58 protein-coding genes (1 of these 58 cut by a window edge) are annotated in these 54751 nt (G+C 72.5%); 34 read left to right on the top strand and 24 right to left on the bottom strand.

The annotated features are described in order from the left end of the window. On the top strand, nucleotides 1–1131 hold the 3' portion of the coding sequence (locus tag H7A69_RS10080) for an MFS transporter (RefSeq protein ID WP_182046899.1). Its footprint begins 129 nt before the window's first position; only the last 1131 of its 1260 coding nucleotides appear in the window; its start codon lies off the left edge, out of view; its stop codon occupies nucleotides 1129–1131. Between the two features lie 14 nt (nucleotides 1132–1145). On the opposite strand, the gene mnhG is transcribed toward H7A69_RS10080, so the two are convergent. The 7 genes from mnhG to H7A69_RS10045 all read right to left on the bottom strand — a co-directional run bounded on the left by mnhG (nucleotide 1146) and on the right by H7A69_RS10045 (nucleotide 8303). Then, nucleotides 1146–1502 carry a monovalent cation/H(+) antiporter subunit G gene (gene mnhG, locus H7A69_RS10075; protein WP_083263777.1) on the bottom strand — a complete coding sequence of 119 codons (357 nt, stop codon included), beginning with the start codon at nucleotides 1500–1502 and terminating at the stop codon, nucleotides 1146–1148. Continuing rightward, on the bottom strand, nucleotides 1499–1840 hold the full coding sequence (locus tag H7A69_RS10070; RefSeq protein WP_182046898.1) for a sodium:proton antiporter: 342 nt from the start codon (nucleotides 1838–1840) through the stop codon (nucleotides 1499–1501). The genes mnhG and H7A69_RS10070 overlap by 4 nt, the downstream gene beginning before the upstream one ends. Further along, nucleotides 1837–2418 carry a Na+/H+ antiporter subunit E gene (locus tag H7A69_RS10065; RefSeq protein ID WP_182046897.1) on the bottom strand — a complete coding sequence of 194 codons (582 nt, stop codon included), beginning with the start codon at nucleotides 2416–2418 and terminating at the stop codon, nucleotides 1837–1839. Before H7A69_RS10065 ends, H7A69_RS10070 begins: the two co-directional genes overlap by 4 nt. Continuing rightward, nucleotides 2415–4103, bottom strand: a complete 1689-nt coding sequence (locus tag H7A69_RS10060; protein ID WP_182046896.1) for a Na+/H+ antiporter subunit D — start codon at nucleotides 4101–4103, stop codon at nucleotides 2415–2417. Before H7A69_RS10060 ends, H7A69_RS10065 begins: the two co-directional genes overlap by 4 nt. Then, nucleotides 4100–4522 (bottom strand): Na(+)/H(+) antiporter subunit C, encoded by a 423-nt coding sequence (locus tag H7A69_RS10055; RefSeq protein ID WP_182046895.1) that lies wholly within the window; start codon nucleotides 4520–4522, stop codon nucleotides 4100–4102. The genes H7A69_RS10060 and H7A69_RS10055 overlap by 4 nt, the downstream gene beginning before the upstream one ends. Next, entirely contained in the window at nucleotides 4519–7446 is a 2928-nt protein-coding gene (locus H7A69_RS10050) for a Na+/H+ antiporter subunit A (protein ID WP_182046894.1), read from the bottom strand. The genes H7A69_RS10055 and H7A69_RS10050 overlap by 4 nt, the downstream gene beginning before the upstream one ends. Before the next feature lie 101 nt (nucleotides 7447–7547). After that, nucleotides 7548–8303, bottom strand: coding sequence for an SDR family NAD(P)-dependent oxidoreductase (locus H7A69_RS10045; protein WP_182046893.1), 756 nt, complete (start codon nucleotides 8301–8303; stop codon nucleotides 7548–7550). Between the two features lie 95 nt (nucleotides 8304–8398). On the opposite strand from H7A69_RS10045, the gene H7A69_RS10040 reads away from it, so the two are divergent. From H7A69_RS10040 to H7A69_RS17630, 6 genes are all read left to right on the top strand, one after another. After that, on the top strand, nucleotides 8399–9118 hold the full coding sequence (locus H7A69_RS10040) for an SDR family oxidoreductase (protein WP_182046892.1): 720 nt from the start codon (nucleotides 8399–8401) through the stop codon (nucleotides 9116–9118). Further along, on the top strand, nucleotides 9115–9801 hold the full coding sequence (locus H7A69_RS10035) for a FadR/GntR family transcriptional regulator (RefSeq protein ID WP_182046891.1): 687 nt from the start codon (nucleotides 9115–9117) through the stop codon (nucleotides 9799–9801). The genes H7A69_RS10040 and H7A69_RS10035 overlap by 4 nt, the downstream gene beginning before the upstream one ends. Nucleotides 9802–9842: 41 nt before the next feature. Next, nucleotides 9843–10463, top strand: coding sequence for a DedA family protein (locus H7A69_RS10030; protein ID WP_182046890.1), 621 nt, complete (start codon nucleotides 9843–9845; stop codon nucleotides 10461–10463). A gap of 33 nt (nucleotides 10464–10496) precedes the next feature. Continuing rightward, nucleotides 10497–11363 carry an SMP-30/gluconolactonase/LRE family protein gene (locus H7A69_RS10025; RefSeq protein ID WP_182046915.1) on the top strand — a complete coding sequence of 289 codons (867 nt, stop codon included), beginning with the start codon at nucleotides 10497–10499 and terminating at the stop codon, nucleotides 11361–11363. A 7-nt stretch (nucleotides 11364–11370) separates the two neighbouring features. Beyond that, nucleotides 11371–12522, top strand: coding sequence for a 23S rRNA (uracil(747)-C(5))-methyltransferase RlmC (rlmC, locus tag H7A69_RS10020; protein WP_182046889.1), 1152 nt, complete (start codon nucleotides 11371–11373; stop codon nucleotides 12520–12522). Between the two features lie 362 nt (nucleotides 12523–12884). Next, nucleotides 12885–13583: a transglycosylase family protein gene (locus H7A69_RS17630; RefSeq protein ID WP_182046888.1), complete on the top strand. Its 699-nt coding sequence runs from the start codon at nucleotides 12885–12887 to the stop codon at nucleotides 13581–13583. A gap of 75 nt (nucleotides 13584–13658) precedes the next feature. Here the strand turns inward: H7A69_RS17630 and H7A69_RS10010 are convergent, their stop codons facing one another. Next, nucleotides 13659–14696: an LCP family protein gene (locus H7A69_RS10010; protein ID WP_182046887.1), complete on the bottom strand. Its 1038-nt coding sequence runs from the start codon at nucleotides 14694–14696 to the stop codon at nucleotides 13659–13661. Between the two features lie 63 nt (nucleotides 14697–14759). Next, the gene (locus H7A69_RS10005; RefSeq protein ID WP_182046886.1) at nucleotides 14760–15164 is read right to left on the bottom strand and encodes a MarR family winged helix-turn-helix transcriptional regulator; all 405 of its coding nucleotides are present in this window, start codon (nucleotides 15162–15164) and stop codon (nucleotides 14760–14762) included. A gap of 72 nt (nucleotides 15165–15236) precedes the next feature. On the opposite strand from H7A69_RS10005, the gene H7A69_RS10000 reads away from it, so the two are divergent. From H7A69_RS10000 to H7A69_RS09985, 4 genes are all read left to right on the top strand, one after another. After that, nucleotides 15237–17363, top strand: a complete 2127-nt coding sequence (locus H7A69_RS10000) for an MMPL family transporter (RefSeq protein WP_182046885.1) — start codon at nucleotides 15237–15239, stop codon at nucleotides 17361–17363. A gap of 12 nt (nucleotides 17364–17375) precedes the next feature. Then, nucleotides 17376–18032, top strand: coding sequence for a GntR family transcriptional regulator (locus H7A69_RS09995; protein WP_182046884.1), 657 nt, complete (start codon nucleotides 17376–17378; stop codon nucleotides 18030–18032). 73 nt (nucleotides 18033–18105) lie between these two features. Beyond that, complete coding sequence (locus H7A69_RS09990) at nucleotides 18106–19617, top strand: LCP family protein (protein ID WP_182046883.1); 1512 nt, start codon at nucleotides 18106–18108, stop codon at nucleotides 19615–19617. Between the two features lie 26 nt (nucleotides 19618–19643). Next, nucleotides 19644–20426 carry an endonuclease/exonuclease/phosphatase family protein gene (locus tag H7A69_RS09985; protein WP_182046882.1) on the top strand — a complete coding sequence of 261 codons (783 nt, stop codon included), beginning with the start codon at nucleotides 19644–19646 and terminating at the stop codon, nucleotides 20424–20426. Nucleotides 20427–20435: 9 nt separating this feature from the next. Here the strand turns inward: H7A69_RS09985 and H7A69_RS09980 are convergent, their stop codons facing one another. After that, a complete protein-coding gene (locus H7A69_RS09980) occupies nucleotides 20436–21230 on the bottom strand; it encodes a hypothetical protein (protein WP_182046881.1) in 795 nt (264 codons plus the stop codon). Between the two features lie 158 nt (nucleotides 21231–21388). Here H7A69_RS09980 and H7A69_RS09975 point away from each other — a divergent pair, with 158 nt between their 5' ends. Next, nucleotides 21389–22315, top strand: a complete 927-nt coding sequence (locus tag H7A69_RS09975) for an SDR family oxidoreductase (RefSeq protein ID WP_411469362.1) — start codon at nucleotides 21389–21391, stop codon at nucleotides 22313–22315. A gap of 80 nt (nucleotides 22316–22395) precedes the next feature. Here the strand turns inward: H7A69_RS09975 and H7A69_RS09970 are convergent, their stop codons facing one another. Next, entirely contained in the window at nucleotides 22396–22713 is a 318-nt protein-coding gene (locus tag H7A69_RS09970; RefSeq protein WP_069711893.1) for a hypothetical protein, read from the bottom strand. 152 nt (nucleotides 22714–22865) lie between these two features. Here H7A69_RS09970 and H7A69_RS09965 point away from each other — a divergent pair, with 152 nt between their 5' ends. Further along, on the top strand, nucleotides 22866–23543 hold the full coding sequence (locus H7A69_RS09965) for a TetR/AcrR family transcriptional regulator (RefSeq protein WP_069711894.1): 678 nt from the start codon (nucleotides 22866–22868) through the stop codon (nucleotides 23541–23543). Between the two features lie 76 nt (nucleotides 23544–23619). Beyond that, nucleotides 23620–23814, top strand: coding sequence for a DUF2795 domain-containing protein (locus H7A69_RS09960; protein WP_069711895.1), 195 nt, complete (start codon nucleotides 23620–23622; stop codon nucleotides 23812–23814). A gap of 123 nt (nucleotides 23815–23937) precedes the next feature. Here the strand turns inward: H7A69_RS09960 and H7A69_RS09955 are convergent, their stop codons facing one another. From H7A69_RS09955 to H7A69_RS09945, 3 genes are all read right to left on the bottom strand, one after another. Beyond that, a complete protein-coding gene (locus H7A69_RS09955; RefSeq protein ID WP_182046880.1) occupies nucleotides 23938–25446 on the bottom strand; it encodes a threonine/serine exporter ThrE family protein in 1509 nt (502 codons plus the stop codon). Nucleotides 25447–25519: 73 nt separating this feature from the next. Continuing rightward, nucleotides 25520–25771, bottom strand: coding sequence for a hypothetical protein (locus H7A69_RS09950; protein ID WP_182046879.1), 252 nt, complete (start codon nucleotides 25769–25771; stop codon nucleotides 25520–25522). Between the two features lie 78 nt (nucleotides 25772–25849). After that, on the bottom strand, nucleotides 25850–26293 hold the full coding sequence (locus H7A69_RS09945; RefSeq protein ID WP_069711898.1) for an OsmC family protein: 444 nt from the start codon (nucleotides 26291–26293) through the stop codon (nucleotides 25850–25852). A gap of 122 nt (nucleotides 26294–26415) precedes the next feature. On the opposite strand from H7A69_RS09945, the gene H7A69_RS09940 reads away from it, so the two are divergent. Continuing rightward, nucleotides 26416–27030, top strand: coding sequence for a DUF805 domain-containing protein (locus H7A69_RS09940; RefSeq protein ID WP_182046878.1), 615 nt, complete (start codon nucleotides 26416–26418; stop codon nucleotides 27028–27030). Between the two features lie 40 nt (nucleotides 27031–27070). Next, the gene (locus H7A69_RS09935) at nucleotides 27071–28114 is read left to right on the top strand and encodes an NAD(P)-dependent alcohol dehydrogenase (protein ID WP_182046877.1); all 1044 of its coding nucleotides are present in this window, start codon (nucleotides 27071–27073) and stop codon (nucleotides 28112–28114) included. Nucleotides 28115–28224: 110 nt separating this feature from the next. Here the strand turns inward: H7A69_RS09935 and H7A69_RS09930 are convergent, their stop codons facing one another. The 6 genes from H7A69_RS09930 to H7A69_RS09905 are packed head-to-tail and all read right to left on the bottom strand — an operon-like array spanning nucleotide 28225 to nucleotide 36002. Beyond that, nucleotides 28225–28926 (bottom strand): GntR family transcriptional regulator, encoded by a 702-nt coding sequence (locus H7A69_RS09930; RefSeq protein WP_259346172.1) that lies wholly within the window; start codon nucleotides 28924–28926, stop codon nucleotides 28225–28227. A 13-nt stretch (nucleotides 28927–28939) separates the two neighbouring features. Next, nucleotides 28940–30604, bottom strand: a complete 1665-nt coding sequence (locus H7A69_RS09925; RefSeq protein ID WP_182046876.1) for an ABC transporter ATP-binding protein — start codon at nucleotides 30602–30604, stop codon at nucleotides 28940–28942. Next, nucleotides 30588–32486, bottom strand: a complete 1899-nt coding sequence (locus H7A69_RS09920; RefSeq protein ID WP_259346171.1) for a gamma-glutamyltransferase family protein — start codon at nucleotides 32484–32486, stop codon at nucleotides 30588–30590. The genes H7A69_RS09925 and H7A69_RS09920 overlap by 17 nt, the downstream gene beginning before the upstream one ends. A gap of 38 nt (nucleotides 32487–32524) precedes the next feature. After that, nucleotides 32525–33397 (bottom strand): ABC transporter permease, encoded by an 873-nt coding sequence (locus tag H7A69_RS09915; RefSeq protein ID WP_069711902.1) that lies wholly within the window; start codon nucleotides 33395–33397, stop codon nucleotides 32525–32527. Further along, entirely contained in the window at nucleotides 33394–34347 is a 954-nt protein-coding gene (locus tag H7A69_RS09910) for an ABC transporter permease (RefSeq protein WP_182046875.1), read from the bottom strand. The genes H7A69_RS09915 and H7A69_RS09910 overlap by 4 nt, the downstream gene beginning before the upstream one ends. Further along, nucleotides 34344–36002 carry an ABC transporter substrate-binding protein gene (locus H7A69_RS09905; RefSeq protein ID WP_182046874.1) on the bottom strand — a complete coding sequence of 553 codons (1659 nt, stop codon included), beginning with the start codon at nucleotides 36000–36002 and terminating at the stop codon, nucleotides 34344–34346. The genes H7A69_RS09910 and H7A69_RS09905 overlap by 4 nt, the downstream gene beginning before the upstream one ends. A gap of 313 nt (nucleotides 36003–36315) precedes the next feature. Here H7A69_RS09905 and H7A69_RS09900 point away from each other — a divergent pair, with 313 nt between their 5' ends. Beyond that, nucleotides 36316–37473 (top strand): peptidoglycan DD-metalloendopeptidase family protein, encoded by a 1158-nt coding sequence (locus tag H7A69_RS09900; RefSeq protein ID WP_182046873.1) that lies wholly within the window; start codon nucleotides 36316–36318, stop codon nucleotides 37471–37473. A gap of 32 nt (nucleotides 37474–37505) precedes the next feature. Beyond that, nucleotides 37506–38129 carry a DNA alkylation repair protein gene (locus tag H7A69_RS09895; RefSeq protein ID WP_182046872.1) on the top strand — a complete coding sequence of 208 codons (624 nt, stop codon included), beginning with the start codon at nucleotides 37506–37508 and terminating at the stop codon, nucleotides 38127–38129. A 133-nt stretch (nucleotides 38130–38262) separates the two neighbouring features. Here H7A69_RS09895 and H7A69_RS09890 read toward each other — a convergent pair whose 3' ends face one another. Further along, entirely contained in the window at nucleotides 38263–39105 is an 843-nt protein-coding gene (locus H7A69_RS09890) for a polysaccharide deacetylase family protein (RefSeq protein WP_182046871.1), read from the bottom strand. A gap of 222 nt (nucleotides 39106–39327) precedes the next feature. Between H7A69_RS09890 and H7A69_RS09885 the strand changes: the two genes are divergently transcribed. The 5 genes from H7A69_RS09885 to H7A69_RS09865 all read left to right on the top strand — a co-directional run bounded on the left by H7A69_RS09885 (nucleotide 39328) and on the right by H7A69_RS09865 (nucleotide 43280). After that, a complete protein-coding gene (locus tag H7A69_RS09885; RefSeq protein WP_069711910.1) occupies nucleotides 39328–40518 on the top strand; it encodes a zinc-dependent alcohol dehydrogenase in 1191 nt (396 codons plus the stop codon). Between the two features lie 28 nt (nucleotides 40519–40546). Then, nucleotides 40547–41605: an NAD-dependent epimerase/dehydratase family protein gene (locus tag H7A69_RS09880; RefSeq protein ID WP_182046870.1), complete on the top strand. Its 1059-nt coding sequence runs from the start codon at nucleotides 40547–40549 to the stop codon at nucleotides 41603–41605. A 222-nt stretch (nucleotides 41606–41827) separates the two neighbouring features. Next, the gene (locus H7A69_RS09875) at nucleotides 41828–42172 is read left to right on the top strand and encodes an SHOCT domain-containing protein (protein WP_182046869.1); all 345 of its coding nucleotides are present in this window, start codon (nucleotides 41828–41830) and stop codon (nucleotides 42170–42172) included. Nucleotides 42173–42181: 9 nt separating this feature from the next. Beyond that, nucleotides 42182–42598: a DUF6314 family protein gene (locus H7A69_RS09870; RefSeq protein ID WP_182046868.1), complete on the top strand. Its 417-nt coding sequence runs from the start codon at nucleotides 42182–42184 to the stop codon at nucleotides 42596–42598. Nucleotides 42599–42602: 4 nt separating this feature from the next. After that, a complete protein-coding gene (locus H7A69_RS09865; protein WP_182046867.1) occupies nucleotides 42603–43280 on the top strand; it encodes a pentapeptide repeat-containing protein in 678 nt (225 codons plus the stop codon). Here the strand turns inward: H7A69_RS09865 and H7A69_RS09860 are convergent. Beyond that, nucleotides 43265–44263, bottom strand: coding sequence for an NAD(P)/FAD-dependent oxidoreductase (locus H7A69_RS09860; RefSeq protein WP_182046866.1), 999 nt, complete (start codon nucleotides 44261–44263; stop codon nucleotides 43265–43267). The two genes, H7A69_RS09865 and H7A69_RS09860, sit on opposite strands and share 16 nt — an antisense overlap. Before the next feature lie 66 nt (nucleotides 44264–44329). Here H7A69_RS09860 and H7A69_RS09855 point away from each other — a divergent pair, with 66 nt between their 5' ends. Beyond that, nucleotides 44330–44953, top strand: coding sequence for a helix-turn-helix domain-containing protein (locus H7A69_RS09855; protein WP_182046865.1), 624 nt, complete (start codon nucleotides 44330–44332; stop codon nucleotides 44951–44953). Between the two features lie 3 nt (nucleotides 44954–44956). Here H7A69_RS09855 and H7A69_RS09850 read toward each other — a convergent pair whose 3' ends face one another. Continuing rightward, nucleotides 44957–45499, bottom strand: a complete 543-nt coding sequence (locus H7A69_RS09850; RefSeq protein WP_182046864.1) for a hypothetical protein — start codon at nucleotides 45497–45499, stop codon at nucleotides 44957–44959. A gap of 420 nt (nucleotides 45500–45919) precedes the next feature. Here H7A69_RS09850 and H7A69_RS09845 point away from each other — a divergent pair, with 420 nt between their 5' ends. Further along, nucleotides 45920–46876 carry a hypothetical protein gene (locus H7A69_RS09845; protein WP_182046863.1) on the top strand — a complete coding sequence of 319 codons (957 nt, stop codon included), beginning with the start codon at nucleotides 45920–45922 and terminating at the stop codon, nucleotides 46874–46876. A 153-nt stretch (nucleotides 46877–47029) separates the two neighbouring features. On the opposite strand, the gene H7A69_RS09840 is transcribed toward H7A69_RS09845, so the two are convergent. Continuing rightward, nucleotides 47030–47779 carry a glycosyltransferase family 2 protein gene (locus tag H7A69_RS09840; protein WP_182046862.1) on the bottom strand — a complete coding sequence of 250 codons (750 nt, stop codon included), beginning with the start codon at nucleotides 47777–47779 and terminating at the stop codon, nucleotides 47030–47032. 156 nt (nucleotides 47780–47935) lie between these two features. Here H7A69_RS09840 and H7A69_RS09835 point away from each other — a divergent pair, with 156 nt between their 5' ends. From H7A69_RS09835 to H7A69_RS09795, 9 genes are all read left to right on the top strand, one after another. Beyond that, nucleotides 47936–48841 (top strand): CsbD family protein, encoded by a 906-nt coding sequence (locus tag H7A69_RS09835; RefSeq protein WP_182046861.1) that lies wholly within the window; start codon nucleotides 47936–47938, stop codon nucleotides 48839–48841. Beyond that, on the top strand, nucleotides 48838–49281 hold the full coding sequence (locus H7A69_RS09830) for a phage holin family protein (protein ID WP_182046860.1): 444 nt from the start codon (nucleotides 48838–48840) through the stop codon (nucleotides 49279–49281). The genes H7A69_RS09835 and H7A69_RS09830 overlap by 4 nt, the downstream gene beginning before the upstream one ends. Then, complete coding sequence (locus tag H7A69_RS09825) at nucleotides 49278–49850, top strand: DUF3618 domain-containing protein (protein WP_182046859.1); 573 nt, start codon at nucleotides 49278–49280, stop codon at nucleotides 49848–49850. The genes H7A69_RS09830 and H7A69_RS09825 overlap by 4 nt, the downstream gene beginning before the upstream one ends. 83 nt (nucleotides 49851–49933) lie before the next feature. Beyond that, nucleotides 49934–50359 (top strand): MarR family winged helix-turn-helix transcriptional regulator, encoded by a 426-nt coding sequence (locus tag H7A69_RS09820; protein WP_182046858.1) that lies wholly within the window; start codon nucleotides 49934–49936, stop codon nucleotides 50357–50359. A gap of 41 nt (nucleotides 50360–50400) precedes the next feature. Further along, complete coding sequence (locus tag H7A69_RS09815) at nucleotides 50401–51042, top strand: MBL fold metallo-hydrolase (protein ID WP_182046857.1); 642 nt, start codon at nucleotides 50401–50403, stop codon at nucleotides 51040–51042. A gap of 48 nt (nucleotides 51043–51090) precedes the next feature. After that, nucleotides 51091–51771 (top strand): HAD family hydrolase, encoded by a 681-nt coding sequence (locus H7A69_RS09810; RefSeq protein WP_182046856.1) that lies wholly within the window; start codon nucleotides 51091–51093, stop codon nucleotides 51769–51771. A 60-nt stretch (nucleotides 51772–51831) separates the two neighbouring features. Further along, nucleotides 51832–52314, top strand: a complete 483-nt coding sequence (locus tag H7A69_RS09805) for a GNAT family N-acetyltransferase (RefSeq protein ID WP_259346170.1) — start codon at nucleotides 51832–51834, stop codon at nucleotides 52312–52314. Between the two features lie 47 nt (nucleotides 52315–52361). Further along, nucleotides 52362–52985, top strand: a complete 624-nt coding sequence (locus H7A69_RS09800; protein WP_220456222.1) for a TetR/AcrR family transcriptional regulator — start codon at nucleotides 52362–52364, stop codon at nucleotides 52983–52985. Then, nucleotides 52982–54682 carry an MDR family MFS transporter gene (locus H7A69_RS09795; RefSeq protein ID WP_182046855.1) on the top strand — a complete coding sequence of 567 codons (1701 nt, stop codon included), beginning with the start codon at nucleotides 52982–52984 and terminating at the stop codon, nucleotides 54680–54682. The genes H7A69_RS09800 and H7A69_RS09795 overlap by 4 nt, the downstream gene beginning before the upstream one ends. Nucleotides 54683–54751 lie beyond the last annotated feature (69 nt).

Here is a 54751-nt window from a genome sequence, read left to right as displayed (position 1 = left end):
TCCCGTGACTCCGTCGCGCTGGGCGGCATCAACTCCGCGTCCGTCGGCATCGGCTCGGCGGTCTTCGGCCCGCTCGTCGGCGCCGCCGCCGACCGCTTCGGCCAGCGGGCCGTGCTCGTGCCCGTCGGACTCGCGAACGCCGTCCTCCTCGGCGTCCTGCCCCTCGTCGTCGCGGGGACCGCGCCCGACCTCGCGGTCCTCGCGATGTCGTTCTGCATCGGCGCGACCGCCCCGCAGGTCGCCCCGATGTCCCGGACGCGACTCGTCGCGCTCATCCGACGCCACACCTCGCCCGCCCGTCGCGACAGGGTCTTCAGCGTCACGATGGCCTACGAGTCCGCCGCCGACGAGACCGTGTTCATCATCGGCCCGTTCCTGGTCGGCCTGCTCGCGAGTGCGATCGCGCCGTGGGTGGCCGTCGCGGGGGCCGCCGCGCTGACGCTCGTGTTCGTCACCGCCTTCGCGCTGCACCCCACCGGCAGGCTCGTCGTCGGTGGGCCGGCGCAGGAGACCCGGGCGCCCGCCCGGCAGCTCCTCCGCCCCCGGTTGCTCGTCGTGGTCGTCGGCATCCTCGGCGTCGGTCTGTTCTTCGGCTCGACGCTGACCTCGCTGACCGCCTTCGTGGAAGGTCACGGCGAGGCGTCCCAGGCGGGCCTGCTCTACGGCGTCATGGGCATCGGCTCCGCGGCGCTCGCGCTCGGCTCGGCGGCCTTCCCGCGGTCCTTCGGGGTCACGTGGCGCTGGCTCGTGTTCGGCCTCGTGCTGCTCGGCGGGGCGATCGCGTTCAGCCGTGCCGACTCGATCGGGTCCGTCGTGCTCGTCCTCGGGATCCTGGGGATCGGCATCGGCCCGACGCTCGTCGCGCAGTACAGCCTCGGGTCGGACCGCTCCCCGGTCGGCCGCTCGGCGACGACGATGACGATCCTCGGTTCGGCGGTCATCGTCGGGCAGTCGGTCGCGTCCGCGGTCGTCGGCGAGGTCGCCGAGCGGGCGGGGACGGGCGCCGCGATGCTCTTCCCGGCGTTCGCGGCGGGGCTGGTGGTGCTCGCCGCCGTGGCCGACCTGCTGCTCGCGCGGCGGGACACCCGCTCGCCGGCGCCCGAGCCGTCCGAGGCCGCCGCGGCGGGCTGAGTCGGACCTCGGGGTCAGTCCTCGGTGTCGTCCACGAGCAGGTCCTCGTGCCGGTAGTCGTTCGACCGCAGACCGGCGCGCGCGATCATGTGCGTCGACACCGGCACCAGGAACAGCTGGAACACGAGGACCGGCACGACGACCCAGAACGCCGTCCACGTCCACACCGCGACGACGACCGCCGCGAGGGCGAGCGCCAACCCCAGGACCTGCGGCTTCGCCATCGCGTGCAGGCGCACGAGCGGGTCGGGGAACCGCACGATGCCGATCGCCGCGGCCAGCGAGAGCGCGGAGGCGACCAGCAGCAGCGCGAGGGCGATCCAGGCGCGGACACCGGCCCCGTCGACGAAGGACTCCAGGATCGCGATCACTTCGACTCCTCCTCCACGGCGTGCTCCGGCGTGGTCGCGTCGGTGCCCTCGTCGGACGGGTCCGAGGACGGCGTCACGATCCGGGCGACGGCGATCGTGGCGAACACGCTCGTCGCCGCGATCACCACGAGCACGGGGACGGCGGTCAGGTCCTGCCGGACGACCATCGCCGCGGCGATCACCACGAGCGCGGTGGTCAGCACGATGTCCGAGCCGATCATGCGGTCGAGGATGGTCGGACCGCGGACGATCCGGCCGACGGCCAGGGCGAGGGTCGCCCCGAGCAGGGCGAGCACGAGCAGGACGCCGATGCCCATGACGACCACGGCGGCGCTCACCGGGTCACCGCCGGCAGCGGCTCGGCGAGTTCGGACACGTCCTGCTTCGACCCGATGGCGCGGATGACGAGCTCCTCGATGCGGTGGGCCTCGTGCGCGGCGGCCTCGACCTGCTCGGTGTGCTCGGTGTCGAGCACGTGCAGCAGCAGGCGACGGCGCGGCAGGTCGACGTCGGCGACGAACGACCCGGGCACGAGGGAGATCGCCAGGGTGGCGAGCGTGAAGGTCATCTCGGACGTGGTGTGCATCTGCACGAGCACGATCGAGCTGCGGCGGACACCGCGCGGACGCACGGCGACCCAGGCGACCCGGAAGGACGCCACGACGACGAGCCCCGCCCAGACCACGAGGAACCAGAGCAGCCGCGGCACCGACAGGCGCTTCGAGAGCGGGACCGGCGGGAGCGGCAGCAGCTGGGTCACGAGGAGTGCGACCACGACGCCGCACAGCAGCGTCAGCACGGTCCACGAACCCCAGAGCAGCGCCCACAGCACGGTCAGCCCGGCGACGAGCGGGACGTCGTAGCGCCACGCGAGCGCGATGCGGCGGGCGTTCGACGTGCGGCGGAGGTCGCTCATCGTGTACCTCCCAGGACGGCCTGCACGTAGCGGTCGGGTGACTCCAGCGACTCGGCGGCGCGGGTCGCGTACCCGTAGAGCGGTCCGGCGACGACGGTCAGGGCGACCGAACCGAGGACCGCCACCGTCGTGACCGCCACCAGCATGCGCGGCAGCGGCGCGTGCGCCGACGGCTCGACCGCGGCGGTCTGCCCGGTGGCCGGACTGGAGGCGCTGCTCGCGTGGGGTGCGTCGGTGACGGTGGTCGAGCCCCCCGGGTGGTACGCCTCGCCGGTCTCCTCGGACACGGTGAGGGGCGCCGGTTCCGGCGACCGCAGGTGCGCGTGCGGTTCCGCCGTGCTGGCGTGCGGTGCCGCCGCCTCGGCGGCCGGCTTCGGCCGCCAGAAGGCGGCGTCCCAGACGCGCATCAGCGCGTACAGGGTGAGGAGGCTCGTCACGACCCCGGCGCCGATCGTCACCCATGCCATGGGGGAGCCGTCCTCGGCTGCGGCCCGGAAGAGGCCGAGCTTGCCGATGAAGCCGGAGAACGGCGGGATGCCTCCGAGGTTGAACGCCGGCACGAGGTACAGCGCCGCGAGGAGTGGCGCGGCCTTGAGCAGGCCACCGAGCGACCGCGTCGAGGTGGTGCCGCCGATGCGCTCCATGACGCCGGACACCAGGAACAGCGTGGTCTGCACGACGATGTGGTGCACGGTGTAGAACACCGCTGCGGCGGTCCCCACGACCGAGCCGAGGCCGATGCCCATCACCATGAAGCCGATGTGGCTGATGAGGGTGAAGGACAGCAGTCGCTTGACGTCGGTCTGCGAGACGGCGCCGAGCACGCCGACGACCATCGTCAGGACCGCGACGACGAGCAGGACGTCGTTGAGCTGCGGCCCCGGGAAGATGATGGTCTCGAGCCGGATGATCGCGTAGATGCCGACCTTCGTCAGCAGGCCCGCGAACACCGCCGTGACCGGTGCCGGTGCGGTCGGGTACGAGTCCGGCAGCCAGAACGCCAGGGGGAACACGGCGGCCTTGATGCCGAAGCCGATGAGCAGCATCGTGTGGAGCAGGAGCTGCACGTGCTCCGGCAGACCGGCGACCCGCTCGGAGATCTGCGCGATGTTCACGGTTCCGGTCGCGCCGTAGACCAGGCCGATGGCGGCCAGGAAGATCGCCGACGCGATGAGGCTGGTGACGATGTACGTCGTGCCGGCCCGGACGCGCTGCTCGCTGCCGCCGAGGGTGATGAGCACGTAGCTCGCCACGAGCAGCATCTCGAACGCGACGTAGAGGTTGAAGAGGTCGCCGGCCATGAAGGCGTCGAGCACGCCGGCGGCGAGCACGAGGTACGTCGGGTAGAAGATCGTGACCGGGGCGTCCTCGTCGTCGGGCGCGAGGTCCTGGCCGATGGAGAACAGCAGGACGAGCAGGAGCACGCTCGCGCTGACGGTGAGGAGCAGGGCGCTCAGCCGGTCGACCACGAGCGAGATGCCGTACGGGGCCTGCCAACCGCCGACCTGCACGACGATCGTGCCGTGCTGGTCGACGAGCACCATGAGCGTCGCCGCGACGGCCACCGCGACGGCGAGGACCGCGACGGTGATCGCGCGCTGGAGCTTGCGATGGCGCAGGAGGCCGAGGGCGACGGCGGCCCCGAGCAGCGGGACCAGGACGAGGAGCGGGACGAGCCAGGTCATCGTGCGGCCTCCTCGCGCTGTGCGGCCTCGGGGTCGGTGTCGATCTCGGGGTCCTCGTCGGCCGGGTCGTCGCGGTCGCGGCCGATCGCGGCGTCCGCCTCGTCGACCTCGACCTCGTCGGCGCGGGAGAGCTTCCACGACCGATGGATGAGCGCGAGCAGGAAGGCGCTGACGGCGAAGGTGATGACGATGGCGGTCAGGGCGAACGCCTGCGGCAGCGGGTCGGTGATCCCCTCGGCGGACTTGCCGACCGGGGGCTTGCCGGCGGCGCCGGTCATGATGAGCAGGAGCAGGTTGAGCGCGTTGCCGAGCAGCAGGAAGCCGAGCAGCATGCGGGTCAGGGACCGTTCGAGCAGCAGGTACACCCCGCACGAGAACAGCACCGCCATCGCGATGACGAGGACCAGCGTGATGGTCATGTGGCACTCCCTTCCGGGGTGGTGGCTGCGACGTTGTCGGCGGGGTCGCCCTCGGTGGTGTCCGCGACCGGGGCACGCGAGTCCTCGAGGCGCTGCCGGTCGACCTCGGCGCCCAGGCTCCGGAGCACGTCGAGCACGAGCCCGACGACGACCAGGTACACCCCGATGTCGAAGAAGGTGGCGGTGACGAACTCGACGTGGCCGAGGACGGGGACGGTCGCCTCGAAGAACTCGGAGTAGAGCGCCTCCTTGCCGAAGAACAGCGGCACGATGGCGGTGGTCGCGGCGACCGCGACGCCGAGCCCGAGCAGGCGACCGGCGCGCACCGGGGCAGCGGCACCGAGCTCGGCGGGGCCGCCGGCCAGGTAGCGGGCGGCGAGGGCGATGCCGGCGACCAGTCCGCCGGCGAACCCGCCGCCGGCCGCGTTGTGCCCGGCGAACAGCAGGTAGAGCGAGAGCACCACGAGGCCGTGGAACAGCAGCCGCACGACGACGTCGAGCAGTGCGGAGCGCCCGGTCGGGATCGCGGCGCTCGTCGGCAGCCATGCGCGGGGCTCGCCGTCGGGGCGGTGCTTGTCCTCGGCCACGCTGGCGGGCATGTCCCGCAGGCGGGGGAGCGTGTCCTCGCGCGAGTCGAGGAAGATCAGGCTCGCGACACCGGTGGCCGCGGCGACGACGACCGTCAGCTCGCCGAGGGTGTCCCAGCCGCGCAGGTCGACGAGCGCGACGTTCACGACGTTCAGACCGTGGCCGAACGAACTCGTCAGCGCGGGCAGGTCCGGCCAGATCGGTGCGGCGTTCCGTGCGGAGGCGGCGACGATCACGACGATCGCCAGGGTCACGCCGGCCAGCGCGGCGAACAGCGCACGCGCGATCCGGAAGCGCGAGGGGTTCGCCGTCGCGATCCGCGGGGGGAGCCGCCGGAGCACGAGCACGAAGGCGATGAGCGTGACGGTCTCGACGACGAGCTGCGTGAGCGCGAGGTCGACCGCGCCGTGCAGGACGAACAGCACGGACATGCCGTAGCCGGTCACCCCGACGAGGACGGCGGCGGCGAACCGGGTCTTGGCGGTGAGCACCGCGATCGCGGCGACCGCCATGACGACCACGACCGGTACCTGGCCCCACGAGTCGGCGAACCGGACGTGGAACTCCCACGGCCCGCCGAGCACGAGGTTGGCGAGGGCCCCGGCGACGAACACCGAGAGGATCACGGTCAGGTAGTAGGGGAGCGATCCGCGCTGCACGCCCGCGGTCAGGCCGGTGGCGACGCGGTCGAGCCCGCGCATGATCGCGCGGTAGGTGCCGGAGGCGCTCGGCGAGCCGGCGAGGCGGTGCTGCAGGGCCTCGACGGGGCGCCGGAGCAGGAACAGGGCGACGCCGCCGACGAGTGTGATCGCGGACAGGCCGAGCGCCGGCTCGAGGCCGTGCCAGAGCGCGAGGTGCGGGACCTCGCCCTCGGGGAGCGCCGCCGCGGTGGCCGCGGGCTCGATGCCGTGCGCGACGACCGGGGTGAGGAGTCCGAGTGCGAGGCCCGTGACCGCGAGGACCGACGGCACGACGCCGAGACCGTGCAGCCCGTGCGGCGCGGTCTCCTGCACGCCGGGCTTCCGGGCGAAGGCGCCCCAGAGGAAGCGGAGTGAGTACGCGACGGTGAGGAGCGAGCCGAGCGTGACGCCGACGAGCGCGACGCATGCCCACCCGGCCTGCGGTCCGTGCAGCTCCTCGACGAAGCCGGTCAGCACGGCCTCCTTCGCGACGAACCCGATGGTCGGCGGGATCCCCGCCATCGAGGCCAGCGCGAGGACGGCCACCACCACGAGCCACGGCATCCGACGTCCGAGACCGCTCAGCCTGCCGAGGTCACGGGTGCCGGTGACGTGGTCGATCGATCCCACGACCAGGAAGAGCGTCGACTTGAACGTGGCGTGTGCGACGAGCAGCGCCACGCCGCCCAGCGCCACGGCGGGGGCGCCCCAGCCGGCGGCGAGCACGAGGAAGCCGAGCTGCGCGACGGTGCCGTAGGCGAGCAGGAGCTTGAGGTCGGTCTGCCGGAGCGCGCGGTACCCGCCGACGAGCATGCCGGCCACCCCGAGCACCGTGACCGTCTCGCGCCAGCCGGTCATCAGCGCGAACGCGGGGGCGAGGCGCGCGACGAGGTAGATGCCGGCCTTCACCATCGCGGCGGCGTGCAGGTACGCGCTGACCGGGGTCGGTGCCGCCATGGCGGCCGGGAGCCAGAAGTGGAAGGGGACGATCGCCGACTTCGTCAGGGCGCCGAGCAGCACGAGCACGACGGACACCGGCACGAGCGGACCCGGACGGTCGACCAGCTCCGGAGCCTGCGCGATGATGCCGGACAGGCTCGTGGTGCCCGCGGTGACCGAGAGCGCGACGAGGCCCGCGAGCATCGCCAGACCGCCGGCGGTGGTGACGACGAGCGCCTGCATCGCGGCCGCCCGACTGGCCCGCTTCGCGGCGTCGTGGCCGATGAGCAGGTACGAGAAGACCGTCGTGGCCTCCCACAGCACGAAGAGCACGATGACGTCGTCGGCGACCACCAGCCCGTACATCGACCCGGCGAAGGCGGTGAGGACGCCGGCGAACCGGCCGAGTCCCGGCTCGTCGCGGCCGAAGTACGACGCGCAGTAGACGAGCACGAGGGCACCGACGACCGAGACCACGAGGGCGAGGACCCACGACAGGGCGTCCATCCGCAGCGACAGCGCGAGGTCGAGCTGCGGGATCCACTGCCATTGGCTCGTCACCCCGCCGTGCAGGGCCCGGTCCGTCTGGGCGATCGTCAGCACCGCGGCGGCGGCGGGAGCGAGCGCGGCCACGTAGAACACGCGGCGGCCGATCAGGGGGGTCAGGGCGGGGACGATCAGGGCGACGATCGCGAACGCGATGAGGACGGAGACCATCGGGCACCTCCTCGGGGTCGGGCAGCAGTCCGGCTCACTGGGTCCTCACAGCTTACGGAACGCCGGATGGCAACTTCCTGAACGGCCGGACAGTCCCGAGGTCAGCGCCCGTACGCCCGCGCCGGGATCTGCGTCGCCAGCTTCCCGCCCGACACGTCGACGAGCGTGCCGGTGATGTAGCCCGCGGCGTCGCTCGCCAGGAACACGAGCAGGTCGGCGACGTCGTCCGGGGTCTCCCACCGGCGCAGCGACAGCGTGTCGAGCAGTCGGTCCTGCTCGGCGGTCGGCATCTCGGCGAAGCCGTTCATCGTCGTCGGGACCATCCCGGGGGCGTAGGCGTTGACGGTGATGCCCCACGGGCCGAGCTCGGACGCGAGCACGCGCGTGAACGCCACGACCGCCGACTTCGACGCCGCGTACGCCGCACTGCCGACGCTCGGCACGATCGCCGCGAAGGACGCCGCGTTGACGATGCGTCCGCGCCCCGCCGCCTGCATCACGGGCGCCACCGCCTGGCTGACGAGGAACGTGCCGCCCAGGTTGACGTCCATGCACCGGCGCCAGGCGTCCCAGTCCAGCTCCGCGACGGTCCCGGTGACGTTGATGCCGGCGTTGTTGACGAGTACGTCGATCGTGCCGTGCCGGGCGACGACCTCGTCGATCGCGGCGCTGACCGACGCCGGGTCGGCCACGTTGCACACCACCTCGTCGACGCCGGGGGATGCCGCATCGTCGAAGGCGAGGTCGAGGGCGACCACGCGGCAGCCCTCGGCGACGAAGCGTGCGGCGAGGGTCCGGCCGATGCCGCGGGCGGCTCCGGTCACGACGACCACGCGGTCGGTCAGGTCGAGGTGCATCGTCGCTCCCGTTCACCGGGCCGGTTCGTCGGTCCCGTTCTCCGGAGGCCGGGTGCCGTGGGCGCCCGTGCCTCGAATGGTCATACTATTCGAGCATGACGGCGAAGGTGCTCTGGACCACGGGTGGCGGCAGCGGGATGGGTGCGGCCAGCGCGCTCGCCGCGGCCCGGGACGGCTGGACGGTCGTGCTCAGCGGCCGTCGCCCCGACCGGCTCGAGCAGGTCGCCGACGCCGTGCGTGCCGCCGGCGGGAACGCGGCGGTGCTGCCGCTCGACGTCACCGACGCCGACGCCGTGGTGGCCGCCCGGGACCGGGTGCTCGAACACCACGGGCGGATCGACGGCCTCGTGCTGGCCGCGGGCCTGAACACCCCGGCCCGGCGGTGGGCCGACCAGTCGCTCGCCGACGTCCGCGCGGTCCTCGACACGAACACCACCGCGGTCGTGACCGTCGTCGACGCCGCGCTGCCCGCGCTCCGGGCGTCCGGCGGTGTCGTCGTCGTGGTGTCCTCCTACGCCGGGTGGTCCTTCCAGCCGGGCGCCGGTGTGGCGTACTCGGCGAGCAAGACCGCGCTCGGGTCGATCGTCCGGACGCTCAACCAGCAGGAGGCCGAGCACGGCGTCCGTGCGACGCACCTCTGCCCGGGCGACGTGGCGACCGACTTCCTCGACCAGCGCCCCGAGGTCCCCGACGCAGCGGCGCGGCAGCGCATGCTCCAACCGGAGGACGTCGGCCGGACCGTCGCGTTCGTGCTGGGGTCGCCGGCGCACGTGCGGATCGACGAACTCGTGCTCTCACCCGTCTCGCAGCGGTGACGAGCACCTACGACCGGGTCCTCGACGCGATCGGCACGGCGGTCGTCTCCGGGGAGTTCGCCCGCGGGAGCCGACGCAGCACGGACGAGCTGGTCGCCTGGACCGGTGCGAGCCGCAGCATCGTCCGCGAGGCCGTCCGGGTCCTGGTCTCCCTCGGGCTGCTGCACGCCGGTCGTCGGGTCGGCATCACCGTCCTCGGTGCCGTGGAGTGGGACGTCCTCGACCCGCGGGTGGTGCGGTGGCGGCTGCAGGGCCCGGACCGCGAGCGGGCATCGGCCGAGCTGCGCGAGCTCCGCGCCGCCGTGGAACCGCTCGCGGCCGCCGCGGCGGCCCGACGCGCGTCGCTCGACGAGTGCGCGGCCGGACGGGAGGCGCTGCTCGCCACCGCGGACGAGCTCGCCGCCGCCGCGACCCAGGACCGCCGCCTCGACTTCACGAGCGCGGACGTCCGGTTCCACACCCGCGTGCTCGACCTGTCCGGCAACGTCCTCTACCGCCGGCTCCACCGGGTCGTCGGCGAGGCCCTCCGGGAGCGCGGGAGCATCCGCCCTGACCGCCACGACGTCGGGCTCCACCTCGCGCTCGCGCGCGCGGTCGCCGCGGGGGACGCGGACGGCGCAAACGACACGATGCGCGAGATCGTGCACCGGACGGAGCACGGACCCCGCACCGACCTGGGATGATGGGTGCCGGCGTGCCTCCCCGCGCCCGTGGAGGTGGACCGGTGGACGCAGCGCAGGACGTGGTGGTCCAGCTCGTCGGCACCCCCTGGGCGTTCCTCGCCGTCGGCCTCGTGCTCGCCGTCGGCAGTGTCGCGGTGTTCCTGCCGAGCCAGGCGATGGTCGTCGCGATCGGCACCCTGCTCGTCGGGGGCGACGGTGGTCTGTTGCCCGTGCTGTTCCTCGTCGTCGCCGCGACGGTCGGCATGGTGCTCGGCGACCTCGTGCTCTGGCGCCTGGCCCGTTCGGTCGACCTCGGCTCCCGGTCCTGGTTCACGCGACCGAAGATCCGGAAGGCCCGCGAGGCCATCGACGGTCGCTACCGCAAGGCTCCCGGCCGGATCGCGGTCCTCGGCCGCTTCATCCCGATGGGCCGACTGACGACGAACCTCGTCGGTGCCGACAGCGGCCTCGATCTCCGCCGGTTCCTGCTGAGCTGCGCGCTCGCCGACGTCGTCTGGGCCGCGTACTGCGTCGGGATCGCCGCCGCCACCGGGCACTGGAGCCGCGAGCAGCCGTTCCTCGTCACGACGCTCGCGGTCGTGGCGTCGATCCTGCTCGGTCTCGCGATCTCGGCGATCGAGAAGGCCGTGCACCGACGCAGCGAGGCCGCTGCCGCAGCCTGACCCCGCTCGCCGTTCGAAGGAGAACCCGTGCAGCTGACCGACCTCGTCCCCGACCCGGGCGCCCTCGACCGGATCGCGACCGGCAGCACGTGGGCCGAGGGGCCGTGCTGGATCCCGTCCTCGAGCACGCTCCGGTGGTCGGACATCCCGGGTGACCGCATCCTCCAGTGGCACCAGGACACCGGCAAGACCTCGACGTACGCCGCCGGGGTCGAGTTCACGAACGGCCGCACCCGCGACCGCGACGGGTCGGTCGTGCAGTGCTCGCACGGACGCCGACGGGTCGAGCGCGACCGCGACGGGGTCGTCACGCCGATCGTCGACGGGTGGGGCGGTGGCCGGCTGAACTCCCCGAACGACGTCGTCGTCGCGGGGGACGGCGGCATCTGGTTCACCGATCCCGCCTACGGCATCACGCAGCCGCGCGAGGGCCACCCCGGCGAGCGGGAGTACGGCGACCACTGGGTGTTCCGGTGCGGTCCCGACGGCGAGGACCTCCGCCCGGTCGTCCTCGACGTCGACGAGCCGAACGGGCTGGCGTTCTCGCCGGACGAGCGCGTGCTCTACGTCGCGAGCTCGTCGTCCGACGAGCCGGTCGTCCGGGCGTACGACGTCGACGGCGCCCGGGTGAAGAACGGCCGGGTCGTCGTCCGGCTCGGTGCGGGCGAGGGCGTGCCGGACGGCATCCGCGTGGACGAGCACGGCAACGTCTGGTCCTCCACACACCGCGGTGTCTCGGTCTTCACCCCGGACGGCACCCGCATCGGCGACGTCCCCGTGCCCGAGGTGGTCGCCAACCTCTGCTTCGGCGGCGACGACGGCACGACCCTGTTCGTCACGGCGACGACGTCGGTGTACCGCATCGCGACGACGACCCGGGACGCCGCTGCCGTATCCTGACCCGGCCATGCAGTGCGACTACTTCGACCGCGGGGTGTGCCGGTCCTGCACCCTGATGGGCCAGCCCTACGCCGACCAGGTGCTCGACAAGGAGATCCGCACGCGCGAACTCCTGCGCGACGCGGTCGAGGCGTCCGGGGGGCCGGGGGCCGTCGAGTGGCTCCCGGCGATCACCAGCCCCGAATCCGGCTACCGGAACAAGGCGAAGATGGTCGTCGGTGGGACCGTGCAGCGGCCGACGGTGGGCATCCTCGACCACCGGCAGCGCGGGGTGGACCTGCGGCACTGCGGGATCTGCACGCCGGGCATCCGGCGCGCGCTGCCGATCCTGGCGGACTTCGTCGCCGACGCCGGGCTCATCCCCTACGACGTGGCCGCCCGCCGTGGCGAGCTGAAGTTCGTGCTCGTGACGGAGTCGCCCGACGGTGACCTGATGGTGCGCTTCGTGCTGCGCTCGGAGGGCCAGCTGCCCCGGCTCCGTGAGCACCTCGGTGCCCTGCGGCGGATGCTGCCGGAGGCCGTCGTGGTGACCGCGAACCTGCTGCCCGAGCACAAGGCCGTCACCGAGGGGGACCGCGAGGTTGTGCTCACGGAGCAGGAGACGCTGCCGATGCGCTTCGACGCGGTCACCATGCACCTGCGCCCGCAGAGCTTCTTCCAGACGAACACGGCCGTGGCCGCCCAGCTCTACGACCAGGCGTCCGCGTGGATCGACGAGGTCGCGCCCGCGTCGATGTGGGACCTGTACTGCGGCGTCGGCGGGTTCGCCCTGCACGCCGCTCGACCCGACCGCGCGGTCACGGGCATCGAGACGAGTCGTGAGGCGATCCGGTCCGCGAAGCAGTCGGCGCGTGAGGCCGGCCTGACCGACGTCCGCTTCGCCGCCGACGACGCCACCGAGCACGCGCTCCGTGCACGCCCCGACGCCGTGCCGGGACTCGTCGTGGTGAACCCGCCGCGACGGGGCATCGGCGAGACGCTCGCGGGCTGGCTGGAGGACTCCTCGGTCGAGCACGTCGTCTACTCGAGCTGCAACCCGGTGACGCTCGCGAAGGACCTCGCCCGCATGCCCTCGCTGCGCCTGCGGCGCGCGCGCGTGCTCGACATGTTCCCGCAGACCGGCCACCTGGAAGCCGTGACGCTGCTGTCCAGGGCGTGAACAGGCGGCGACCAGGAGGCGGACGGGAGGCTCCCGGCCAGGCCGCCACGGGCCTCCCGTCCGCCGCATTGCCAGGGAACTGCCAAGGTCGCGTACCCGGGTACGTCCCGATCGCCGCAGCCGTACCGATGCGGACGTACAGGAACACCGTCGGGGTACATAGCATCTACCGGTAGAACCCATTGTCTCGGTTTGATAACAGTGACGAATTTCCTATGGTTGCCGACCAGACGCCGCCGGCACCAGTCCACTGCCCCCGGAGGCGCACCCCACAACTCGACCGCGATCGGTCGGGACGGGCAGTGGCGACCGAGACCGCTCCGGCGGTCCGTCGGTCAGTGGTCCCGGTGGAGCGATCAACCATGAAGAAGCTTTCCCGTACCCGCACCATCGTCGGTGGCCTGGCCTTCGCCGGCATCGCCGCGACCGGTGTCGGCCTCGCGGCAGCGCCCGCGAACGCAGCGTCCGGCTCGACCTGGGACGCCCTCGCGCAGTGCGAGTCCGGCGGCAACTGGGCCATCAACACCGGCAACGGCTACTACGGCGGCCTGCAGTTCAACCTCGGCACCTGGCAGGCCAACGGCGGCGCGGGCAACCCCGCCTCGGCGAGCCGCACGACCCAGATCGCCGTGGCCGAGCGCGTCCTCGCGTCCCAGGGTTGGGGCGCATGGCCCGCCTGCTCCGCGAAGCTCGGCCTGAGCGGTACCGCCGGAGCCGCCCCGCAGGCTGCTGCGCCGCAGCAGGCCGCACCCCAGCAGGCCGCGCCGCAGCAGCAGGCCGCCCCGCAGCAGGCCGCTCCCCAGCGTCAGGCCGCGCCGCAGCAGCAGGCCGCCCCGAAGGCGACCACCCCGGCCGCGCCCGCGGTCTCCGCGCCGAGCAAGCCGGCCGCCGTGCCGACCAGCGGCAAGACCTACACGATCAAGTCGGGCGACACGCTCGACAAGATCGCGACGCAGCTGGGCATCGACGGTGGCTACATGAAGCTGTGGGCCGCGAACACGTCGACCGTGGACGACGCGAACCTGATCTACGCCGGCCAGGAGCTCCAGCTCCCGGCCTGATCGACCTCCCGATCCAGCACGAGGCCCCGTGGCACGACGCCACGGGGTCTCGTGCGTCGTGGCGCCGCTCGCGCGTCATCGCCCGTGCGAATCGACCCACCGCTGGAGGTCGTCGGACCGCAGGGACTGCGAGAGTGCACGACGCTCGAGTTCGTTGAGCCGGACGAAGGACTGTCCGTCCGGTGACGTCCCGCTCCCGTCGATCGGCATCGTGACCGTGACGAGGTCGTCCGCGTCGAGGTGCCGGAGCGACCACCCGACGCGCGCGATCGTCGGGACGTCGAGGCCCGGGTCGACCGCGAGGTGTTCGCTCGTCGCGGTCACGAGGTCCCCGATCCGTCCGGGATCCGTCAGGGTGCCCCGGGACAGCGCCTGCTGGAACACCCCCCGCAGGAACGCCTGCTGGTTGCGCACACGCGCCTGGTCGCCGTCGGAGAAGGCGTACCGTTCGCGCACGAAGGCCAGCGCCTGCTGGCCGTCGAGGTGGTTCGGTCCCTGCGTGAAGTGGTGACCCCGCGCCGTGAAGTCGGTGGAGGACTGCACCGTGACGCCGCCGAGGGCGTCCGTCATGCTGGCGAACCCGGCGAAGTCGATCTCGGCGACGTGGTCGATCCGCACGTCGAGCAGCTGCTCGACGGTCTGCACGGTCAGGGGGATGCCGCCCCAGGAGTACGCCGCGTTGATCTTCGCGGTGCCGTGCCCCGGGATCTCCACCCACGAGTCGCGCATGATCGACACGAGGTAGACGTGGCGACGGTCCGCGGGGACGTGCGCGAGCATCAGGGTGTCCGACCGTCCGCCGGCCGTGTGGTCGCCGTCCGGGTCGAGGGCGGCCCGCGAGTCCGACCCGATGAGCAGGATGTCCTCGGCGCTCCCGGTGGGCGACGGACGCGCCCCGGTGGGGAACGGTTCGGTCAGGACCTCGGTGTGCTCGTCGAAGCTCCGGGCGAGACCGCCCACGAAGGTCGCCGCCACGACCGCGACGACCGTGGCGATGCCGAGGAGCGACCCGACCGTGGCGATCAGTGCGACGAGGACCGGACGCCGTCGCCGCTGCCGTCGCACGGGCGCGGCTGTTGCGGCCGCTGCTCGGTCGGCGCGACGTTCGGGCATGCGTGACTCCTGCCGGTCGGGTCGGCCCTGCGCCGACCCGAGCAGCCTACTACATGCAGTATTTCAGACGCTACTGTTGTGCAGGAGGGCGGTGAGCCGCTTCCGCAGACCCTCGTCCTCGGGCAGGACCTCGCGCTCGATGTGCTGCGCGGTCTCCCATGCGCGCCGGCCGTCCGCGGTGACCGAGACCACCCGCCGACGACGGTCCTCCGGGTGTGCGGTGCGGGCCACGAGGCCGTCGCGTTCGGCCCGTTCGAGCGTCCGTGACATCGTCTGGGGCTGCACGCGCGCGGTCCGGGCGATGGTGTCGGCACCGGTCGGCCCGGTGCGCAGCAGGATGTCGATGGCGACGAGCGCCGCGTGGGACAGCCCGACCGCGCGGAGGCGCTCGTCCCACTCGCGCTCGACGGCGCGGGCGGCGGCCGAGAGCAGGCGTCCGAGGGGCCACTGCGCGGCGGGATCGTGCATGTTGGGATCCTACGACCGGGGCCGCGGACGCGAGATGGTCAGCATGCTGACGATCCATGTACGCTCACCCACGTGAAGCGCTCCCTCCGCATCGTCCTGCCGGCCCTCGTCATCCTCGTGTGGCTCGTCGTCGCCGGTGTCGGCGGCCCCGTGTTCGGCAAGATCGGCGAGGTGGCGACCAACGACCAGACCTCGTTCCTGCCGGCCTCGGCGGACGCGACGACCGTGCAGGAGCGCGCGGCCGACTTCCGGCAGCCGGCGGGCGCCCCGGCGATCGTCGTGCTCGAGCGCGACGGCGGCCTGACCCGCGACGACCTGGCGGACGCCCGGCAGCTCGCGGCCGTGCTCGCCGACCGGGACGACGTGCAGGGCGTCAGTCCGGTCATCCCGAGCGAGGACGGCGAGGCCGCCGAGATCGTGGCCACCCTCACCGAGGCCACCGACCCCGGCGACGCCGTCGCAGCGATCCGGGCCGATGTGGACGCGGCGCTCCCGACCGGGGTGGCCGGGTACGTCACCGGCCCGGCGGGTTTCACGGCCGACCTCACGGCGGCGTTCGCGGGGATCGACGGGCTGCTCCTCGGCGTCGCGCTCGCCGCGGTGTTCGTCATCCTCGTGGTCGTCTACCGGTCGCCCCTGCTGCCGTTCCTCGTGCTCGGGACGGCCACGTTCGCGCTGTGCGCCTCGATCCTCGTCGTGTACGCGCTGGCGGAGGCGGGCGTCGTCACCGTGAACGGCCAGGTGCAGGGCATCCTGTCGATCCTCGTGATCGGTGCCGCGACCGACTACGCACTCCTCTACACCGCGCGGTTCCGCGAGGCCCTGCGGGACCACCGCACGGGCTGGGGTGCGACCCGGGCGGCGCTCCGCGGGTCCGTCGAACCGATCCTCGCCTCGGGCGGCACCGTCATCGTCGGCGTCCTGTGCCTGCTCTTCTCGGACCTGAACTCGAACAAGGCGCTCGGTCCGGTGGCTGCGATCGGCATCGCGTTCAGCCTCCTCGCGTCCCTGACCCTGCTCCCCGCGCTCCTGATGGCCTTCGGGCGTGCCGCGTTCTGGCCGCGGCGCCCGGCGAACGGCAGCGCGCACCCGGTGCTGACCGGGGCCGACGCCCGCGGCGTGTGGGCCCGCGTCGGGCGTCTGGTCGCCCGTCGCGCCCGGACGGTGTGGATCGTCTGCACGGTGGCGCTGCTCGCGATGGGTGCCGGACTCGTCGGACTCCGCGCGGACGGGGTGCCGCAGAGCGACCTCGTCATCGGGGCGTCCCAGGCGCGCGACGGGCAGGACGTGCTCGCCGACCACTTCCCGGGCGGCTCGGGCAGCCCGGCGCAGGTCATCGGCCCGGAGCGCGACCTCGACCGGCTCGTCGCGGCGGTCCGTGGGGTCGACGGCGTGGACGACGTGGTCGCGGCGGCGGCGGACAGCCCGTCCGGCACGACGGCGGTCGGCGACACGGCCGGAGCCGCGAGCGGCCCCACCGCCCGACCGACCGTGTCCGACGGGGACGTCCTGCTCGAGGCGACGCTGCGCGCACCGGCGGACTCGTCGGCAGCCGAGCAGACCGTCCGCGACCTCCGTACGGCTGTGGAGCGGGTGTCGCCGGACGCGCTCGTCGGTGGTGTCACCGCGACGGCGCTCGACACCGACGACACCGGGATCCGCGACCGCACGGTGATCATCCCGATCGTGCTCCTGGTGATCCTCGGCATCCTGATGCTCCTGCTGCGGAGCGTCGTGGCGCCGCTCGTGCTCATCGGCAGCGTGGTGGTGTCCTTCGCGGCCGCCCTCGGGGTCGGCGCGCTCGTGTTCGACCACGTGCTGCACCTGCCGGGAGCGGACCCGTCGGTCCCGCTGTTCTCGTTCGTGTTCCTCGTCGCGCTCGGGGTGGACTACAACATCTTCCTCATGACCCGGGTGCGCGAGGAGAGCCTGCGCCACGGGCCGCGCGAGGGCGTGCTGCGCGGGCTCGGGGCGACCGGCGGCGTCATCACCTCCGCCGGGGTCGTCCTGGCGGCGACCTTCGCGGCGCTCGGGGTGATCCCGATCCTGTTCCTCGTGCAGATCGCGTTCGTCGTCGCGTTCGGTGTGCTGCTCGACACCGTCGTGGTGCGGTCGCTGCTCGTCCCGGCGGTGGTGCACGACCTCGGCCGACGCGCGTGGTGGCCCTCGCGCCTCTCGCGGACCGGCCGTCACATGTGACACGCTGGTGCCATGCCAGTCCCCTCGACGCAGCCGGCCGCCGAGCGAAAGCTCCTCCGTGACACCGTGCAGGACAAGATCCGTGCGGCGATCATGGACGGCACGCTCGAACCGGGCGAACGTCTGAACGACGACGACCTGATCGCGTGGCTCGGGGTGTCCCGGACCCCGATCCGCGAGGCCCTGGCGGAGCTGGCGCGCGCCGGGCTCATCGAGATGGCACCGAACCGCTACACCCGCGTCGCTGCGCCGACGAAGGACGAACTCCTCGACGCCTACCGCACGCTGGGCGTCATCTACGGCGGTGTCGTGCGGCTCGCGGTGCCCCGGTTCACGGCCGCGCAGCGGAAGAAGATCGTCGCGGTGCTCGACGACGTCGCCGCGCGGGTGGACGGCGAGCACATGGACGACGTGGCCCGCGAGGGGTCCGACATCTACGCCATGTGGGTCGAGGCGTGCGGCAACGCCTCGCTCGCGCAGCTGTGCCGGGGGACCACCGACGGCCTGGCGTTCAAGCTGCGCGTGCCCGAACTGACCGAGCTCGTGCCTGCCGACGTGGTCCGTCCCGAGATCGACAAGCTCCGCGCGGCCGTGCTCGCGCAGGACCCGATCGCGGCCGAGCTGGCGATGGAGGCCATCCACCTCCTGCCCACGCGCAGCGCGGACTGACCGCGCTCAGGGTCCGCGCACGACCCTCAGCGGATTCCCTGTCCGTTCCACGCTGTGCGGTTATGGTTTCCGGGTGAGCATCGAACCCGAGCAGACGACGCGCCGTGCACGCCGCGGCCACGTGCCGCCGCGCCACGGGCGCCAGAAGCGCGGGGGCGGGATCGTCCTCCCCGCGATCGCCGGCGTGCTGACGATGGGCCTGGTCCTGATGGGTGGCTACGCCGCGGCGGCCTTCACGAGCCTGAACAACGGCGTCACGAAGATCGACGCGATCGCTCCGCGGTCGCAGGGCGACCACGACGTGGACGGCACGGCGCAGAACATCCTGCTCGTCGGTGACGACCACCGGCCGGACAACGCGACGCCCGAGCAGATGGCGGAGCTGAGCACGACCAGCGACGGCGGTGCGACCAACACCGACACGATGATCGTCCTGCACATCAACGCCGACGGCACGCAGGCGACGATGATCTCCTTCCCGCGCGACTCGTACGTCGACATCCCCGGCGTCGGCAAGGGCAAGCTCAACAGCGCCTTCTACTACGGCACCCTCAACGGCGGTGGCGACACCGGCGGCGCGAAGCTGCTCATCCAGACGATCCAGGACCTCAGCGGCCTGTCGATCGACCACTACGTGCGGGTGTCCCTGCTCGGCTTCTACCAGGTGGTCAAGGAGCTCGGGCCGGTCGAGGTGTGCCTGAACGAGGCGGTGAACGACCCGTACTCCGGGGTCGACCTGCCCGCCGGTACCTCGCAGCTCGACGCCAAGCAGGCGCTCTCGTTCGTCCGCCAGCGGCACGGCCTGCCGAACGGCGACCTCGACCGCAACGTCCGCCAGCAGTACTTCCTGTCGCAGGAGGCCCGCAAGGTGCTCTCGGCGGGCACCCTCCTCAACCCGATCAAGATGAACGCGATCCTCAGCGCGGTCGGCGGGTCGATCCAGACCGACACCGACCTGGTGTCCCTGGCGACGCAGATGCGCGACCTGCGTCCGGGCAACATCCAGTCGGCGACGATCCCCACCCTCGGGACGCCGACCATCACCGTGAACGGCTCCGCGCTGTCCATCGTCCAGGTCGACACGGTCGGCATCCCCGCGTTCGTGCAGGGCCTGGTCGGTGAGCCCGAGGAGTACACGAAGGCCACCGCCGCCGCGCCGGCGTCCACGACCGTGACGGTGCTGAACGGCAGCGGGGTCGAGGGTGCCGCGGCCACCGCGAGCGCGAACCTGACCGCGCGGGGCTTCCAGGCCGGTGCCCCCGGCTCCTCGGAGACGACGAAGACCACCCAGGTGCAGTACCCGGCGGGGCAGGAGGCACAGGCCAAGGCCGTCGCCGCCGTCGTGCCCGGTGCGGTCGCGGTCCGGTCGACGACGGTCACCGGCGTGACCCTGGTGCTCGGGTCGGACGGGAAGACCGTGAGCGCTCCGGCCCCCGCCGGCGGTGCCTCGTCGGCACCGGCGGACGGCGGGACGCAGGACGCGGCACCCGCGACACCGAAGGACGACGGGTCGAAGTCGTCCGAGCCGAAGCCGAGCTCGACCGACGTGAAGACGTACGGCAAGGAAGGCGTCTGCATCAACTGACGGGGCTCGACGGGTAGGTTCGACCGGTGAGCCACGTCGCGCGTCCGATCACCCTGATGACCTACAACGTGAAGAACCCGGATCCCCGCCACGACTGGCCCGCACGGCTGCCGCTGGTCCTGGACATCATCCGGCGACACGACCCGGACGTGCTGTGCGTCCAGGAGGCGTTCGACCACCAGATGGACGCGCTACGCGCCGGGCTGCCGGACCACGGCGACGTCGGCCAGGGGCGCGAGGGCGGCACCGCCGGCGAGCACGCGGCCGTCTTCTTCCGCCGCGACCGCCTGCGCCCCGTCGACACGGGCACGTTCTGGCTGTCGGACACCCCGGACGAGCCGGTGTCGAACACCTGGGGCAGCCTGTACCCCCGCGTCGCGAACCACGCGCACTTCGTCGACGTCGACGGCGGGGCCTTCACGCTCCTGACGTCGCACTTCGACCACGAGGAGAACGACCACGGCGACGAGGTGCGTCGACGCAGCGCGGCCCTGGTCGTCGAGCGGCTGCGGTCGGTCGAGGGTCCGGTGGTGTTCGCGGGCGACTGCAACGAGCCGGCTGGACAGGGGCCGGCGTGGCAGGTCTTCGCCGACGCCGGGTACGAGGACGCCTGGGCCGTCGCGGGCGATCCCGACGACCGCACCGCGTCCTTCAACGGCTGGCAGGCGCCGGTCGACTCCGGGGAGCGCATCGACTGGGTGCTGACCCGCGGTGGTGTCGAGGTGGAACGGGTCGTGATCGACCACGACGGTCCGGAGACCTGGGCTGCGAGCGACCACTTCCCCGTGGTCGCAACCCTGCGCGTCTGAGGACGAGCGTCAGCAGGAGCGACGGGCGTGCACGGGCATCGGAGCGCCGATGACCGTGACCTCGGTGTCGTCCGTCAGCGCGGACACGCCGTTCGAGCCCTGCTCGTCGTCGCCGTCGCCGTGGCGCTCGTCGGCGTGGGTGTCGGCGTCGGCGTCGTGCTCGGACCGGGGCCCGTCGTCGTCCGACGCCTCCCACCCGGGCTCGAGCAGCAGCTGCCACGCGCGCGCGTCGCCGGAGCCGTAGGACTCCTTGTCGGCGGCCGGGGCGTCGTGCAGCTCGTCCGCGACGTCGTCGCCCACCTGCACGCCGCCGGGCCCGGTGAGCTCGACGCGGCTCCCGATGCGGGTGCGCACCGAGGACTTCAGCACGCGGATCTCGACGGCGTTGCCCACCGCGGCCGGGGTCCGCAGCGCGGCGACGCGGATCGCGCCGCCCCACGTCGAGGTGGTGCCGGCAGGGAAGCACGCGCCCCCGTCTCCGGCGGCGGTCTGCGTGCGGGACGGTGTGCCGAGCAGGCGGCCGAGCAGGTCCACCGTCGACCGCGAGTCGCGCATGGAGACGTCGGCGACGGTGTCGTCACCGTCGCGGAAGACGAGGGACTCCGCGTCGAGCTCGATCGAGTCGACCCGTCGGAGTTCGCGGTTGGTGACCTGCACGGCGGGTCGAGACGACACGAGGTCGCTGCGGTCCTCGGCCGCGGACGCCGGCGACGCGGCGACGATCCCGCTCGCGTCCGCACCCACGGTGCCGACGACGGCGGCGAGCACGGCGGTGCCGATCGCGAGCGCAGGACGGAGGTTCACCACTCGACCGTACGACCTCCCGACTGCTCGGACGACAGGTGTTACCGAATCGCAGCCCGGTCGTCACGTGTTCGTGACCTCGGGGACACGTCACGTCGGCACCGCGGGGGACACCCGGCTGGACGGCGGGAACGAACGGGGTGCGTACCGTCCAGGCCATGACGGAGCAGCAGAACGACCAGGGCGGCATCGACCAGTACACGATGCAGGACCCCACGAAGATGTACGCCGACAAGAAGCCCGACGAGCAGTACCTGCCGGGTGCCGGCACCGACGAGGAGATGGCGGAGAACGTCCCCGCGGACCACGGTGAGGACACCTACCGCGGCTCGGGTCGCCTGACCGGCCGCAAGGCACTCGTCACCGGTGGCGACTCCGGCATCGGTGCCGCCGTGGCGATCGCCTACGCCCGCGAGGGTGCCGACGTCGCGATCGTCTACCTCCCCGAGGAGCAGGAGGACGCCGACCGCATCGTCGGGCTCATCGAGGCCGCCGGTCGCACGGCCGTCGCGATCCCGGGTGACATCAAGGACCTCGCGTTCTGCGAGCAGGCCGTCCAGCAGGCCGTCGACGGCTTGGGCGGCCTCGACATCCTCGTCAACAACGCCGGCAAGCAGCAGAACGTCGACGACATCACGAAGATCTCCGACGAGGAGTTCGACGAGACCTTCAAGACGAACGCGTACGCCACGTTCCGCATCACGAAGGCCGCGGTCCCGCACCTGCAGCCCGGCTCGACGATCATCAACACGACGTCCATCCAGGCCTACGCGCCGTCCCCGCACCTCGTGCACTACGCCGCCACCAAGGCGACCGTGAACAACATGGCGAAGGGCCTCGCCGCGCAGCTCGCGCCGAAGGGCATCCGCGTCAACGCCGTCGCGCCGGGGCCAATCTGGACCCCGCTGCAGCCGGCCGGTGGCCAGCCGCCGGAGGCGCTGCCGTCCGCGGGCGAGGAGACCTACCTCGGCCGCTGGGGCCAGCCCGCCGAGCTCGCGCCGGCGTTCGTGTTCCTGGCGAGCGGCGAGTCGTCCTACGTGGTCGGCGAGACGCTCCATGTCGACGGCGGCATGCCGACCCCGTGAGCCGGGTCGCCTGACGCGCGCACGCCGCAGATGGACGGGAGGCACGGTGCCAGCTGGCACCGTGCCTCCCGTCCGTCTTCTCAGCAGGCGACGGACCGCGCCATCCGCTCCAGCAGTTCGCGCGCGGACATCGCCGCGGTGAGCTCGACCTCGACCGGGTTGATGCCGACCGCGCGCTCGAAGGCCCGCCGCCGGGCCTGGTCGGCGACGGGGACCTCCGGGCGCTGCGGCAACCCGGCGATCGCCCGAGCCGCGGCGTCGAAGGCGCCCTCGGGCGCGCCGAGTTGCTGCCACATCGTCCGGACGTCGTGCGCGACCTGTTCGTCGTCGCCGCCGAACTCGTAGCCCGCCGACGCCATGGTGGCGAGTCCCTGTGCGATGGGGTCCTCCGGGTGCATCCCGGCATGGTCGCACGGAACCCCGACGAGGTGCTGCGGGGACGGTCGTTGTCCCCCGACATGCTGACACCCGGACCGGGGCTGCTGTGTCCCCCGTGTCTGCGGTTTGATGGGTGAGCGGACAGGACGTCCGCAGCACGACGGAGGGCACGATGCTCGAACACACCAGTGCGGACACGCAGGCGGCAGCCGCCGCGGCCGCCACCCTGCACCTGCGGATCACGATCGTCGGGGCGACCGTCGACCTGCTGCGTGACGTGCCCTTCCACGAGGCGCACGCCGGCATGGTCGCCGACCGGATGGACATCACCGTCGACGAGCTGCACCAGCACTTCCCGTCGTGGGACGGTCTCGTGCTCGCGGCCCTCGACCGGTGGAACGGCAACCGGATGGACGAGGTCACCCGCGAGGTCGGCGGCGGCCCCACGGTCGACCTGCTCCGGGCGATCGTGGCCTCGAACGCCGAGGACCCGGCGCTCATGCGGCTCCTCGTCGCCCTGCTGTCCGTCGCCGGGAACCCCGCGCACCCGATGGCCACGTACCTGCGCTCGCGCTACCAGCTCTTCACGTCGCAGATCCGTCGCGGCCTCGAGCACGACATCGCCGTCGGTCGGGCGCCCCACACGATGGACCCGCGCCGCGGTGCCGAGCAGCTCATCGCGCTCTACGAGGGGCTGCAGCTGCAGGCCATGCTCCGCTCGGACCTCGACCTCGTGCCCGCCTTCGACCGTGCGGTGGCGCGGCTCGAGCGCGGGTGGATGGAGCGGTACGAACCGCAGGCCGCAGCCCGCTTCTCGCGGTGGAGCGACGGCGGCAGCTGGGAGATCTGAGCCGGGGGACGCACTCGCCCGGCCGGTGCGCAGGACCTCCGGCGTACTGCTGGACGCTCCGAGCGAAGGAGCCGACATGGCAGCACCGAACCCGATCCAGGTCCAGAAGTACCTCAGCGGCATCGACTACCCCGCGTCGAAGGACGACATCGTCGCGACCGCCGAGAAGGAGAGCGCACCGGACGACGTCCTCGAGGCCCTCAAGGGCATCCCGGACGGCGACTACGACGCGCCGACCGCGGTGACGAAGGCCGTCTCCGACGCGAACTGATCCGCGGAGCCCCGCGTCCTGTGGGGCCCGAGCGGTCCGAGACTCGGGCTGAGCGACGTTCCTCGTGCCGATCCGGCCGAGGGCGGTCGCCCAGCCCGAGTCTCGTGTCCGGTCCTTCGGCCGCTAGCGCGGGCGGTGTCCGCGCGGGACGGTGCCGTTGCCCGGGTCGTAGCCGGTCCCGCGCAGCACCGGGATCGCGGTCGTGTCGTTGTGGACCGAGTGCACCGTGACCCGCCGTGCCCGCCGCAGTGCCCGTCGGGCCCCCGGGGTCGCGACGAGGCCGCCGAGCACGAGCCCCGCGCCGATCCCCAGGGCGACGGACACGGCCGCCACGAAGTCGAGCGCGGCACCGGACGAGCCGGACATGAAGTTGAGCAGGGCGTTCGACACGGCGACACCGGGCAGCAGGGCACCGCAGAACGCCGGCACCGCGATCGCCGCCACCGCCGTCCGCATCCGCGCCGCCGCGATGGTGGACAGGACGCCGAGCAGCACCGACGCCACGAAGGTCGCCCCGAGGAGCGGCATGCCGAGGTGCCGGAGCTCCCACAGGAACGCACCCGCCGCGACCGAGAAGACCACCGCCACGGGGATGACCCGCGCGCTCGCCTGCTGCACGAAGCAGTTCGCCGCCGCGGACACGACGGTCAGCGACAGCGACGCCCAGAGCGGCAGCGGGCGCAGGACGATCCCGGTCGGGTCGACCTCGATGCTGAGCCAGTGCAGCACCGCGATGCCGGCCGGGACACCGACCACGATCGCGGCGATCACGAGCACGATGTAGAACGCCCGGGCCACCGCCATCGACCGGAACCCGGAGATCGCGTCCTGGGCCCAGGTGACGAGGGACACGTGCGGCAGGAGCAGGACGACCAGGGCCGCCACCATGGTCGCCGCACCGGTCGCCGTGAGCACGTCGCCCCAGATGGCCAGCGTGCCGAGTGCCGAGGCGACCGCCGCCTGGGCGCCGGAGACGAAGAACTGCGGGAAGCCCCGCCCGGTCAGCCAGCGGCCCGACACGATGATGCCGAGCATGAGCACGAACGCGCCGACACCCGCGCGCCAGCCGCCGCCGGCCTGCATCGCGATCGAGGTGCCGAGCACGGACAGCCCGACGTCGGCGAGCCACGTCGGCCACCGTGGCGGCATCCGGAGCACCGCGACCAGGGCGCTCACCGCGCTGGTCATGTCCCGGACGCCGTGCACGAGGTCGTCCACGATCTGGTTCGCCCGTGCCAGGCGGTCGAGGTCGGAGCCGTCGGACTGCACCGTACGGACCTTCACCAGCGGCGGGTGGTCGGACGGGGCGTACTGGATCGTCACCGAGCTGCCCGAGAAGTCGAGGTCGAGCGGGGCGAGGTTCCACTTCGTCGACACGGCGACGACGGCGGTCTCGACGCTGCGGGTGTCCGCGCCCGAGGCCAGCATCACCTCGGCCAGGTCGAGGCAGAAGTCGACGATCTGCACGGGCGAGTACTGCTCGCGCGACCGGGTGTCGGGGGTCACGTCCTCGTAGATCGTGCCGCGGAGCCGCGCTCGGGCGTCGCGGATGTCGTGCTGCGCGAGGTTGCGGACGCCTGGCCGCGGGGGGCGTCCGGGCCGTGGGACACCCGGGAGGAACTGCTCGGCCATCCGTCCATGGTGCCAGCCGCTCGGCCGTGAGCCCGGACGTCGGCTGGACGCGTCCGGTGGTCGTCCCGAGCGGTCAGCGGCGGCGGACGCTGAGCCGGCCGCCGGCGAACGCGGCGACCACGGCGCCGACCAGCACGAGGACCGGGCCGACGACGAGCTGCCACGGACGCGTGCCCGGGACGAAGGCGTCGTGGGACAGTGGTGCGTAGGCGAACCAGCCGAACGAGGGCGCCGGGGCGGTCACGACGAGCAGGACGCCGACGACGGCCACGAGGACCCCCGTCCACAGGACGACGTGGGTCGGTGTGCGGAAGGGGCGGCGCATGTGCCCACGGTACCGACGGACGGACGGGAGGCGCGGTGCCAGCCGGCACCGCGCCTCCCGTCCGTCTGCTGGTGACGACTACTGCTCGAAGGTCGCCTTGAGCTCGATGTCGACGCCGGTCAGGGCCTTCGAGACCGGGCAGGTGGCCTTGGCCTCGTCGGCGGCCTTGAGGAAGGCGGCCTCGTCGATGCCGGAGACCTCGCCGTTGACGGTGAGGGTGATGCCGGTCAGCTTGAAGCCGCCGTTGTCCTTGTCCGGGCCGAGCGAGACGTCGGCCTTGACATCGAGGGCCTCGACGGTGCCGCCGGCCTCGCCGAGGATCGCGGAGAACTGCATCGCGTAGCAGGCCGAGTGGGCTGCGGCGATGAGCTCCTCGGGGCTGGTGGCGCCGCCGGCCTCGTCGGCCGCGCGCTTCGGGAAGGAGACGTCGTAGGTGCCGACCTTGGAGCTGGACAGTTCGACCTGGCCGGAACCGTCGTTGAGGCCGCCGTTCCAGGCGGTGCGTGCGGTGCGCGTGGGCATGGCCGCTCCTTTCGTGTGGGGGTCCGGCCCGCTGCGGGCCGACGTGTCGTAGTCAATCGGAGAACGCTCGTTCTCGCAACCGGCTCACGGGGAAGACGCAGGTCTGCCCTACGATCGGGCACGTGGGGGACAGGGGCGAGGTGCTCGACCAGGGGCCGGTCGACGTCGGGGCGCGCCCGGTCGTCGCGTGGCTGCGGTTCTGGACGCAGGGGTGGCGCTTCCACGGGCGGGCGAGCCGTTCCGAGTACTGGTGGGTCCTGCTCCTCGAGGCCCCCGTGGCGCTCGGCGTCGGGTGGCTCCTGCAGCGCGCCGGTCTCGCGTCGCACTGGACGCTCTCGGCCGACCCGTTCGGGATCGTCCCGGCGCCGCAGGTGACGTTCCGGCTGGTGTCCTCGGAGCACTCGTGGTGGGGGATCGGAGCGGGCCGCGACGTCCGTCCGTCCGGGTGGGACCTCGCCGTGCTGGCCGGGCTCGCGCTGACGTTCGTCCCGCGGTGGTCCCTGCTCGTCCGGCGACTGCACGACCGCGACCACAGCGGGGCGTGGATCCTGCTCATGGTGTGCCTCGGGCCGTTCGGCGCGCTCGTGCTCGCCGTGATGGTGCTGCGATCGTCGCGGCCGAACGGGGCGCGGTTCGACCGGGGGTTGTTCGCGGGGCGGAGGGATGCTCCCTGGTCGTCGACAGCGGTGTCCGCGCCTGCGCCGGAGCCTCCATCCGAGCGACACGTGTCGTCCTGAGCGACGGGCGTAGTCTGGATCACGTCGAAGGAGGACACCCATGCACGCCGTCGTGTTCGAGCAGTACCAGACGTTCCCCGTCCTGACCGAGGTCGAGAAGCCCGTCCCGGGCCCGGGGGAGGTGCTCCTCAGGGTCGCCGGCGCAGGAGCCTGCCACTCCGACGTCGCCGTCTACCGCGAGTTCCGGGAGGGGCAGCCGGGCGCGCAGGTCCCCGGGTTCGTGCTCGGCCACGAGAACTCCGGCTGGGTCGAGGCCGTCGGTGACGGCGTCTCCGGGTTCACCGAGGGCGACGCGTACCTCGTGTACGGGCCGGTCGGCTGTGGGCACTGCTCGTACTGCTCGAAGGGGCAGGACACCTACTGCGAGAACGCCGCGACGAACCCGTACGCGGCCATCGGCCTCGGGCGTGACGGGGGCATGGCGGAGTACGTCACGGTCCCGGCGCGCAACCTCGTGCCGCTCGGCGACGCCGACCCGATCGCCGCGGCTCCGCTCAGCGACGCGGCCCTGACGCCGTACCACGCGATCAAGGCCGCGCTGCCGAACCTGGCCGGCGGCGGACGACACGTGCTCGTCGTGGGTCTCGGCGGTCTCGGACAGATCGCGGTGCAGATCCTGACGGCGCTCACCGGCGCCACGGTCATCGCGATCGACACCAAGCAGGACGCCATGGAGCGGGCGGCTGCCCGTGGCGCGGTCACCGTGCCCGCGGGGCCCGACCAGGCCGCTGCGATCCGCGAGCTCACCGGCGGGAAGGGCGTCGACGCGGCGTTCGACTTCGTGGGCGCGACGCCGACGATCGCGACGGCGAAGGCCTCGATGGCGATCGGCGGTCGGCTCACGGTCGTCGGGATCGCCGGTGGGACCGTCGAGTGGAACTTCTTCTCGACGCCGTACGAGTCGACGATCACGAACACCTACTGGGGCACGATCGAGGACCTGCACGAGGTCGTCGCGATGTACCGGGCGGGGCAGATCGAGCCCGACGTCGAGCGGTTCGCACTGCGCGACGCGCTCGAGGCGTACCGGAAGCTCGAGGCCGGCGAGCTGTCCGGTCGCGCGGTGGTCGTCCCGACGCTGTAGCGGCGGGCGCGGCGCGGCCCGGCCCGAGGCTCGGCTGGGCGGACACTTTCGCGGCCACCGGGCCACGAAAGTGTCCGCGGGCGCGAGCCTCGGCCGCGCGGGCCGGCGCGTCAGACCGCGGGGCCGGCCTCGCGCAGGGCGTCGGCCTGCTCGGGGGAGGAGCGGGCCGCGTAGCCGATGCGGCTCTCGCGCACGTGCCACGCCATGCGCTCAGCGGCCCCGTCCACGTCGCCCGCGTCGATCGCGGCGAGGATGCGCCGGTGGTCGGGCCAGAGCCGCTTGCCGCGCGAGAAGGTGTCGAGCGCGTAGAGCCACTCGATCTTCCGCGACAGCTGCCGGAGCAGGGTCGCGAGCGTGGCGCTGCCGGACAGCTCGGCGACGAGCAGGTGGAAGCGCTCGTTCAGGTCGACGAGCTGGTCGAGGTCCTCGCGCTCGACGGCGGCGTCGCCCGCGTCGAGGACGGCGCCGAGCTCCCGGCGGACCCGCCACCAGTCCTCGGGCGGGGTCGCCTGGTCGAACAGGGTGCGGGCGCGGGTGGCGGCACGGCGGGCCGTCGCGGTCTCGAGCGACTCGCGCACCGCGAACAGGTCGTCGGCCTCGTCGAACGGGATGTCGGCGATCCGGGAGCCGACGTTCGGACGGGACACGACGAAGCCCTCGCCCTCGAGCCCGCGCAGCGCCTCGCGCACCGGGACCCGCGAGACGCCGTAGCGGTCGGCGAGGAACGCCTCGGTCACCCGGGTCCCCGGCTGGAGCACGCCGGCGACGATGTCGAGGCGGATGGCGTCGATGACACTCGTCCCGTTCAGCACGCTGCCGATCGTCTCACGCGGCCGCCTCGGCGAGACGCTTCCCGGGGATGGCGTCGAGCAGGTCCTTCGTGTACTGCTCCTGCGGGTCGTCGAACACCGCCGCGACACTGCCTCGTTCGACCACCTCGCCGCGACGCATCACGACGACGTCGTCCGCGATCCGGCGGACCACCCCGAGGTCGTGCGTGATGAACAGGTAGCTCAGGCCGAGCCGGTCCTGCAGGTCGTCGAGCAGCGTCAGGATCTGCTCCTGCACCAGGACGTCGAGCGCCGAGACCGCCTCGTCGAGGATGATGAGCTCCGGCTCGAGCGCCAGCGCCCGGGCGATCGCCACGCGCTGCCGCTGCCCGCCGGACAGCTCGTTCGGGCGGAGCTGCGCCACGGACCGGGGCAGCGCGACCTGGTCGAGCAGCGTCGCCACCCGCTCGGTGCGCGAGGCCCGGTCGCCGATCCCGAACACCCGGAGCGGCTCGTCGATGATCCGCTCGATCGTCGAGGTCGGGTCGAGCGAGCCGTAGGGGTCCTGGAACACGGGCTGCACCCGCCGTCGGACGTCCCGCCGCTCCCGTCCCCGTGCGCTGCCGATCGACAGCCCGTCGACGAGGGCACTGCCCGAGGTGGGCGTCTCGAGCCCGAGCACGACGCGGGCGACGGTCGTCTTGCCGGAACCGGACTCGCCGACGACGGCGGTCGTCGTGCCGCGGCGGACCGTGAAGGACACCCCGTCCGCGGCGCGGAGCGTGCCGGCACCGCGGCCGCGGAGCCGGTACTCCTTCACCAGGTCGGTCACGACGAGGATCGGCTCGCCGGCCGCGACCGGCTCTGGTGCGACCCCGGACAGCGCGGGCGCCGCCGCGATGAGCCGCTTCGTGTACTCGTGCTGCGGGTCGCGGAGGATCGCCTCGGGCGCACCCTGCTCGACGATCTCGCCGTCGAGCATCACGACGACGCGGTCGGTCCGGTCCGCGGCGACGCCGAGGTCGTGCGTCACGAACAGCAGCGTCGTGCCGTGCTGGTCCACCAGGGTCTGCAGGTGGTCGAGGATCTGCCGCTGCACCGTCACGTCGAGCGCGCTCGTGGGCTCGTCGGCGATGAGCAGCTCCGGCTGCCGGGCGAGGGCCACCGCGATGAGGATGCGCTGCCGCATGCCGCCGGAGAACTCGTGCGGGTACTGGTCGGCCCGTCGCCCTGCTTCGGGGATGCCGGCCTCCGTCATCAGGGCGATCACCCGTTCGCGGAGCGCCGCGCGTCCGCGCAGCCCGCCGGCCCGCAGGGCGTCCGCGATCTGTGCACCCACCCGCATCGAGGGGTTGAGGTTCGTCGACGGGTCCTGCGGCACCAGTCCGATCCGTCCGCCCCGGACGCGGCGCATGAGCGGTTCGTCGGCGTGGGCGATGTCGTCGTCGCCGAGCCGGATGTCCCCGCCGGTGATGTGGCCGGCACCGGGCAGGAGCCGCAGCAGCGCGGCGATGAGCGTCGACTTGCCGGAGCCCGACTGCCCGACGATCGCGACGCGCTCGCCGCGGCGGACGTCGAGGTCGATGCCGTGCAGCACCTCGCGGTCGCCGAACGCGACCCGCAGGTCGCGCACGGACAGCAGGTGGTCGGCTCCGGTGTCGGACGGGAGGCGCGGCTCGGCCCCGGTGGTGGTGGTCACGTTCTCAGCGTCCTGCGGCATAGCCCTGTGCTCCTCGCGGGTTGGCGGCGGCGCCCAGGACGCCGGTGTCGGGGTCGCGCGTCACGCACGACAGGCGGCCGAGCGACCAGTCGCCGGCGCGGGTGACGACGTGGCCGAGCTCCTCGAGCCCGGTGATGACGTCGTCGCCCAGTCGGTCCTCGACGACGAGGCCGCCGGGGGTCCAGGTGCGGGGCCAGAACGACCCCGGGAACGACGTCGTGTGCAGAGCGGGGGCGTCGATCGCCTGCTGCGGGGACCACCCGCCGACGATCGTGCGCAGCAGGTAGAGCAGCTGCCACTGGTCCTGCTGGTCGCCGCCAGGTGACCCCATCGCCACGACCGGTTCGCCGTCCCGCAGGACGAGCGTCGGGGTGAGCGTCGTGCGGGGGCGGGCGCCGGGGGTGAGGGTCGTCGCCGTGCCCTCCTCGAGCCAGGTCATCTGCAGGCGGGTGCCGAGGCAGAACCCGAGCTCGGGGATCGTCGGGGACGACTGCAGCCACCCGCCGGACGGCGTGGCGCTGACGATGTTGCCCCAGCGGTCGACGACGTCGATGTGGCACGTGTCGCCCCGGGTCTCGCCGGTCTCCATCACGATCGGCTCGCCGCGGTCCTCGTGGTCGGGTGCGTCCTCGGCGGGTGCGGCCACGGCCTGACCGCGTGCTCCCGGGACCGTGGGCTCCCCGACGCCGGCGACCGGTCCGCCGCGGGGCGTGTACGACTCGCGGAGCGGCGGCAGCGCCCCGCCGGGCACCGAGACCGTCCCCGGGCGGAGCTCGTGCGAGGCGCGGTCGCCGATGAGCGCCCGCCGCTCGGCGGAGTAGGCGTCGGACAGCAGCTCGTCCATCGGGACGTCGCCGTCGCCGTAGTACGCCTCGCGGTCGGCGAGCGCGAGCTTCTGCGCCTCGGCGATCGTGTGCGCGCCGAGGACCGTCGAGGGGTCGAGCCGCTCGTCGTCGAGCGGTTCGAGCAGCCGGAGGGTCTGCAGGAGCGCCGGGCCCTGACCCCACGGTCCGGTCTTGGCGATGGTGTGCCCGCGGAACTCCGCGGTCGTCGCGGGTTCGGTCGTCGCCCGGAACGCCGCCATGTCCGACGCCCGGATCACGCCCGCGTGGTCGGTGCCCGACGCGTGCCGGTGCGGGTCGCGCACGAAGCGGTCGACGGCCTCGGCGACGGAGCCCTCGGCCCACTCGGTGCGGGCGGCCTCGATGCGCGCGACGCGCGCATCGCCGTCGTCCCCGTCGACACCGGACCCGGCCTGCACGAGCCGCTCCAGCACGGCGGCCCACGCCTCGTTGCGCACCATGGTCCCGGGGACCGGCACCGAGCCTCCCGGCAGCCACCGCTCGGCGGAGGACGGCCAGTGCTCCCGGAACAGGTCCTGGACCGTCGCGATCGTGGCGACCACCCGGGGTGCGACGGGGTGGCCGTCACGGGCGTAGCCGACGGCGGGGGCGAGCACGTCGGCGAGCTCCCAGGTGCCGCGCTCCGCGAGGAGCAGGAACCAGGCGTCGACGGCGCCCGGGACGGCGGCCGCGAGGGCACCCGATCCGGGCACCAGGTCGAGCCCCTCGGCACGGTAGTGCTCCGGCGTCGCTCCCGCGGGGGCGGGGCCCTGACCGACCAGGACGGTCGGGGTCTTCCCCTCGGCGGTCGCGTACACGGCGGTCATGTCGCCGCCCGGACCGTTGAGGTGCGGTTCGACGACGTGCAGGACGAAGGCACCGGCGACGGCGGCGTCGAAGGCGTTGCCGCCGCGCTCGAGGACCGACTGCGCCGTCGCGGTGGCGATCCAGTGCGTCGACGCGGCCATGCCGAAGGTGCCCTGCAGGTCCGGCCGGGTGGTCTCGGTCGGCGGTGCGGTGAAGGCGGGGTTGGTGCTCATGGTGCTGGTGCTCCTCAGCGGTGTTCTCGGCGGTGTTCTCAGCGGTCCGATGCGGTGGGGTCGAGGGCGTCGCGCAGGGCGTCGCCGAACAGGTTGAAGCCGAGGCAGATGACCGCGATCGCGACGCCCGGCACGACGGCGGCCCACGGGGCCTGGCCCAGGTACTGCTGCGCGTCCGAGAGCATGATGCCGAGGCTCGCCGTCGGCGGCTGGATGCCGAGGCCGAGGAAGGAGAGCAGGGCCTCGCCGATGACCGCGACCGGCATGATCACGGTCGCCTGCACGATGATCGCGGAGACGCAGTTCGGCAGCACGTGCTGCAGGATGATCCGCGCGCCGCCGGCGTCGAGGGTCTTCGCGCTCGTCACGAAGTCGGCGCTGGTGATCCGGAGCGTCTCGCCGCGGACGATGCGGATCATCGCCGGGACGTGCGAGATGCCGATCGCGATGACGGCGTTCGTCAGGCTCGGACCGCTGATCGCCGCCAGGCCCACCGCGAGGATGAGGAACGGGAACGCGAGCGCGACGTCGGTCAGGCGGCTGATGATCGCGTCGAGCCAGCGCCAGTACCCGGCGAGCAGGCCGAGCGGGGTGCCGACCACGACCGCGAGGAGCACCGACAGCACGCCCACGACGAGCGAGACCTGGATGCCGTAGAGCGTCCGGGAGAGGATGTCGCGACCGAGGTCGTCGGTGCCGAACCCGAAGCCGACGGTGAAGGGCACCTGGAACGGCAGGTCGAAGTGGGTCGCCGTCGGGTCGTGCGGGGCGACCAGCGGCGCCGTGATCCCGGCGAGCACGACGACCGCGAGCATGATGCCGCCGGTCATGCCGAGCCGGTTCGTCCGGACCTGCTTCCAGATCCGGCCGCGACTCGAGCCGAGGTCGAAGGGGGCGGTGATGGTGGTCATGCGGTTCCTCCGACGCGGATCTTCGGGTTGATGACGGAGTACAGGACGTCGACGGCGAAGTTGATGAGGACGTAGCCGAGGGTGATGACGAGCACGACGGCCTGGATGACCGGGTAGTCACGGGTGAAGACGGCGTCGAGCGTGAGCTTGCCGAAGCCCGGCAGCGCGAAGATGCGCTCCGTGACGACGGCGCCGGAGATCAGGCCACCGAGCTGCAGGCCGACGATCGTCACGACGACGATCATCGAGTTCCGCAACCCGTACCGGAACAGCACCCGCGGACGGCTCAGGCCCTTCGCGCGGGCCGTCCGGACGAAGTCGGTCTTCATCGTCTCGATCATCGACGCCCGGGTCTGCCGCATGATCACGGCGGCGAGCGAGGTGCCGAGGATGAGGGCCGGGAGCGTCAGGTGGTGCAGGGCGCCGACCGGGTCGCTCGTCACCGGCACGTAGCCGGACGCCGGGAACCAGCCGAGGCCGGCGGCGAGCCACACGATCGCGAGGATGCCGAGCCAGAAGTTCGGCACGCTCAGGCCCACGAGCGCGGCGGCGTTCGCCATCCACTCGGGCCAGCGGCCGCGGTAGCGCTCGGCGAGGGTGCCGAGGGCGACCCCCACGACGACCGCGACGACGATCGCGTAGAGCGCGAGCCACAGCGTGACCGGCAGGGTCGCGCCGAGGAGCTCGGTGACGGGCGTGCCCGTCCGGGTGGACTGGCCGAGGTCCCCCTGCAGCGCGTTGACGACGAAGCGCCAGTACTGCACGAGCAGGGAGTCGTCGAGGCCGAGGTCGGCGCGGACGGCGGCGAGCCGTTCGGGGCTCGCCTCCTCGCCGGCCAGGGCCAGCGCGGGGTCGCCCGGCAGCTGCCGGACCCCGAAGAACACCACGATCGAGGCGAGGACGAGCGTGAGCGCCGCCTGCCAGAGCCGGGTCAGGACGTACCGGATCACTTGTCGCCGCCTTCCACGAACGCCGCCTGGCTGAGTCGGACCACGCCGTCGGCGTAGGTGGAGACACCGGCGACGTCCGTGCTGACGCCGGTGATGCTGCGGGTCCGGTAGAGGTAGATGATCGGGTCGTCCTGCTGCACCTTCGTGACGAGCTGGCCGTACAGGTCGGCGCGCTCCTGCTGGTCGGTGGCCTGCGCCGCGCGACTGATCAGGTCGTCGACCTCGGGGTCGCTGTACCCGGGGTAGTTGTTGCCGCCGCCGGTGCCGAGGAACGAACCGATGTTGCCGTGCGGGTCGACGCGGCCCGACCAGCCGAGCTGCAGCGCCTGGAAGTCGCCGCGCGTCTGGTCGTCGAGCAGGGTCGTGTACTCGACCGGGGTGATCGTGATCGCGAAGCCGCCGGCGCGGGCCTGCGCCTGCAGGGCCTGGGCGAACCGGACCGTGTCGGGGGTGTTCGTCACCTCCATCTCGATCGGGAAGGGCTGCTCGACGCCGGCCTCCTCGAGGAGCTCCTTCGCCCGCTCCGGGTCGTACGCCGGGCACGCCTTGCTCGCGTCGGTCGCGAAGGCACTCGTGTCCGGGATCGGGGAGCAGGCGACGTCCGCCCAGCCGCGGAAGACGCTCTGCACGAGCTCGCCGCGGTTGATCGACATCGACAGGGCCTGGCGGACCTTCCGCTGGGTGGCGAGCGGGGTGTCGAGGGGCTTCGGATCGGTGCCGACACCGTCCTGGTTCGCGAGGTTGATCGTGATGCCCTGGTACCCGAGCGAGCCGGTGCGCAGGACCTCGAGGTCCTTCCGCTTCATCAGCTCGTCGACGTCCTGCGTCGAGATCGTGTCCGCGACCTGGACGTCCCCGGACTTCAGGTTCTGCGCGCGGATGCTGGCATCGGTGATGATCCGGTAGGTGATGCGGTCGAAGTGCGCGCTCGCCGGGTCGTGGTACATCGGGTCGCGCTCGACGGCGATCGAGGTCTGCGGCACCCGCTCGACGAACTTGTACGGGCCGACGCAGACCGGGGCGTCGCCGAAGCCGTCGCCCTCCTGCTCGAGGGCGGTCGGCGACATGACCATGCCGGCCCGGTCGGCGAGCGCCGCGGTGATCGGGGCGAACGGCGTGCTGTAGTGCAGGCGGACCGTGTGGTCGTCGACCGCCTCGATGCCCGTGACGGGACCCATCTCGCTCTTCCGGCTCGAGTCGTCCTTCGTCAGGTTCCGCTCGAGCGTCGTCACGACGGCGGCCGCGTCGAAGGGTGTGCCGTCGGCGAAGCGGTAGCCGTTGTGGACCGGGAACGTGACGGTCTTCCCGCCGTCGGAGACCGTCGGCAGCTCGGTCGCGAGCATCGGGACCACCGTGCCCTCGGCATCGATGTCGTAGAGCTTCTGGCACATCGTCTCCATGACGTACCGGGTGTAGAGCGACGACGACGTGGTCGGGTCGAGCCGGTCCGGTTCGGCGGAGAGCGCCATCACGAGGTCACCGCCCTCGCGGACCTGGCGGTCGCCGATCGCGACGGTGGTGACGGTGCCGGCCGTGGCGCCGCCGGCCTTCGAGCGTTGGACCGGGACGCACGCCGTGAGGGCGAGCGTGGCGGCCAGGGCGACGGCGGGCAGCGCGAGCAGTGTCCGGCGGCGTCGAGCGGGGGAGTTGGACATCGTGTTCCTGGAGCGTGCGGTGTGCGTGGCGGCTCTTGTGGAGCCGCGCTCAGGAGTGCGGTGATTGCATACAATCACGCCTGCTCACTCCGTTTTGTACACAGTCTGTTTCCATCGTGTAACAGATGAGGCGATCCGCCGGCCGCTGCTACCCCCGGAACTGGGGAGAACGGATGTCGCCCGCGGCCTTGTCTCCTGCCGCTGGCCGGGTGACCATCGTTCGGCGGCCCGGACAGGGCGGGCTGCCGTCACGTGGCCACCAGGCCACGACCCGTCATCCACGGGACCACACCGATCAGGGGAACCTCCTTCCGTGCGCAGCAGCATCACCCGACGGCTCGCAGCCGTCGTGGCGGCGATCGCCGTCACCCTCACTGGCAGTGTCGTCGCAGCCGCCCCGGCCCAGGCGGCGGTCACGTACGTCGGCTCCGTGAAGGCCAACACCTTCCTCAACCCGGGTGACTCGCTCACCTCCCGCAACGGGCAGTTCCAGTTGGTCATGCAGGGCGACGGGAACCTGGTCGAGTACGGGATCGGCAAGAGGGTGCTGTGGGCATCCGGTACCTCGACGGCGGGGTCGAGTGCCGTCGTCAACCCCGACGGCCGGCTCACCATCGTCCGTTCCGGGAAGCTCATCGCCCGTTGGGGAGCGGAGGGCCGAGTCGGCAAGCAGCTGCAGATCGGCTCCGAGGGGGTCATGACCTCGCTCGACACGTCGGGCGGCATCGTGTGGCAGGCGCTCACCTTCCAGGACCGCGTGGCCGCGGGGTCGGTCATCGCCTCGGGTTCCGCGCTCCAGTCCGACGGGAGCGGGAGCCGCAAGCTCACCATGCGGACCGACGGCAACCTCGTGCAGACCGTCAACGGTGCAGCGGTGTGGAACTCGGGCACCGGCGGTCACCCGGGCGCCTACGCGGCCGTGCAGACCGACGGGAACCTCGTCGTCTACGGTCCCGACAAGGTCGCCCTCTGGGCTTCCCACACCAGCCGTGCGGGCGCCGGGCAGCTGCTCGTGCAGGTCGACGGCAACGTGGTGCTCTACGGCAAGGCCGACACCCGCGTCTGGTCGACCCGCAAGGTCACGGGGCTCGCCTGGCCGGTCGTCGGCACCAAGATCTCCGGACGCTTCGGCGACGACCGCGGCGCCGGACACGTCCCGCGCTACCACCAGGGTTCGGACGCGCCCGTGCCGGTCGGCACCCCGGTGTACGGCTCCGGGGCCGGCACCGTGACCTCCGTCGTGACGAACAACGCCTCGTACGGCAACTACATCGTCGTGACCTACGGCATGACGACGGTCCTCACGGCGCACCTCAGCGCGATCCAGGTGACGAAGGGGCAGATCGTCCAGTCGAGCACCCAGATCGGCAAGTCCGGCAACACCGGGCAGTCGACCGGGCCGCACGTGCACGTGGAGGTCCGGCAGGGGAGCACCCTCATCGACCCCCTGACGGTGCTGAAGTTCCGCTGACCCGTCCGGTCCGGACGGCTAGCCTGGTCGCGATGGACACCCGCGACGCCGAGGCCGTGCTCGCCGCCTTCGCCCGCACCCCCGGCGACGTCGCGGGTGCACGCCGCGTCGCACGGCAGTTCGCCGACCTCGACGCTGGCGAGCGCTCGGCCCTGCTCTGGAGCGAGGACCCGGGGGCGCGGCTGGTGGCCGTCGTGCTGCTCGTCCAGGCGATGCGCGCCCACCCGAATCCGGAGCTGACCGAGGAGTACCTCGCCGCCGCGAAGGCCGAACGGTTCGGCGACCCGGTCCTCGCCGACATCGCCGCCGAGGAGCTCGTCGGGGCGCCGCTCGTCGGCGGTTCGACGGGGCAGCTGTTCGCCCTCGCCAAGTCCGACGTGGCGATGGTCCGTCGGGTCGCGGCCGTCGCGACCCTGGCGTTCGTCAAGCAGGGCGACGCCGAGGTGCCGCTCGCGATCGCCGGCCGGCTCGTCCGGGAGCGCAGTGAGACCGTGCAGTCCGCCCTCGGGTGGGTGCTGCGCGAGACCGGGAAGCGGGCGTCGGAGCCCGCGCTCGTGGCGTTCCTCGAGCGCCAGGGACGGTTCCTGTCACCGGCGGCGCGCGCGACGGCGACCGAGCACCTGCCCGCGGCCGAGCGCGACCGCCTGCGCGGCTGACGCGAGCGCACCTGCGCAGGCTCCGCGGCCCGCGAGACGCAACGGGAGCGACTGCTCGCAGCGGTACCGCACTGCGAGGAACCGCCGACGTTGCGTTTCGCGGCACGAGCACGCGGACGGGTACCGCGACGGCTCAGCGCGAGAAGACGTCGTCGAGCGTGTACGTCGCCAGGTGGCGCTCCTCGAGCAGGGCGTGCAACCGCGGCAGGGCCCCGATGGTGCCCGGGAAGTTCGCGTGCCCGATCACGATGTGCGCCGGCTGGAACCACTGCTCGGCGAACCCGACGATCTGGTCCGGGGAGATGTCGCCCGAGTCCGCGAGCGTGCCGTACCAGAGCAGCGGGGTCGTGTAGCCGACCGCCGCCGCCGCACGGTCCACCCGGGCGTCGTGGTACCCGAAGGGCGGCCGGAAGTACGGGCGCGCATCGACGCCGAAGGTCCGCTCGAGGAACTCGTGGTTCCGAGTGAGCTCGTCCTGGATCGCCTGGTCGCTCAGCTTCGTCAGCGCCGGGTGGTCCCACGTGTGGTTGCCGAGCTGCACCTGCCCGGACTCGACGAGCGGGCGGAGCAGGTCGGCGTGCTCGGTCCACGCGGGCCGGTCGCCGTTCACGAAGAACGTCAACCGCGTGCCGGTGGCCGAAGCGGAGCGGGCGTAGGCGGCGACGACGTCCGCGGACGCCCCGTCGTCGACCGTCCACGCGATCCCGGGGGTACCGGCGGGAAGGGCGGTCACGGTCCCCGCGGGCAGGGGGACGCGGGTGAGCGCGGGCCGCGTCGGTGTCGGGGTGGGGGTCGACGTCGCCGTCGGTGTCGGCGCCGGTGTCGGCGTCCCCGTGGCGGTGGCCGTCGGGAGAGTGGTCGCCGAGGCGGTCCGCCCCGCGGGTCGGCTGCCGGTCGAGCACGCGGCGAGCACCCCCGTCGCGAGGGCGCCGGTCGCGCCGGCGAGGAGTGCGCGTCGGGTGGTGCCGTGGTCCATCGGTCCCAGCGTTGCCGAGCCCGGGGATCCGCACATCGGCGGACGGGCTGACCCCCGGTGGCCGACCGGCCACCGGCGCGGACGGGAGGCCCGCCCCACCGCCGCCGCCGCAGCGCGCTGCGGACGGGGCTGGGAACGCACCACGGGGCGGGCGCGTAGCGAGGAGGTCACGCGAGTCGTGCCTCCCGGCCGGCTCGGAAGCGACCACGAGAGGAACGCGACGTGCGCGCACTGACCTGGCAGGGCACCGAGAAGGTGTCCGTCGAGACCGTCCCCGACCCGACCATCCAGGAGCCGACCGACGCGATCGTGCGGATCACCTCCACGGCGATCTGCGGCTCCGACCTGCACCTGTACCGGGTCCTCGGCCCGTACATCGACAAGGGCGACGTCCTCGGCCACGAGCCGATGGGCATCGTCGAGGAGGTCGGCTCGGCCGTCACGAACCTCAAGGTCGGCGACCGCGTCGTCGTCCCCTTCAACATCTCCTGCGGCCACTGCTGGATGTGCCAGCACGGCTTCCAGTCGCAGTGCGAGACCACCCAGGTGAAGGAGTACGGCACCGGTGCCTCGCTCTTCGGGTACACGAAGATGTACGGCCAGGTCCCCGGCGGCCAGGCCGAGTACCTGCGCGTGCCGCACGCCGACTACGGCCCCATCAAGGTGCCCGACACCGGTGCCGACGACCAGTGGCTCTTCATGAGCGACATCATCCCGACCGCGTGGCAGGCCGTGCAGTACGCCGAGGTCCCCGAGGGCGGCACGCTCGCGGTGCTCGGCCTCGGCCCGGTCGGCCAGTTCGCCGCGCGCATCGGCAAGCACCTGGGCTACCGCGTGCTCGCCGTCGACCCGGAGCAGGTCCGTCGCGACCTCGGCGCGAAGCACGGCATCGAGGTGTTCGACCTCGACGACGACATGGTGTCGAAGCTGATCGACCTGACCGACGGGCGCGGTCCGGACGGTGTCGTCGACGCGGTCGGCATGGAGGCGCACGGCAACCCCGTCGCCGGGTTCGCCCAGCGCGCGGCCGGGCTGCTGCCCGACAAGCTCGCGCAGAAGGCGATCGAGACCGCCGGCGTCGACCGGCTCGCAGCCGTGCACGCGGCGATCGACCTCGTCCGCCGTGGTGGCACGGTGTCGCTGTCCGGTGTCTACGGCGGCATGGCCGACCCGATGCCGATGATGACCCTGTTCGACAAGCAGATCACGATCCGCGAGGGGCAGTGCAACGTCCGCCGCTGGGTCGACGACCTCATGCCGCTCGTGTCCGACCCCTCGGACCCGCTCGGCACCCTCGACCTGACCACCCACCGGGTGGCGCTCGAGGACGCCCCGCACATGTACTCCGTCTTCCAGAAGAAGGAGGACGGCTGCATCAAGGTCGTGCTCGACCCCTCGATGGCCGCGGCGTGACGGGCGACCGGTCGGGACTGGTGCGCTGATGCGCGTCGTCGTGGTGGGTGCCACCGGCAACGTCGGCACCGCCGTGCTGCGGCGGCTCGCCGCGGCACGGCTCACCGGTGACGGCCGGGCGGGCGACGAGGACGGCCTGCAGGTCGTCGGCGTCGCCCGCCGCCTGCCCGACGCGCGCGTCGCACCCTACGACGTCGCCGAGTGGCGCGCCGTCGACGTCGGGGCACCGCGGGCGGTCGACGAGCTCACCGCGGCGTTCCGGGGCGCGGACGCCGTCGTGCACCTGGCGTGGGCGCTCCAGCCGACGCACGACATCCCCGCGCAGCACCGGACGAACGTCACCGGCACGGCGAACGTGCTCGAGGCCGTCGCCCGCACCGGGGTCGGGCAGGTCGTCGTCGCGTCGTCGGTCGGCGCCTACCGCGGCGTCGACGTCGACGGGAAGCGCACGCCGGTCGACGAGTCGTTCCCGGCGACGGGCATCCCGACGGCGACGTACTCGATCCACAAGGCCGAGAACGAGCGGGCGATGGACGCGTTCGAGCGCGCCCACCCCGAGGTCGTCGTGACCCGGCTCCGCCCCGGCCTGGTGTTCCAACGCGGGGTCGCCGCCGAGCTCCGCGGGCTGTTCCTCGGCCACCTCGTGCCGATGTCGATCGTGCGGTGGGTCCGCTGGGCGGTCCTGCCGCTCCCGCTGCCGTTCGTGTTCCAGGCCGTGCACGCCGACGACCTGGCGGACGCGTTCTGGCGGACGATCGACCGACGGGCCGCGGGCGCGTTCAACATCGCGGCGACCCCCGTGCTGACGCCGCCGCGGATCGCACGGGCCCTCGGGATGCTCGGCGCCGTGCGGATCCCGCTGCGGCTGCTCCGCGGGATCGTCACGCTCACCTGGCGGCTCCGGCTCCAGCCGACCGACGCCGGGTGGCTCGACATCGCCGCGGGGGTGCCGATCATGCGGACCGACCGGGCCCGGAGCGAGCTCGGGTGGGAGCCGCGGCACACGGCGGACGAGGCACTGCGCGAGCTCGTGGGCGGGTTCGCGGACGGCGCGAACGTGGAGGCGTCGGGGCCGCTGCGCGGCTGAGGCGGGGCCCGGGCGGCAGCGGTTGCGGGCGGTCGTTCCGGGCGTCAGTGGTGGCCCTCGCATGCCTGGTCGTTCCGGGCGTACCCGGAGGTTCCGGGCGTACCCGGTCGATCCGTTCGACCAGGGACGCCCGGACCCACCTGACATCGCGGGTGTGCTGGGAAGGAACGGGCGCGTTACGATCCCGACGAGGGCGCGACCGTGCCCCAGGGGGAGGGTGTCATGTCGATCGACGACTTCGGGTTCCCGGACGAGGGGAACAACCCGCTGATCCCGCCGGCGTTCGACGTCGCTGCGACGATCATCACGGTCGGCGGGGTCATCGTGGTGCTCGGCATCGTCGTCACGATCGTGCTGGCGATCTACCGCGCCAAGCGCATGTCCGACCGCGGTCAGAACCCGTTGACCCTGCAGGAGGACCTGGCGTACCGGGCGATGCAGAGCCAGACGTTCGCACCGCCGACGACGCTCGAGCAGCGGCTGGCCGAACTCGACGACCTGCACCGTCGTGGCGTGATCTCCGACGACGAGCACCGGACGGCCCGGGCCGAGGCCCTCCGCGCGTAGCCTGGCAGGGTGCTGCCGACGGACCTGATCGGGGAGTGGACCCTGCGCCGGACGGTCGTCGACCGCCGGGCCGGGGTGACCGGTGACGTTGCCGGGACGACGTCCCTGACACTGGTGACGCCCGACGAGGTCCGCTGGGACGAGGCCGGCGTCATGCGCTTCGACGGCCGCGAGACCCCGGTGTCCCGGACGCTCGTCGTCCGCCACGGCCAGGACGACCGCTGGACCGTGCACTTCGCCGACGGCCGGGTGTTCCACGACTGGGCGTGGGGCGCGTCCGTCGAGCACGCGTGCGCGCCCGACGACTACACGGGCGTGCTCGCCGGCAGTGCCGACCGCTGGACGGTGCGCTGGGAGGCCCGCGGTCCGGCGAAGGACCTCCGGCTCGACAGCGTGCTCGAACGTCGGGCCGCCACGGCAGACTGAGCGCATGGCCCGCACCCCCGGCAAGCCCACCGGCACCGTCGCTCCCCGCATCACCCCGGTCGACCCCCGTGACCTCGAGGACTGGACGCCGGCCCCCGGCGACCTGCTGACGGGTGACCGCGTCGAGGGCAAGCGCGTCGCCGTGCTCGACCTGGCGGGGGAGCGTCTGCCCGACCTCGAGCTCGAGGAGTGCGTGGTCGAGACCCTCCGCGCGGACGACGCCGACCTGCGCGGCCTGCGCGTCCGCGACTCCGTGGTGGAGACGCTCGACGCCCCCGTGCTCCGGGCGTCGAGCAGTGCCTGGCGGGAGGTCCGGGTCGCCGGTGGCCGGGTCGGCTCCGCCGAGCTGTACGACGCGACGCTCAACGGGGTCGAGTTCGTCGGGATGAAGCTCGGGTTCGTGAACCTGCGCGGCTCGACGCTGACCGACGTGGTCTTCCGGGACTGCGTCGTCGACGAGCTCGACGTCGCCGACGCCCGACTGCTCCGGGTGTCCTTCCCCGGCACGAGCATCCGCGCCGTCGAGGGGACGAACAGCCGCATCGAGCACGTCGACCTGCGGGAGGCCGACCTCGACCGGGTGGAGCGGCTCGAGGGTCTGCGCGGTGCCACGATCGGCTCCGACCAGCTCTTCGCCCTCGCACCCCTCCTGGCGGCCCAGGCCGGTTACCGCGTCGACTGACCGGTCGGGACGCTCGGGTCAGCGGCCGCTGCGAGCGCCGCCGCGATGTCGGCCTGCACGAGGTCGCCGTGCACCGCGGCCCCCGCCTGGGTCCCCGCGGCGGCCGAGGCGATCACCGTGGCCATGGGCGACGTCACGTTGCCCGCGGCCCAGACTCCGCGCACGCCCGTCTGCCCCGTCGCGTCGATCGTCAGGCCGCCGCCGAAGCGGAACCCGTTCACCACGACGTCCTCGGCCCGGAGCCCGAGCCCCTCGAGGAACGCGACCCGCGGCTCCGCCGTGCTCGCCGCCGCCAGGGCGTCGAGCGGGACGACCTCGCTCGACCCGAGTTCGACCCCGGTGAGGACCCCGTCCGTCGACAGCACCCGGGCCACCGGCCCCTCGACGACCGCGATGCCCCGGGCCCGGAAGGCGCTGCGGGCGGTGCCGTCGAGCAGGTCCGGGTCGGTGACGAACGCGGTGACCCGGTCGCTCAGGGCGCGGAACATCTGCGCGTGGTGCGCCCCGTTCGGCGTCGTCACGAGGACGCCGATGCGTCGGTCGCGGATCTCCCACCCGTGGCAGAACGGGCAGTGGACGACCCCGCGTCCCCACTGCTCGGCGAGCCCCGGGACGTCCGGCAGGACGTCGACGGCGCCGGAGGCGACGACCAACCGGCGGGCGGTGACGACCCTGCCGGAGTCGAGCGTGACCGAGAAGCCGACCGGGTCGGTGTCGGTGCCCGCGGTGACGGACGCGGCCACGACCCTCCCGGCCGTCACCTCGGCCCCGTAGGCGGCGACCTCGTCGCGCCCGATCCGGGTCAGCTCGGTCGGCGCGACGCCCTCGCGCCCGAGGTAGTTGTGGGCGCCGGCGGCCGGCGCGTTCCGTGGTTCGCCGCTGTCGACGACGAGCACGGAGCGTCGCGAGCGCCCCAGGACGAGCGCGGCGGACAGGCCGGCGGCCGAGCCGCCGATGACGATGACGTCGAAGTTCTCTCGCATGGTCGCAGCCTGCGCGATCCGTTCCGAACCAGCAAGGATGCTTGCCGGTCTGGCAACATGGTCCCCATGGTGCGCAGCCGGGAGGAACGGATCACCCCGCCGACGACGGCGGAGGTGGTCGACGCGGTCGGCCCACGCCTGCGGGCGCTGCGCGAGCGCCGCCAGGTCACGCTCGCGGCGCTCGCCGACGAGACCGGGATCTCGGTGTCGACGCTCTCCCGGCTCGAGTCGGGCCAGCGGCGGCCGACCCTCGAGCTCCTGCTGCCGCTCGCCCGCGCCTACCAGGTGCCGCTCGACGACCTGGTCGGGGCGCCGCAGACGGGGGACCCGCGGGTGCACCTCAGGCCCGAGCGGCACGGCGGACGGGTGGTGATCCCGCTGACGCGGCGCACCGGCGGCGTCCGGTCGTTCAAGCAGCTCATCCCGCCGGAGCCCGCGGACAGCGACCGGACCCTCCGGACGCACGAGGGGTACGAGTGGCTCTACGTGCTGTCCGGGCGCCTGCGGCTGCTGCTGGGCGACCGCGACTTCGACCTCGGACCCGGCGAGGTGGTCGAGTTCGACACCCACACCCCGCACTGGGTCGGCAACACGACGGACGGAGTCACCGAGGTGCTCTGCCTGTACGGGCCGCAGGGGGAGCGGGCGCACGTGCGGTCCCGGCCCGCGTCCCGGCGGGACGACGGGTAGGGGTCAGCCGAAGACGTGCGCCTCGACGTCCTCGAGCAGGCCGTCGGTCGGGACGTTCGACTGGGTGATGCGGATGCCGATGTCGCCACGCGTGAAGTAGGTGTCCCCGTCGGTGACCGGGTACTGCGGGTTCTGGGAGATCTTCTGGCAGCGGTAGCCCTCGGACTCGCGGTCGCAGTCGAAGCCCGACAGCTGCTGCAGTGCGGCGAACGCCTTCGTCGAGTCGACGACGGCGACGTCGATGACCACGTTCGTGACGTCCACCCGCGGGTCGCGCCAGACGCAGTACAGCCGTCCGCCACCGGGCTGCAGCACCGGGGTGAAGGCGGTCTTCGGGACGGTGACGGGATCGCCGACGACCGAGGGGTCGTTGAGCGGGTCGTCGGTGAACTGCCACCTGCCCGCGGTGACCAGGCTGCTGCACGACGAGGGCAGGGTGCCGCCGTCGTGGTCGACGCCGGGGACCTGCGGGATGGTCGAGGTCGGACTCGGGTCCGCGCCAGTCGTCGCCGTAGCGCCATCGATGGATGTCGCGCCGTCGGTCACCGCGGTACCGTCGGCCGTGGCCGTCCGGGTCGCCGATGGCGAACGATCCGGACCGGCGTCACCGGCAGCGCACCCGCTCAAAACGAGTGCGGCGCTGATTCCGATCGTCATGTACATCGTCATTGTGCGCGCTCGACGCATGAAGACCCCCTCGTGCAGCGGCTCGGATGAGCACCGTGCCACTCGTCCCTGAGGCTAGGCGCGGTGCTGGATTCCGCCGGCGGTGAAACCGAATCGTGTCCGGACTGGTACCCCATCGTGACCCACCGCTCGGATCGGCGCGGCTATGCGTACGCCCGCTGAAGGCGCGCAGAGAGGCTACTCCTGCCGACGAGCCGCGAGATCACGTAGTCGCCACTGACAAACGCCGCATGCGAGGTGGGAGCGGCTACGGCTCGCAAACCGCTATAGTCCGATCGCATGAATCCTGCAGCTCACATCGAGCAACTGCTCTGGAACGTTTCGGCGATGGCGCGACGGTCGGCCGAGCAGACCCGTACGCATGTGTTGCAAAGAGACACCAAGAATCGCTTGGTTCGAGCGAATCAACCAGAAGAGACAACAACCAACAATCTGGTTCGCCAACTCGGTTTCGGGGGCCGCAATCTGGGCGTCCGTGCGCTGCTGCACACGCGCCCCCTCGAAGGAGGGCGGACGCACAAAGGTGTGGTCAAGAGAAAGCCCAGCGGAGCGGACCTCGAGCTTGCCATCGAAGTGGCGCCGCAAATCTGGTTCGATTTCCTGCTCCAGGCAAAATCATTCAGGCCCTCAGTCGGTACTTACGAGCATTGGTCGCCGAAGCAGAATCAGCACCTGATCTCGTGGGCGAAAAAACACAACCGCATTCCGGGAATGCTACTCTACAACGATTTTGTAGTGCCCTTCGTGAAGAAGGTCGGCACGACTACTGACTACACTTGTACCGTATTCGGCGGCTGCGCTTCGGTTGAGCGAGTGCAGGTTGAGCGCTGGGGTCAGACGGAGTACTGCCACGGTCCTAAAGCGACGCCAGCGGGTATCAGCATGTGCCTCGATAAGCAGCTCATGAGCACACGTCCCGCCCACTTGACAGCGATAAAGAAGTATCATTTTCAAATCGAGCACCTCCTTCACATCCGCGAGCACAACGACGCTATTGATGGTCAAGGAGTGGCCTTGACGGCCTTGTCGCGCCCGACTCCTCCTGGTTGGGCGGCCGACCTCCTGAATGCAGCCGACCCGGGCACTTCAGATGCTGGCGCGATCTATCGTGTGGATGACGGAGAGCCCCAGAACACACCGCCTGACTTCTCCGCAAGGGCGTCGCTCGTGATCCCGTTCGCTGGTGACGGTCGCCAGGGGTCTTCGTTGGCGGCATCGACTACGAGCCTGCAGTAGTGCGTCACTCTGCTGACCGGCGGGCACCCCGTTCTCGCACCGAGTCGAATCCAGAGCTGCCGCGATCTGACAGTAGGTGTCGAAGGGGTATCGCCTCCGACGCGGCCTTCGTCAGCGGTTTGCGAACACATGAAGGCGGAGCATTCCGTCCAGTCAGCGCGTGGCGGCACGCGCACGGAGCGCGGTTCGGCACCGCCGCGCCCACCGTCGGCAGGGGTTCGCCCGACGGCCGTGCACCCGGAACGTGTGGAACGCCCGCCGGGTGCGGAGCGCGGCCGAGGCGACGCCCGAGAAGGGCCTCGCCGAGACCTCGACGAGCAGGGCTCGGTCCACGACCACCCGCCACGCCGGGTCGAGTGCCATCGAGAGGTCGACGTCGTCGTGCACCTCGGGGTCGTCGCGGTGCGTCCGGGAGCGCGCCGCGAGCCACGTCGAGCAGTGCATCGCCGTCGCGGACCCGAACAGCGGCGGCCGGGCGAGCGCGCCGCGCATCAGGACGAAGTACGGGCCCATGTAGAGCGTGTCCCAGAGCCGTCGGACCAGCGGACCGCCGTCGTGCGGACGGCCCGGACCGGTGACCGCGACGACCCCCGTGCCGCCGAGGAGGCGGACCGCTGCCGCCACCCACCCGGACGGCGGGACCGAGTCGGCGTCGAGCCGGACGAGCACGTCGCCCGAGGCGTGGTCGTAGCCGCGCGCCGAGGCCCGGGCGATGCCGCGGACCGGTTCGTGCAGCACCGTCGCGCCGGCGGCCCGGGCGACCGCGGCGCTGTCGTCGGTGCTGCCGTTGTCGACGACCACCACCTCGTCCACGGGGCGCGTCTGTGCCGCGAGGGCGGCGAGGCACCGGCGCAGGTGCTCGGCGTCGTCGAGCACGGGGATGACGACGGAGACCAGCGGCACCCCCCGATCCTGCCGGAGGGGTGCTGGACGGGCCGTCGGGCGCGGGCGTCACCGCGTTTGCCGACGTTCCTGTGGTGTGGCGCAGGCGGGGCCGCGCACGGTCGGGTCCAACGCGACGGGTGCCGTACCCGGCGCGACCGATCCGGAAGGCCGACCATGACCACGAACCCACCCGGGAACGACTCCGGGACGCCCATCCACGACCGCACCGCCGCGTCCGAGGGACACGAGGTGTACCCGGGCGTGACCGTGCCCTCGTTCGGCAGCGACACCCCCGCGCCGCGCGACACCGACCGCGAGTTCGACGACGTCCTCCTGCCCGAGGGCGACGTCCGCCGACCCGAGGGTTTCGACGACGTCGAGCCGCTCGACGCACTGCCCGCCGACGAGCAGCTCCCGGCGACGCCGTCCGCCGCCGGCGCCTCGGCACCGCTGCACGACTCCACGACGACGAGCACCGGCTACCTTCCGCCCGTGGGCACCAGCACGGGCACCGGCAGCACGGGCACCGGCAACACCGGCAGCACGGGCTCCGGCGGCACCGACGGTGGCGGCAAGGCCGACGCCGCCAAGGGCGCCGTGCAGGACGTCGCCGGCGATGCGAAGGACAAGGCCGCGAACGTGGCCGGTACCGCGAAGGAGCAGGCGTCGAACGTCGCCTCCGAGGCGACCGACCACGCCAAGCAGCTCTACTCCCAGGCCTCCGACACGCTCAAGGAGCAGGCGGCCGGCCAGCAGGAGCGCGCCGCCGGGGGCCTCCGCAGCCTCGGCGAGCAGCTCGGCCGCATGGCCGACAAGGACGACGAGCAGGGCATCGCCGCGAAGGTCGTCCGCGACCTGTCGAACCGTGCGGGCTCCGCGGCCGGGTACCTCGAGAACCGCGACCCGGGTTCGCTCCTCGACGAGGTGAAGTCCTTCGCCGCGAAGCGCCCCGGCACGTTCATAGCGCTCGCCGCGGGCGCCGGCATCCTCGCCGGACGCCTGACGAAGGCCCTCGCCACCGAGGTCAAGCACGAGAAGGAGGCCGGCGAGTCCTCGACCGGCACGGGGAGCGGCGTATGAGCCACACGGTCCCGGGCGCGACCCCGCTGGGTGAACCGACGCCCGAGGAACGCGCCGCCACGACGCCGCTGGGCGAACTGCTGACCGACGTGTCGAAGGACCTGTCGTCGCTGTTCCGCCAGGAGGTCGCCCTCGCCAAGGCGGAGCTCACCGAGTCCGCCAAGAAGGCGGGCAAGGCCGGCGGCATGTTCGGCGGCGCCGGGCTCACCGCCCTGTTCGCCCTGCTGTTCCTGTCCATCGCCGCGTGGTGGGGTCTCGGGTCCCTCATCGGCAACGCGTGGTCCGCCGTCGTGATCGCCGTGGTCTACGCGATCGTCGCCGCGATCCTCTACGTCCGTGGACGCAAGGAGATCAAGGACATCCAGGGCGTCCCGCAGACGGTCGAGACCGTCAAGGAAGTCCCCGAAGCACTCAAGCCGAACACCGGGAGGAAGCCATGAGCACCCCAGAAGAGATCCGTGCCGACATCGAGCGCACCCGCGGTGCCCTCGGGTCCGACGTCGACGCCCTGGCCGACAAGGTCAGCCCGTCGTCCATCGCCCACCGGCAGAGCGAGAAGGTCAAGAGCCGCTTCCAGGGCGTCCGCGACTCGGTGATGGGGTCCGCGCACTCGGCGGGCTCGAGCGTCTCGGGGTCCGCCTCGGGTGCGACCGACCGGGCGAAGGACGTCGCGCACGAGGGCGTCCGGAAGGCGAAGGGCAACCCGCTCGCCGTCGGCCTGATCGCCTTCGGTGCGGGGTGGCTCGCGTCGTCGCTCATCCCGACCTCCGACAAGGAGGAGCAGCTCGCCGGTGAGCTCAAGGACAAGGCGGCGCCCCTCGTCGAGGACGTCAAGTCCCAGGCGAAGGACGTCGGGTCGCAGCTGGGCGACGTGGCGAAGGAGCACGCGCAGGACCTCAAGGGGACCGCGCAGGACGCCGCCCAGACGGTGAAGGACGAGGCGCAGGGCGCCGCGTCCGACGTCCAGGACCACGCGAAGAGCGCCGCGGACGACGTGCGCAGCAGCTGACGGACGTCAGCACAGAACGGACGGGAGGCCCGTGGCGACACCGCCACGGGCCTCCCGTCCGTTCCGCGGTAGCGTCGTGGCCCATGGACCCGATCGACGAGCTCGCCGCCGAGTTGCGCCGGTCGATCGGCCGCCTCGTGCGCGCGGCCCGACGCGAGGGCGACAGCCTGCCGCCGGCGCACTCGGCAACGCTGGGGTTCCTCGGACGCGAGGGGCCGATGACGATCGCGGAGCTCGCGCGGCGACGCGGGGTGAAGCACCAGGGACAGTCCCGGACGGTGGCGGAGCTGACGAACCAGGAGTACGTCGAGCGGACCGCGTCCGAGACCGACCGGCGGGCCTCGGTCATCCGCATCACCGATGCGGGCAGGGCCGCGCTGCAGCAGGACATGGACGGCCGTGCGGACTGGCTCGCAACCGCGATGCGTGCGGAGCTCGACGACGACGAGCGCGCCCTGCTGGCCCGGCTGCCGGAGGTCTTCGAGCGCCTGGCCCGCCGGGCGGACTGAACGACCAGCCATTTGTACAACAGTGTTGTACAGTTGGCGGCATGAAGCTGACGAAGTACAACCACGCCACCGTCGTCCTCGAGCAGGACGGCGCCTCGCTCGTCATCGACCCGGGCTCCTTCACGCCGGAGTCCGCCGACCTCGTCGCCGCGGCCACGGTGGTCCTCGTCACCCACGAGCACGCCGACCACTTCGCCGTCGACGCGATCCGGGCGGGGCTCGAGCGCAACGCCGACGTCGTCGTCCACGGCCCGGCGTCGGTCGTCGAGCAGCTCGGCGACCACGACGGCCGCGTCCGCACGGTCACCGCGGGCGCCACCGTCGAGGTCGGGCCCTTCACCGCCCGCGTCCTCGGCGAGGAGCACGCGGTCATCCACCGCGACATCCCGACCATCGCGAACGTGGGCTACCTCGTGAACGACGCCGTGTTCCACCCGGGCGACGCCTACCTCGTGCCGGACGTCCCGGTCCGGACCCTGCTCGTCCCGACGAGCGGCCCGTGGGCGAAGACCGGCGAGGGCGTCGACTACGTCCGCGCGGTCGCACCCGAGCGTGTGGTGCAGATCCACGAGCTGCTCCTCAGCGAGGGCGGTCAGGAGATGAACGTCCGCATGTTCGGCACCGAGGGCCTCGGTGGCGTCCCGGCGTCGATCCTGCCCGTCGGTTCGTCGATCGAGGTCTGACCGCGCGACCCTGGACCGGTCCGGCGGTCGTGGGAGCAGGCTGGGTGGATGGCTGATGCTCCCTCGACCGCCGTCCTCTTCGACATCGACGGCACCCTCGTCGACTCCAACTACGCGCACGTCGACGCCTGGTGGCGGGCCTTCCGTGCGGCGGGCGAGTCGGTCGACGCGTGGCGCGTCCACCGGGCGATCGGCATGGACTCGGGTCGCCTGCTCGAGGAGCTGCTGCCCGACGCCTCCGACGAGGTCCGCGACCAGGCGAAGCAGTTCCACACCGCGTACTACTCCGAGCACATGCCGCAGCTGCGGTTGCTGCCCGGGGCCCGCGAGCTGCTCGAGGCGGTCGCCGACGCCGGCCACGCGGTCGTCCTCGCCACGAGCGCGCCGGAGTCGGAGCTGTCGGTGCTCCGCGAGCTCCTCGACGCGTCCGCGTGGGTGACCGCCGAGACGAGCTCGGAGGACGTGGAGGAGGCCAAGCCCGCTCCCGGGATCATCCAGGTCGCCCTCGACAAGGTCGGGGTGGCCGCGGACCGTGCGGTGATGGTCGGTGACGCGATGTGGGACGTCGAGTCCTCCGGTACGGTCGGGCTCCCCTGCGTCGGGGTGATGACCGGCGGGATCGGCGGCGACGAGCTCCGTGGGGCCGGGGCGGCGGCGGTGTACGACGACGCGGCCGCCGTGCTGGCCGCGCTGCGGGCCGGCGAGGGGCCGATCGCCGCGCTGCGCTGAGGGCACGGCCGCGGGTGACGGCGCAACCGAGCGCTCCGGCGCGTGCCAGGATGGACCATCGTGATCACGATCGAGCGCGTCGCCTGGGAGGACCCGCGTGGTGTGGCCCTCCGCGCCACCATGGACGAGGAGATGCACGAGCGCTACGGCGCCGGGCACCGGGACGAGGACCCCGCGGTCACCGCCGAGCGGGACCGTGCCCTGGCGGTCGACCCCGCCACCGTGATCACCTCGATCCTCGCGCTCGACGAGGACGGCACGCCGCTCGGGCACATCGCCGTCCGCCGTCTCCGTGACGAGGTCGAGCTGAAGCGCCTCATCGTGCTCGCCGCCGCCCGCGGCAAGGGCGCCGCCACCGCGCTGCTGTCCGAGGGCGAGCAGGTCGCCCGCGAGGCCGGCGCCGCGCGCGTCATCCTGCAGACCGGGGACAAGCAGCCCGAAGCCGTCGCGCTCTACCGCAAGACCGGTTGGGAGCAGATCGACGTCTACGAGCCGTACGCGGCCACGATGCCCTGGTCCTACTGCTTCGCGAAGGCGCTGTAACCCGTCCTTCCGTTGCACTCTCAGCGGCAGAGTGCAATTCTTGTTCGGTGAGCACCACCGAACGCATGCGCGCGCTGCGTCGACGCATGGTCGTCGAGGCACGCCGGGCGACCATCGAGCACGGCCTGCACGGTTTCACGATCGAGCAGCTCTGCGAGACCGTCGGCGTCTCCCGCCGCACGTTCTTCAACCACTTCGCGTCGAAGGACGACGCCGTGCTCGGCATCGAGCAGGGCGCGACGGAGGAGCTGCTCGCGGCGTACGTCGACGGCTCGCTCGTGCCGGCCGACCTCGACCCGCTCGGGTCGATCGTCGCGCTCGCGATCGAGCACGTGCACGTCGTCGGGATCGACCGCGCCGACGAGGCCCTCGTCCGCCGGGTCTTCGAGCGCGAGCCCGCGATGGTCGCGAAGTTCCTCGCCGCTGCCGAGGTCCAGCTCGCCGCCGTCGGCCAGGCCGTCCGGCAGCGCTTCGGGTGGACCGACCCGGACGACCGGCGGGCGCAGCTCGTCGCCGAGGCCGCCGCGGGTCTGCTCAAGGTCTCCGCCGGCGAGTACTTCGACGACGCGTTCGACGAGACCTCCGGCCCGACGTTCGACGCGCTGCTCACCGAGAACCTCCGCCAGCTCAGGGCGGCCATCACCACCACCGGACAGGACCACACCGCATGAGCACCACCGCGCAGGGCACGAAGCGTGCCCGCCCCGGATCCGACGGACCGCTGCTCCTGACGCAGCGCCGGATCTGGATCATCTTCTCCGCGCTCATCGCGGGCATGCTGCTCTCCAGCCTCGACCAGACCATCGTCTCCACCGCGATGCCGACCATCGTCGGTGAGCTCGGCGGCGTCGCGCACCAGGCCTGGCTCACCACCGGGTACCTGTTGGCGTCGACGATCGTGATGCCGATCTACGGCAAGTTCGGCGACGTCCTCGGCCGCCGCAACCTGTTCCTCGTCGCGATCGCGCTCTTCACGATCGCCTCGGCCGGCTGTGCCTTCGCCGGCGACTTCACGCAGCTCGTCGCGTTCCGGGCGATGCAGGGCCTCGGTGGTGGCGGCCTGATGATCCTGTCCCAGGCGATCATCGCCGACATCGTGCCCGCCTCGCAGCGCGGCAAGTACCTCGGCCCGCTCGGCGCGATCTTCGGCCTGTCGGCGATCGGCGGCCCGCTGCTCGGCGGCTTCTTCGTCGACCACCTCACCTGGAACTGGGCGTTCTACATCAACATCCCGGTCGGCATCGCGGCGTTCTTCGTCGCCTGGTTCGCGCTCACCCTGCCGACCAAGAAGGCCGAGAAGCGGATCGACGTGCTCGGCGTCGTGCTCATGTCGATCGCGACCACGTGCCTGGTGTTCTTCTCGGAGTTCGGCGGCAGCGCCGAGCACGGGTGGGACGCGCTCGAGACCTGGGCCTGGTTCGCCGGTCTCGTCGTCGCCGCCGCGCTGCTCGTCCTGGTCGAGTCCCGCGTCGAGGACCCGGTGCTCCCGATGTCGTTCTTCCGCAACCGCACGTTCCTGCTCGCCACCGGCATCGGTCTCGTGCTCGGCATCGGCATGTTCGCCGCGATCGGCTTCGTCCCGACCTTCCTGCAGATGGCGTCCGGCACCTCGGCGGCGGTCTCCGGCCTGCTCATGCTCCCGATGATGGTCGGCCTCATCGGCACCTCGATCGCCTCCGGCGCCCTCATCACGAAGACCGGTCGCTACCGCGTGTTCCCGATCGTCGGCACGGTCCTGGTCGCCCTCGCGATGCTCGCCATGACGCAGCTCGCCGCGGACACCCCGATCTGGCTGATCTGCGCGTACCTGTTCGTCTTCGGTGCCGGGCTCGGGCTCATCATGCAGGTCGTGGTCCTCGTCGCGCAGAACGCCGTGCCCGCAGCCCAGGTCGGCACCGCGACCTCGACGAACAACTACTTCCGCGAGGTCGGCGCCTCCCTCGGCACCGCCGTCTTCGGCGCGCTCTTCACCGCACGCCTGACGACCGCGCTGACGGACGTCTTCACCTCGGCGGGAGGGTCGGCCACCGACGCCGCGTCCTCGGCGGGGAGCATCGACCCGTCGACCGTCGCGAAGCTCCCCGAGGCGGTGCAGGACGGCATCGTGAATGCGTACGCCGATTCGCTCGCCCCGGTGTTCTGGTACCTCCTGCCGTTCATCGCGATCGCGTTCCTGCTCGCCCTGTTCCTGCCGCAGATCACGCTGTCCGACACGGCCGGCATGGTCGCCCGCGGCGAGGCCGTCGGGGGCGCCGAGGCGGACGAGCTCGAGCGGGCCCGGCGGACCGGCGCGGCGGGCGGTGGGTCTGCGCCGACATCACCGGTCGACGCCGAGCCGCCGGCATCGGGGCGGGACGCCTCCGCCTGACGCCGTGCGAGACGCCGGCGTCGCCGCGAGACGCCCCTGATCGGCCGAGACGCCTCCGGAAGCGGGGGC

Source organism: Curtobacterium sp. ME26 (assembly GCF_903970945.1).
Classification (GTDB): Bacteria; Actinomycetota; Actinomycetes; order Actinomycetales; family Microbacteriaceae; genus Curtobacterium; species Curtobacterium citri.
Note: the sequence above shows the minus strand (reverse complement) of the source record. Positions and strands in the feature narration are given on the sequence as shown.

Excerpts from the sequence above, each read along its gene's own strand:
- H7A69_RS10065 (WP_182046897.1), bottom strand. The coding sequence starts at position 2,418 with ATGAGCGACCTCCGCCGCACGTCGAACGCCCGCCGCATCGCGCTCGCG.
- H7A69_RS10060 (WP_182046896.1), bottom strand. The coding sequence starts at position 4,103 with ATGACCTGGCTCGTCCCGCTCCTCGTCCTGGTCCCGCTGCTCGGGGCC.
- H7A69_RS10055 (WP_182046895.1), bottom strand. The coding sequence starts at position 4,522 with ATGACCATCACGCTGGTCCTCGTCATCGCGATGGCGGTGCTGTTCTCG.
- H7A69_RS10050 (WP_182046894.1), bottom strand. The coding sequence starts at position 7,446 with ATGGTCTCCGTCCTCATCGCGTTCGCGATCGTCGCCCTGATCGTCCCC.
- H7A69_RS10045 (WP_182046893.1), bottom strand. The coding sequence starts at position 8,303 with ATGCACCTCGACCTGACCGACCGCGTGGTCGTCGTGACCGGAGCCGCC.
- H7A69_RS10040 (WP_182046892.1), top strand. The coding sequence starts at position 8,399 with ATGACGGCGAAGGTGCTCTGGACCACGGGTGGCGGCAGCGGGATGGGT.
- rlmC (WP_182046889.1), top strand. The coding sequence starts at position 11,371 with ATGCAGTGCGACTACTTCGACCGCGGGGTGTGCCGGTCCTGCACCCTG.
- H7A69_RS17630 (WP_182046888.1), top strand. The coding sequence starts at position 12,885 with ATGAAGAAGCTTTCCCGTACCCGCACCATCGTCGGTGGCCTGGCCTTC.
- H7A69_RS10010 (WP_182046887.1), bottom strand. The coding sequence starts at position 14,696 with ATGCCCGAACGTCGCGCCGACCGAGCAGCGGCCGCAACAGCCGCGCCC.
- H7A69_RS10005 (WP_182046886.1), bottom strand. The coding sequence starts at position 15,164 with ATGCACGATCCCGCCGCGCAGTGGCCCCTCGGACGCCTGCTCTCGGCC.
- H7A69_RS09995 (WP_182046884.1), top strand. The coding sequence starts at position 17,376 with ATGCCAGTCCCCTCGACGCAGCCGGCCGCCGAGCGAAAGCTCCTCCGT.
- H7A69_RS09975 (WP_411469362.1), top strand. The coding sequence starts at position 21,389 with ATGACGGAGCAGCAGAACGACCAGGGCGGCATCGACCAGTACACGATG.
- H7A69_RS09970 (WP_069711893.1), bottom strand. The coding sequence starts at position 22,713 with ATGCACCCGGAGGACCCCATCGCACAGGGACTCGCCACCATGGCGTCG.
- H7A69_RS09965 (WP_069711894.1), top strand. The coding sequence starts at position 22,866 with ATGCTCGAACACACCAGTGCGGACACGCAGGCGGCAGCCGCCGCGGCC.
- H7A69_RS09960 (WP_069711895.1), top strand. The coding sequence starts at position 23,620 with ATGGCAGCACCGAACCCGATCCAGGTCCAGAAGTACCTCAGCGGCATC.
- H7A69_RS09955 (WP_182046880.1), bottom strand. The coding sequence starts at position 25,446 with ATGGCCGAGCAGTTCCTCCCGGGTGTCCCACGGCCCGGACGCCCCCCG.
- H7A69_RS09950 (WP_182046879.1), bottom strand. The coding sequence starts at position 25,771 with ATGCGCCGCCCCTTCCGCACACCGACCCACGTCGTCCTGTGGACGGGG.
- H7A69_RS09945 (WP_069711898.1), bottom strand. The coding sequence starts at position 26,293 with ATGCCCACGCGCACCGCACGCACCGCCTGGAACGGCGGCCTCAACGAC.
- H7A69_RS09935 (WP_182046877.1), top strand. The coding sequence starts at position 27,071 with ATGCACGCCGTCGTGTTCGAGCAGTACCAGACGTTCCCCGTCCTGACC.
- H7A69_RS09925 (WP_182046876.1), bottom strand. The coding sequence starts at position 30,604 with ATGCCGCAGGACGCTGAGAACGTGACCACCACCACCGGGGCCGAGCCG.
- H7A69_RS09920 (WP_259346171.1), bottom strand. The coding sequence starts at position 32,486 with ATGAGCACCAACCCCGCCTTCACCGCACCGCCGACCGAGACCACCCGG.
- H7A69_RS09915 (WP_069711902.1), bottom strand. The coding sequence starts at position 33,397 with ATGACCACCATCACCGCCCCCTTCGACCTCGGCTCGAGTCGCGGCCGG.
- H7A69_RS09905 (WP_182046874.1), bottom strand. The coding sequence starts at position 36,002 with ATGTCCAACTCCCCCGCTCGACGCCGCCGGACACTGCTCGCGCTGCCC.
- H7A69_RS09895 (WP_182046872.1), top strand. The coding sequence starts at position 37,506 with ATGGACACCCGCGACGCCGAGGCCGTGCTCGCCGCCTTCGCCCGCACC.
- H7A69_RS09890 (WP_182046871.1), bottom strand. The coding sequence starts at position 39,105 with ATGGACCACGGCACCACCCGACGCGCACTCCTCGCCGGCGCGACCGGC.
- H7A69_RS09880 (WP_182046870.1), top strand. The coding sequence starts at position 40,547 with ATGCGCGTCGTCGTGGTGGGTGCCACCGGCAACGTCGGCACCGCCGTG.
- H7A69_RS09875 (WP_182046869.1), top strand. The coding sequence starts at position 41,828 with ATGTCGATCGACGACTTCGGGTTCCCGGACGAGGGGAACAACCCGCTG.
- H7A69_RS09865 (WP_182046867.1), top strand. The coding sequence starts at position 42,603 with ATGGCCCGCACCCCCGGCAAGCCCACCGGCACCGTCGCTCCCCGCATC.
- H7A69_RS09860 (WP_182046866.1), bottom strand. The coding sequence starts at position 44,263 with ATGCGAGAGAACTTCGACGTCATCGTCATCGGCGGCTCGGCCGCCGGC.
- H7A69_RS09855 (WP_182046865.1), top strand. The coding sequence starts at position 44,330 with ATGGTGCGCAGCCGGGAGGAACGGATCACCCCGCCGACGACGGCGGAG.
- H7A69_RS09845 (WP_182046863.1), top strand. The coding sequence starts at position 45,920 with ATGAATCCTGCAGCTCACATCGAGCAACTGCTCTGGAACGTTTCGGCG.
- H7A69_RS09835 (WP_182046861.1), top strand. The coding sequence starts at position 47,936 with ATGACCACGAACCCACCCGGGAACGACTCCGGGACGCCCATCCACGAC.
- H7A69_RS09830 (WP_182046860.1), top strand. The coding sequence starts at position 48,838 with ATGAGCCACACGGTCCCGGGCGCGACCCCGCTGGGTGAACCGACGCCC.
- H7A69_RS09825 (WP_182046859.1), top strand. The coding sequence starts at position 49,278 with ATGAGCACCCCAGAAGAGATCCGTGCCGACATCGAGCGCACCCGCGGT.
- H7A69_RS09820 (WP_182046858.1), top strand. The coding sequence starts at position 49,934 with ATGGACCCGATCGACGAGCTCGCCGCCGAGTTGCGCCGGTCGATCGGC.
- H7A69_RS09815 (WP_182046857.1), top strand. The coding sequence starts at position 50,401 with ATGAAGCTGACGAAGTACAACCACGCCACCGTCGTCCTCGAGCAGGAC.
- H7A69_RS09810 (WP_182046856.1), top strand. The coding sequence starts at position 51,091 with ATGGCTGATGCTCCCTCGACCGCCGTCCTCTTCGACATCGACGGCACC.
- H7A69_RS09795 (WP_182046855.1), top strand. The coding sequence starts at position 52,982 with ATGAGCACCACCGCGCAGGGCACGAAGCGTGCCCGCCCCGGATCCGAC.